Annotated in this window: 56 protein-coding genes (2 of these 56 cut by a window edge); 24 read left to right on the top strand and 32 right to left on the bottom strand. The window is 44.8% G+C overall.

What is annotated here, in order from left to right; genetic code table 11:
• The 3 genes from KI655_RS00955 to KI655_RS00945 all read right to left on the bottom strand — a co-directional run.
• Positions 1 to 632 carry the 5' portion of an energy-coupling factor ABC transporter ATP-binding protein gene (locus tag KI655_RS00955; protein ID WP_285400844.1) on the bottom strand. The gene continues 88 nt to the left of window position 1, outside the view, so the window shows 632 of its 720 coding nt (coding positions 1-632); its start codon is at positions 630 to 632; its stop codon lies beyond the left edge, outside the window.
• A gap of 10 nt (positions 633 to 642) precedes the next feature.
• On the bottom strand, positions 643 to 1,341 hold the full coding sequence (locus KI655_RS00950; RefSeq protein WP_150872452.1) for an ABC transporter permease: 699 nt from the start codon (positions 1,339 to 1,341) through the stop codon (positions 643 to 645).
• Positions 1,342 to 1,564: 223 nt separating this feature from the next.
• Positions 1,565 to 2,371 carry a substrate-binding domain-containing protein gene (locus KI655_RS00945; RefSeq protein ID WP_285400841.1) on the bottom strand — a complete coding sequence of 269 codons (807 nt, stop codon included), beginning with the start codon at positions 2,369 to 2,371 and terminating at the stop codon, positions 1,565 to 1,567.
• A gap of 291 nt (positions 2,372 to 2,662) precedes the next feature.
• Here KI655_RS00945 and KI655_RS00940 point away from each other — a divergent pair, with 291 nt between their 5' ends.
• From KI655_RS00940 to KI655_RS00920, 5 genes are all read left to right on the top strand, one after another.
• Positions 2,663 to 4,129 (top strand): sigma-54 dependent transcriptional regulator, encoded by a 1,467-nt coding sequence (locus KI655_RS00940; RefSeq protein ID WP_285400839.1) that lies wholly within the window; start codon positions 2,663 to 2,665, stop codon positions 4,127 to 4,129.
• Complete coding sequence (locus tag KI655_RS00935) at positions 4,119 to 6,149, top strand: HAMP domain-containing sensor histidine kinase (protein ID WP_285400838.1); 2,031 nt, start codon at positions 4,119 to 4,121, stop codon at positions 6,147 to 6,149. Before KI655_RS00940 ends, KI655_RS00935 begins: the two co-directional genes overlap by 11 nt.
• Before the next feature lie 154 nt (positions 6,150 to 6,303).
• Positions 6,304 to 6,684 (top strand): VOC family protein, encoded by a 381-nt coding sequence (locus KI655_RS00930; protein WP_150872448.1) that lies wholly within the window; start codon positions 6,304 to 6,306, stop codon positions 6,682 to 6,684.
• 44 nt (positions 6,685 to 6,728) lie between these two features.
• Positions 6,729 to 7,202 carry an HAD family hydrolase gene (locus KI655_RS00925; protein WP_285400836.1) on the top strand — a complete coding sequence of 158 codons (474 nt, stop codon included), beginning with the start codon at positions 6,729 to 6,731 and terminating at the stop codon, positions 7,200 to 7,202.
• A gap of 182 nt (positions 7,203 to 7,384) precedes the next feature.
• A complete protein-coding gene (locus KI655_RS00920; protein WP_285400835.1) occupies positions 7,385 to 9,004 on the top strand; it encodes a methyl-accepting chemotaxis protein in 1,620 nt (539 codons plus the stop codon).
• Positions 9,005 to 9,128: 124 nt separating this feature from the next.
• Here KI655_RS00920 and KI655_RS00915 read toward each other — a convergent pair whose 3' ends face one another.
• Both KI655_RS00915 and KI655_RS00910 read right to left on the bottom strand, forming a co-directional pair.
• Positions 9,129 to 10,022 carry a mechanosensitive ion channel family protein gene (locus tag KI655_RS00915; RefSeq protein ID WP_285400834.1) on the bottom strand — a complete coding sequence of 298 codons (894 nt, stop codon included), beginning with the start codon at positions 10,020 to 10,022 and terminating at the stop codon, positions 9,129 to 9,131.
• Between the two features lies 1 nt (position 10,023).
• Complete coding sequence (locus tag KI655_RS00910; protein ID WP_373417270.1) at positions 10,024 to 12,372, bottom strand: ATP-binding protein; 2,349 nt, start codon at positions 12,370 to 12,372, stop codon at positions 10,024 to 10,026.
• A gap of 347 nt (positions 12,373 to 12,719) precedes the next feature.
• Between KI655_RS00910 and KI655_RS00905 the strand changes: the two genes are divergently transcribed.
• Positions 12,720 to 14,303, top strand: coding sequence for an ABC-F family ATPase (locus KI655_RS00905; protein ID WP_285400832.1), 1,584 nt, complete (start codon positions 12,720 to 12,722; stop codon positions 14,301 to 14,303).
• Between the two features lie 137 nt (positions 14,304 to 14,440).
• Here KI655_RS00905 and cydX read toward each other — a convergent pair whose 3' ends face one another.
• The 10 genes from cydX to fdhD all read right to left on the bottom strand — a co-directional run bounded on the left by cydX (position 14,441) and on the right by fdhD (position 24,442).
• Positions 14,441 to 14,539 carry a cytochrome bd-I oxidase subunit CydX gene (cydX, locus tag KI655_RS00900; RefSeq protein WP_285400831.1) on the bottom strand — a complete coding sequence of 33 codons (99 nt, stop codon included), beginning with the start codon at positions 14,537 to 14,539 and terminating at the stop codon, positions 14,441 to 14,443.
• A gap of 45 nt (positions 14,540 to 14,584) precedes the next feature.
• The gene (gene cydB, locus KI655_RS00895) at positions 14,585 to 15,721 is read right to left on the bottom strand and encodes a cytochrome d ubiquinol oxidase subunit II (RefSeq protein ID WP_285400830.1); all 1,137 of its coding nucleotides are present in this window, start codon (positions 15,719 to 15,721) and stop codon (positions 14,585 to 14,587) included.
• A 9-nt stretch (positions 15,722 to 15,730) separates the two neighbouring features.
• Positions 15,731 to 17,350, bottom strand: a complete 1,620-nt coding sequence (locus KI655_RS00890; RefSeq protein WP_285400829.1) for a cytochrome ubiquinol oxidase subunit I — start codon at positions 17,348 to 17,350, stop codon at positions 15,731 to 15,733.
• Positions 17,351 to 17,532: 182 nt separating this feature from the next.
• Positions 17,533 to 18,141 carry a DoxX family protein gene (locus KI655_RS00885; RefSeq protein WP_285400828.1) on the bottom strand — a complete coding sequence of 203 codons (609 nt, stop codon included), beginning with the start codon at positions 18,139 to 18,141 and terminating at the stop codon, positions 17,533 to 17,535.
• Positions 18,138 to 18,923, bottom strand: coding sequence for a putative DNA-binding domain-containing protein (locus KI655_RS00880; protein WP_285400827.1), 786 nt, complete (start codon positions 18,921 to 18,923; stop codon positions 18,138 to 18,140). The genes KI655_RS00885 and KI655_RS00880 overlap by 4 nt, the downstream gene beginning before the upstream one ends.
• Positions 18,916 to 19,815 carry a DUF692 domain-containing protein gene (locus KI655_RS00875; RefSeq protein WP_285400826.1) on the bottom strand — a complete coding sequence of 300 codons (900 nt, stop codon included), beginning with the start codon at positions 19,813 to 19,815 and terminating at the stop codon, positions 18,916 to 18,918. Before KI655_RS00875 ends, KI655_RS00880 begins: the two co-directional genes overlap by 8 nt.
• Positions 19,803 to 20,117, bottom strand: a complete 315-nt coding sequence (locus KI655_RS00870) for a hypothetical protein (protein ID WP_285400825.1) — start codon at positions 20,115 to 20,117, stop codon at positions 19,803 to 19,805. Before KI655_RS00870 ends, KI655_RS00875 begins: the two co-directional genes overlap by 13 nt.
• 1 nt (position 20,118) lies before the next feature.
• The gene (locus KI655_RS00865) at positions 20,119 to 21,060 is read right to left on the bottom strand and encodes an MBL fold metallo-hydrolase (RefSeq protein WP_285400824.1); all 942 of its coding nucleotides are present in this window, start codon (positions 21,058 to 21,060) and stop codon (positions 20,119 to 20,121) included.
• 407 nt (positions 21,061 to 21,467) lie between these two features.
• Complete coding sequence (locus KI655_RS00860; protein ID WP_285400823.1) at positions 21,468 to 23,357, bottom strand: methyl-accepting chemotaxis protein; 1,890 nt, start codon at positions 23,355 to 23,357, stop codon at positions 21,468 to 21,470.
• A 251-nt stretch (positions 23,358 to 23,608) separates the two neighbouring features.
• The gene (gene fdhD, locus KI655_RS00855; RefSeq protein ID WP_285400822.1) at positions 23,609 to 24,442 is read right to left on the bottom strand and encodes a formate dehydrogenase accessory sulfurtransferase FdhD; all 834 of its coding nucleotides are present in this window, start codon (positions 24,440 to 24,442) and stop codon (positions 23,609 to 23,611) included.
• Between the two features lie 309 nt (positions 24,443 to 24,751).
• Between fdhD and KI655_RS00850 the strand changes: the two genes are divergently transcribed.
• The 11 genes from KI655_RS00850 (at position 24,752) to cobB (ending at position 36,313) form a co-directional block, all read left to right on the top strand.
• Complete coding sequence (locus tag KI655_RS00850; protein WP_285400821.1) at positions 24,752 to 25,213, top strand: DUF3305 domain-containing protein; 462 nt, start codon at positions 24,752 to 24,754, stop codon at positions 25,211 to 25,213.
• Positions 25,203 to 25,820: a DUF3306 domain-containing protein gene (locus KI655_RS00845; protein WP_285400820.1), complete on the top strand. Its 618-nt coding sequence runs from the start codon at positions 25,203 to 25,205 to the stop codon at positions 25,818 to 25,820. Before KI655_RS00850 ends, KI655_RS00845 begins: the two co-directional genes overlap by 11 nt.
• Before the next feature lie 378 nt (positions 25,821 to 26,198).
• On the top strand, positions 26,199 to 27,860 hold the full coding sequence (locus KI655_RS00840) for a 4Fe-4S dicluster domain-containing protein (RefSeq protein WP_285400819.1): 1,662 nt from the start codon (positions 26,199 to 26,201) through the stop codon (positions 27,858 to 27,860).
• Positions 27,861 to 27,869: 9 nt separating this feature from the next.
• The gene (locus tag KI655_RS00835; protein ID WP_285400818.1) at positions 27,870 to 28,502 is read left to right on the top strand and encodes a molecular chaperone; all 633 of its coding nucleotides are present in this window, start codon (positions 27,870 to 27,872) and stop codon (positions 28,500 to 28,502) included.
• A gap of 76 nt (positions 28,503 to 28,578) precedes the next feature.
• Positions 28,579 to 28,779, top strand: coding sequence for a twin-arginine translocation signal domain-containing protein (locus KI655_RS00830; protein ID WP_285400817.1), 201 nt, complete (start codon positions 28,579 to 28,581; stop codon positions 28,777 to 28,779).
• Between the two features lie 10 nt (positions 28,780 to 28,789).
• Entirely contained in the window at positions 28,790 to 31,645 is a 2,856-nt protein-coding gene (locus tag KI655_RS00825) for a formate dehydrogenase subunit alpha (protein WP_285400816.1), read from the top strand.
• 11 nt (positions 31,646 to 31,656) lie between these two features.
• Entirely contained in the window at positions 31,657 to 32,265 is a 609-nt protein-coding gene (fdh3B, locus tag KI655_RS00820) for a formate dehydrogenase FDH3 subunit beta (RefSeq protein WP_004742271.1), read from the top strand.
• 14 nt (positions 32,266 to 32,279) lie between these two features.
• Positions 32,280 to 33,359, top strand: coding sequence for a formate dehydrogenase subunit gamma (locus KI655_RS00815; RefSeq protein ID WP_285400815.1), 1,080 nt, complete (start codon positions 32,280 to 32,282; stop codon positions 33,357 to 33,359).
• On the top strand, positions 33,343 to 33,759 hold the full coding sequence (locus KI655_RS00810) for a hypothetical protein (RefSeq protein ID WP_285400814.1): 417 nt from the start codon (positions 33,343 to 33,345) through the stop codon (positions 33,757 to 33,759). The genes KI655_RS00815 and KI655_RS00810 overlap by 17 nt, the downstream gene beginning before the upstream one ends.
• Positions 33,760 to 34,105: 346 nt before the next feature.
• On the top strand, positions 34,106 to 35,326 hold the full coding sequence (locus KI655_RS00805) for an ammonium transporter (RefSeq protein ID WP_285400813.1): 1,221 nt from the start codon (positions 34,106 to 34,108) through the stop codon (positions 35,324 to 35,326).
• A 252-nt stretch (positions 35,327 to 35,578) separates the two neighbouring features.
• A complete protein-coding gene (gene cobB / locus KI655_RS00800; RefSeq protein ID WP_285400812.1) occupies positions 35,579 to 36,313 on the top strand; it encodes a Sir2 family NAD+-dependent deacetylase in 735 nt (244 codons plus the stop codon).
• A 102-nt stretch (positions 36,314 to 36,415) separates the two neighbouring features.
• Here the strand turns inward: cobB and KI655_RS00795 are convergent, their stop codons facing one another.
• From KI655_RS00795 to potA, 7 genes are all read right to left on the bottom strand, one after another.
• Entirely contained in the window at positions 36,416 to 36,568 is a 153-nt protein-coding gene (locus KI655_RS00795) for a hypothetical protein (protein WP_160168782.1), read from the bottom strand.
• Between the two features lie 140 nt (positions 36,569 to 36,708).
• Positions 36,709 to 37,494 carry a GGDEF domain-containing protein gene (locus KI655_RS00790; protein ID WP_285400811.1) on the bottom strand — a complete coding sequence of 262 codons (786 nt, stop codon included), beginning with the start codon at positions 37,492 to 37,494 and terminating at the stop codon, positions 36,709 to 36,711.
• Positions 37,495 to 37,589: 95 nt separating this feature from the next.
• Positions 37,590 to 38,627 (bottom strand): extracellular solute-binding protein, encoded by a 1,038-nt coding sequence (locus KI655_RS00785; protein WP_285400810.1) that lies wholly within the window; start codon positions 38,625 to 38,627, stop codon positions 37,590 to 37,592.
• Between the two features lie 142 nt (positions 38,628 to 38,769).
• Positions 38,770 to 39,804 (bottom strand): extracellular solute-binding protein, encoded by a 1,035-nt coding sequence (locus tag KI655_RS00780; RefSeq protein ID WP_239840850.1) that lies wholly within the window; start codon positions 39,802 to 39,804, stop codon positions 38,770 to 38,772.
• Between the two features lie 94 nt (positions 39,805 to 39,898).
• Positions 39,899 to 40,669 carry a spermidine/putrescine ABC transporter permease PotC gene (potC, locus tag KI655_RS00775; RefSeq protein WP_285400809.1) on the bottom strand — a complete coding sequence of 257 codons (771 nt, stop codon included), beginning with the start codon at positions 40,667 to 40,669 and terminating at the stop codon, positions 39,899 to 39,901.
• Positions 40,669 to 41,526, bottom strand: a complete 858-nt coding sequence (gene potB / locus KI655_RS00770; RefSeq protein WP_285400808.1) for a spermidine/putrescine ABC transporter permease PotB — start codon at positions 41,524 to 41,526, stop codon at positions 40,669 to 40,671. The genes potC and potB overlap by 1 nt, the downstream gene beginning before the upstream one ends.
• Entirely contained in the window at positions 41,510 to 42,625 is a 1,116-nt protein-coding gene (gene potA / locus KI655_RS00765; RefSeq protein WP_285400807.1) for a spermidine/putrescine ABC transporter ATP-binding protein PotA, read from the bottom strand. The genes potB and potA overlap by 17 nt, the downstream gene beginning before the upstream one ends.
• A 329-nt stretch (positions 42,626 to 42,954) precedes the next feature.
• Between potA and KI655_RS00760 the strand changes: the two genes are divergently transcribed.
• From KI655_RS00760 to ttcA, 4 genes are all read left to right on the top strand, one after another.
• Positions 42,955 to 43,761: a hypothetical protein gene (locus KI655_RS00760; RefSeq protein ID WP_285400806.1), complete on the top strand. Its 807-nt coding sequence runs from the start codon at positions 42,955 to 42,957 to the stop codon at positions 43,759 to 43,761.
• Positions 43,754 to 44,611, top strand: coding sequence for a glucosaminidase domain-containing protein (locus KI655_RS00755; protein WP_285400805.1), 858 nt, complete (start codon positions 43,754 to 43,756; stop codon positions 44,609 to 44,611). The genes KI655_RS00760 and KI655_RS00755 overlap by 8 nt, the downstream gene beginning before the upstream one ends.
• A 77-nt stretch (positions 44,612 to 44,688) precedes the next feature.
• A complete protein-coding gene (locus KI655_RS00750; RefSeq protein WP_285400804.1) occupies positions 44,689 to 45,342 on the top strand; it encodes a DUF2987 domain-containing protein in 654 nt (217 codons plus the stop codon).
• Positions 45,343 to 45,552: 210 nt separating this feature from the next.
• Entirely contained in the window at positions 45,553 to 46,446 is an 894-nt protein-coding gene (gene ttcA / locus KI655_RS00745; protein ID WP_150872417.1) for a tRNA 2-thiocytidine(32) synthetase TtcA, read from the top strand.
• 99 nt (positions 46,447 to 46,545) lie between these two features.
• Here ttcA and uspE read toward each other — a convergent pair whose 3' ends face one another.
• The 10 genes from uspE to ccoN form a co-directional block, all read right to left on the bottom strand.
• Positions 46,546 to 47,493, bottom strand: a complete 948-nt coding sequence (gene uspE, locus KI655_RS00740) for a universal stress protein UspE (protein WP_285400803.1) — start codon at positions 47,491 to 47,493, stop codon at positions 46,546 to 46,548.
• 133 nt (positions 47,494 to 47,626) lie between these two features.
• Positions 47,627 to 48,373, bottom strand: coding sequence for an FNR family transcription factor (locus KI655_RS00735; RefSeq protein ID WP_017632474.1), 747 nt, complete (start codon positions 48,371 to 48,373; stop codon positions 47,627 to 47,629).
• Between the two features lie 86 nt (positions 48,374 to 48,459).
• Positions 48,460 to 49,134: a sulfite exporter TauE/SafE family protein gene (locus tag KI655_RS00730; RefSeq protein ID WP_285400801.1), complete on the bottom strand. Its 675-nt coding sequence runs from the start codon at positions 49,132 to 49,134 to the stop codon at positions 48,460 to 48,462.
• Positions 49,131 to 49,316 carry a cbb3-type cytochrome oxidase assembly protein CcoS gene (gene ccoS / locus KI655_RS00725; protein ID WP_285400800.1) on the bottom strand — a complete coding sequence of 62 codons (186 nt, stop codon included), beginning with the start codon at positions 49,314 to 49,316 and terminating at the stop codon, positions 49,131 to 49,133. The genes KI655_RS00730 and ccoS overlap by 4 nt, the downstream gene beginning before the upstream one ends.
• A complete protein-coding gene (locus KI655_RS00720) occupies positions 49,316 to 51,688 on the bottom strand; it encodes a heavy metal translocating P-type ATPase metal-binding domain-containing protein (protein ID WP_285400799.1) in 2,373 nt (790 codons plus the stop codon). Before KI655_RS00720 ends, ccoS begins: the two co-directional genes overlap by 1 nt.
• Before the next feature lie 3 nt (positions 51,689 to 51,691).
• Positions 51,692 to 52,171 (bottom strand): FixH family protein, encoded by a 480-nt coding sequence (locus KI655_RS00715; RefSeq protein ID WP_285400798.1) that lies wholly within the window; start codon positions 52,169 to 52,171, stop codon positions 51,692 to 51,694.
• Between the two features lie 87 nt (positions 52,172 to 52,258).
• Positions 52,259 to 53,233, bottom strand: coding sequence for a cytochrome-c oxidase, cbb3-type subunit III (ccoP, locus tag KI655_RS00710; protein WP_261881537.1), 975 nt, complete (start codon positions 53,231 to 53,233; stop codon positions 52,259 to 52,261).
• Positions 53,233 to 53,406, bottom strand: coding sequence for a CcoQ/FixQ family Cbb3-type cytochrome c oxidase assembly chaperone (locus KI655_RS00705; protein ID WP_032549071.1), 174 nt, complete (start codon positions 53,404 to 53,406; stop codon positions 53,233 to 53,235). The genes ccoP and KI655_RS00705 overlap by 1 nt, the downstream gene beginning before the upstream one ends.
• Before the next feature lie 9 nt (positions 53,407 to 53,415).
• Complete coding sequence (ccoO, locus tag KI655_RS00700) at positions 53,416 to 54,036, bottom strand: cytochrome-c oxidase, cbb3-type subunit II (RefSeq protein WP_032549072.1); 621 nt, start codon at positions 54,034 to 54,036, stop codon at positions 53,416 to 53,418.
• Between the two features lie 12 nt (positions 54,037 to 54,048).
• Complete coding sequence (gene ccoN, locus KI655_RS00695) at positions 54,049 to 55,476, bottom strand: cytochrome-c oxidase, cbb3-type subunit I (RefSeq protein ID WP_285400797.1); 1,428 nt, start codon at positions 55,474 to 55,476, stop codon at positions 54,049 to 54,051.
• A 258-nt stretch (positions 55,477 to 55,734) separates the two neighbouring features.
• On the opposite strand from ccoN, the gene KI655_RS00690 reads away from it, so the two are divergent.
• The 3 genes from KI655_RS00690 to KI655_RS00680 all read left to right on the top strand — a co-directional run.
• A complete protein-coding gene (locus KI655_RS00690; RefSeq protein WP_285400796.1) occupies positions 55,735 to 56,097 on the top strand; it encodes a hypothetical protein in 363 nt (120 codons plus the stop codon).
• A 101-nt stretch (positions 56,098 to 56,198) separates the two neighbouring features.
• Positions 56,199 to 57,383 carry an FIST signal transduction protein gene (locus tag KI655_RS00685; protein WP_285400795.1) on the top strand — a complete coding sequence of 395 codons (1,185 nt, stop codon included), beginning with the start codon at positions 56,199 to 56,201 and terminating at the stop codon, positions 57,381 to 57,383.
• A protein-coding gene (locus KI655_RS00680) for an ATP-binding protein (RefSeq protein ID WP_285400794.1) crosses the window boundary here: on the top strand, positions 57,383 to 57,671 show its beginning. The gene runs 1,439 nt beyond the window's last position; 289 of the gene's 1,728 nt are visible here — the first part of the coding sequence; it begins with the start codon at positions 57,383 to 57,385; its stop codon lies beyond the right edge, outside the window. The genes KI655_RS00685 and KI655_RS00680 overlap by 1 nt, the downstream gene beginning before the upstream one ends.

The raw sequence follows: 57,671 nt of genomic DNA, 5'->3' as shown, positions 1-57,671 counted from the left end.
TCTTTAATCCACCACTGCTTTTTGCATAGATCGGTCAGGGCATTGGTTTGATGGCTTGTTATCACCAAACTTGCGCCACGTTGAAGAAGATCTTCGGCCATAATGACCAATCTTTCAATAGATTCTTTATCTAAAGATGCGCTCGGTTCGTCCATAAGTAGGATAGAAGGCTTTAGAATCCAAGCTCTTGCCATGGCTACTCGTTGACGCTCCCCACCAGAGAGAACGGAGATGTGCTCATCTGCTAGGGTTTCTAAACCTACCATTCTCAATGCATTGATAATTTGAGCTCGCTTATCTTTTTGCGACTCTTTGTTAAATCGAATGCCATAAGCGACATTTTGATACACAGTGCCATCAAAGAGATAAGGGGATTGATGCAGGTAGATGATGTCTTTGAACTTTGAGCGAGGGAATAGGGTGCCTTTCCAGCTGTGATGTGCAGTCTGGATTTTGCCTGACGTCGGTTTAATCAAGCCAGATAGGATTTTTAATAACGTCGTTTTGCCCACGCCATTGTCACCCTTTAGATAGATAGCGTCGTTAGGGCCTATCGACAGTTCAGGGATATGGAAAAGGACGCGCTCTTTGTAGCGCATTGAAACTTGCTGCGTTGTTATTTTTATACTCATGACAGCATTCCTATGTTCTTAAGTAGCCTTTTCCTCTCACGCTCGACAGGAAAAAGTTTAAAACCAGTGCCAATGCTAACAACACCATACCAAGAGCCACACCTTGTGCGAAGGCGCCTTTGTGGCTCTCCATCGCGATGGCTGTAGGGATGTTTCTTGTCATGCCCATGATATTACCGCCGACCATCATCGAACAGCCCACCTCAGTAACAATTCTTGAAAAGGCAGCAATAGTGGCAGCCAGAAGAGGGAAACGTGTTTCCCAAATCAGCGTTGATGCGATACGAAACGTTGAGACACCCAGCGTACGCGCCGTTTCAACTGCACGACGGTCACTCGCTTGCAACGCACCATGCATCATAGAGACAAGTATAGGAAAGCAGATTAGCATCTGACCTAGAATCATGGCCTTTTGGGTGAAGAGCATTTGCCAATCACCCAAAGGGCCAGAGCGAGATAGCATCATGTACATCAATAAACCGATCACGACTGTAGGGATCGCTTGTAGGGTATTAATGATGGAGAGTAATCCCCATTTTCCCGGGAACTCTGTATAGGCAAGTAAAAAAGCCATGACAATCGCAGGTACGATAACCAACGAAATTGCCGACAGAGAAACGCTAAAAGACACTGCGACAATTTGCCACAATTCGTGGTCAAAGCTCACAAGTAAGTTCAGTGCATCCAGCGTTGTTTGCCATAGGGTCATGATGTATCTCATTCAGTGCGGGTTTACCGCGTTTAGTTCCAGTATAACGTTGTCGTTATATAGCTAGCGATGCCCAGCATAGAGACGGGCAACGCTAACTGATTGTTGCTTTGTACAAAGTCCTGATTTTTAAGCGTGTCGCTTTTTGTAGGCGTTAACTCTTTGAAGACTTAAAGTCTTTGAAGATCTAGACGCTTAGAGGACTTCGTCGTAGTACTTACTGTTACTCAGCACTCGCAACGAACAACTGCTTACCATGAAGCTTAAACTCGTTGATAAGCTTTTGTCCTTTCGGATTTACCAACCAATCACTGAATGTTTTTGCTGCTTGATAGTTGATGCTTGGGTAGCGCTCTGGGTTAACAAGAATCACTTGGTAAGGGTTGAATAGGTTCTTGTCACCTTGGAAAAGGATCTTCAGATCGAGTTTGTTTTGGTAAGCAAGCCAAGTACCACGGTCAGTCATAGTATAGCCCTGCATTTCAGAAGCCATATTCAGTGTAGGGCCCATACCTTGGCCTACACTGCGGTAACCACCAAAGTTTGGCTCCATTTTCGTTTGTGCCCAGATACCCATCTCTTTCTTGTGAGTACCAGAATCATCGCCACGAGATACGAAAGTCACGTTGTTGGTCGCGATAGATTTGAACACTTCAGCGACGTTGTTTTGAGAAACGATTTTCGCAGGGTCTTGTTGTGGGCCAACGATAACGAAGTCGTTGTACATAAGCTTACGAGGAAGAACGCCGTAGCCTTTCTCAACAAAGTTTGCTTCTGCTTTCGGTGCGTGAGTCATTACTAGATCCACGTCGCCGTTTTCACCCATACGCAGTGATTTACCTGTACCAGCCGCGATGACGTCTACCTTGATACCTGAATCTTTTTCGAATTCTGGTAGAAGGAAATCTAGCAGACCAGAGTGGTAAGTACTGGTGGTAGTTGCAAGTTTGATGTGTTGAGTGTCTTCAGCACTGCTAGCTGAATAACTGACGAGAGAAAGTGCGGCAATAGTTAAGGGAATTGCTTTCATTATTATTATGTCCATGAGTTATGAATAGACCACGACGAGCGACACAGCACCCGCTTATGGTTTGTGGGCCAAATGTATAATTTGATTATCCACACCCTATAAGCAAACTTAATGCCAATAAGTATAGGTAACTAGGTTCATTAAATGTCTGTTATTTCGGGTAAAATAGCATCATTTTCTAAATTATATTTCAAGAAAGTATGAGCTAGGACAAAATGTCGCATATTGAACCTGTTGTACTTGAGGCGAGTTGGTACACTCTGTCCCAAATTTTCTCACCGGTGTGTTTTTATGTCTCTTACCAGCCCAAATGTCACAAATAAGACTCTGAACTCCTTAACTCAATACCAAGCATTTTCGGTTTTGGTTGTTGATGACGAAATAGGAATGCAGGCGATTTTAAAAAAGGCGCTAGGCAAACTGTTTGGTAAGGTGATGTGTGCAGGCTCGGTAGAGGAAGCAGAAAAAATACGCAGTGCTGAGCACTTTGATCTGATCGTTTTAGATATCAATCTGCCGGGGCGTTCCGGTATTGAGTGGGAAGAAGCCTTCAACGACAGCGAGAAACGTTCAGACGTTATCTTCATGACGGGGTATGCCGACCTAGAGATGACCATTTCAGCCCTCAAGCTTGGCGCTTCAGACTTTATTCTCAAACCCTTCAATCTTGAGCAGATGATCCAAGCCGTACTTCGCTGTATGGATAAACGACTCGCGCAACGTATGCAGTATGCGCTTAAGCGTGATGTGAGTCGTCATATCAAAACAGAGATCATCGGCAATTCAGATAAGACGCGACTTTTAAAACAGCTGATCACTCAATTTGCTCCATCTCGCGCCTCTGTTCTTGTCGAGGGAGAGTCGGGCACAGGTAAAGAGCTGGTTGCTCGTGGTGTTCATGAAGCAAGTAAACGAACGGGTCCTTTTGTTCCAATCAACTGTGGTGCCATTGCGCCAGAGCTATTGGAAAGTGAATTATTTGGACATACGTCTGGCGCATTTACCGGTGCGAAGAAGAATCGCGAAGGTCTATTTCGAGTGGCGAATGGCGGAACTCTGTTTCTAGATGAAATCGGTGAGATGCCATTACCAATGCAAGCTGCTCTATTGCGTGTGTTGGAGCAGCGCACTATTCGTCCAGTAGGCAGCGAGAAAGAGATCGTTGTTGATGTGCGTGTAGTAGCGGCAACCAATAGAAATCTGCAAGAAGAAGTCGAGAAGGGTAACTTCAGACGCGATCTCTTCTATCGACTCAATGTACTGAAAATTGATGTTTCTCCATTGAGAGAGCGCGTGTCTGACTTAATGGATCTCGTGCCGTACTTTGCACGCATGCTTTCAAGCGAATTGGGTATGCCAGAACCAAGTTGGGCGCATGAAGATATTTTGGCCATGAACGAATATCAATGGCCGGGTAATATCCGCGAGCTTAAGAACCTGATGGAACGTTGTATCTTGTTGGGTAAACCGCCGGCGCACTATTGGCGTGAACTGAATGGTGAGAGTAACTTACCAGCTCGCGTTTCAGTGACGGTGTCACATGGTGCAGAGTTACCAAGTATGGATCCTAACGATGCCGCAGAGGGTTATCCAAACAGCTGGACACTCAAAGAAGTGGAGAAGGCGCATATTGAACAGGTAGTCTCGTATCATGATGGCAACAAGTCGGCAGCAGCCCGTGACTTAGGTGTTGCGCGTAAAACTCTAGAGCGTAAATACAAAGATTGGAACGCAGAGGGCTCTGAATATGCCGACTAATCGTCATTGGTGGGCGAAGTGGAGTTTCCGATTCAAGACGATGGTTCGCTATCGTCTTCTGTTTTTAACGTCTGCCCCCATTATTCTTACGCTCTGTGCCCTGATTGCCATTACGCTCTACTGGTCGGTACATTACACTTGGCAAGGCGCGTTAATTGATGTCGATGAGCGCCTCGATGTCGCTGACAACAGTATTCATCTTATTCAAAATCAGCAAGCGTATAACGTAAGAGCGTTTTCTGAATCCTACCGTTTTCGTAACAAACTGCAGAGTGACATTGACGAAGAGCAGCTTGTCCAATGGGTGTCTGAGAATAAGAGCCGCTACGAGCTCGACTTTTTGCGTTGGCACAGCGCGCATACATTAGACGATACCCGTCAGTTTCTCGACCTTACTCGCAAGCAGTCTTTCTTTAGCGTGCTAACGCGCAATCAGCTGAATGATTTAGACCATAACCTAGCTAAAAGAGCCGAAGTACCTCTGCTTAATGGTTCTGAGATTGAGACTCGTGGGCTCGTTAGTCGCACCGTGATCGCTATCTATGATGGAGAGAATCGAGTTGTAGGCTTTCTGGATGGCGGCATCTTGCTAAATAACAGTACCCAACTCGTTGATCAGATCAGTAACCTTATCTACCCAAGACGCGAAGGTTTTTCTCGTCGTATCGGTACGGTGACGGTATTTCTCGACGATCTACGCGTCAGTACTAATGTCCCATTGAACAGCGACGAGAGTGAAGGGCGAGCGATCGGTACACGTGTTTCTCATGAAGTGCACTCAAAGGTCCTTAACAAAGGGCAAGAGTGGCTCGACCGCGCTTACGTTTACGATGCTTGGTATATCACGGCTTATCAACCGATCCGAGATCAACATGAGCAAGTGATCGGTATGCTCTATACGGGCTATCTGATTTGGCCTTTGATTGAAACCTACTTGACCAACCTCGGTGAGATCAGCGTTACCATCGTCGCATTGTTACTGCTCTCTGGTTTTATCGTTCATCGTGGCGCACGTGATTTATTCAATCCAATTGAGCGCATCCACAAGGTGGTCAAGCTGGTTCAAATGGGGCAAGACAAACGAATCGGTACTCTCGGTCTTGATGATCAGCACGAGCTAACTCAGTTGGCGAAGCAGTTCGATAAGATGCTCGATCTGCTGCATGAGCGCAATCAAGAGATCCAAAAAGCGGCCCTTGAACTGGAGTGTAAAGTCCATTCACGCACGGCGAGTTTGAAAGAGAAAACTGAACAACTTGAACACCACATTACGCTATTAAATCAAGCACGAGACAAACTGGTGGTGAACGAGAAGCTGGCAGCTCTCGGTGAGCTTACAGCAGGCATTGCCCATGAAATTAATAACCCGACTGCGGTGATTCTTGGCAACGTTGAACTAATGAAGTTCGAGCTTGGTGAAGAGACCGACCGTGTCAACGAAGAGATCCAAGCGATCATGGAGCAGATCGACCGTATTCGTAACATCACGCGCAGTTTGCTTCAGTATAGTCGTCACGGTGGCGTGCAAGACGAAGTCACTTGGCAGCATATTAATCCGATCGTGGACGAGAGTATCACCTTGGTAAAAACGGGTGCTAAGAAGAGAGGGATCGTTTATCACTCTTCACTGAATGCTAAGACCTCCGTTGAGGTAAACCGAAACCAACTGCTGCAGATTTTGGTTAATCTACAGATGAATGCGATTCACGCTATGGATGGGGAAGGTAACTTGAACATCTCGAGTGAAGACTGGATAGAAGACGATGTCGTTCAAGGTGCGGTCATTCACGTAGAAGACGAAGGTTGTGGGATCAAAGAAGAGCAACTTAAACGAATCTTCTCGCCGTTTTACACCACCAAGCGTGACGGTACGGGTTTAGGATTGTCCGTTTCGCAGAGTATTCTTTCGCAAACTGGCGGTGAAATTCGTGTTGCATCTGAACTGGGCAAAGGTAGCCGTTTTAGTGTGTATCTGCCAAAGAAAGCTGTCCCTCAATTGCTCGTTTCAAACGTTACATAAACTAAGCTTTACCTAACAAGCCGTTACCTAAACAAGCGCAAAACTATTTAGGCGCACGCGCAAATATGAACACATCGTACCTAAGGCTTTAGCTACGATGTATGGTTTACAGTGAACTATGCTCAGTTTGTGTTCAGCAAATGAGGATAGGCTTATGTTAGGTAATCCAGTGGGCTGGTTTGAGATCTATGTGAATGACATGGATAGGGCGAAACAGTTCTATCAAGAGGTGTTTCAAGTGACTCTGTCGAAACTTGATAGCCCCGGTGGGATCCCGCTTGATATGTGGGTATTCTCCGATGATATGGGCAGTTACGGAGCAACCGGCGCGTTAGTCAAGATGGACGATATGGCGGCTGGTGGAAATAGCACCATTGTCTATTTTTCCTGTGAAGATTGCGCTATCGAAGAAAAGCGTGCATTGATGAATGGTGGCACGCTACATATGAGCAAAATGGCGATTGGAGAGTTTGGCTTTATCAGCTTAGTCATGGATACTGAGGGAAATGTGATTGGCTTACATTCGATGAATTAAACGAATAAGCCAACTATGGATAAACGGTTATGCACGGAGGCATAATGACAAAAACGTATCTATTTGATTGGGGAAACACCTTGATGGTCGATTTCCCCGATCAATCTGGAAAAATGTGTGATTGGCCAGTGGTAGAACCCATTGAAGGCGCACATGAAACCCTCGAGTACCTTTCAAAACACCACCAAGTTTATGTCGCAACGAATGCGGCAGACTCTACAGAGCAAGAGATCAGACACGCTTTTAGTCGAGTAGGACTGGATAGGTTCATCTCTGGCTACTTCTGTAAATCGAACCTAGGCGTGGATAAGACCAGCCCTGAGTTTTTCCCTGCGATTATTCGTTACCTCGATGTCCCACTTACTAGCGTGATCATGGTCGGAGACACGCTTGAGAAAGATATCATTCCAGCACTTGATTCGGGCATCAATGCAATCTGGTTTACCCAAAAGCCAGATGAAAAATCGAGTCATATAGACTGCCTGAGCATTACTCAACTTTCGGAATTAAGAGACTAGTTCAATAACACTGATGAATTATTGATATCTTTATAAAATTCAACCGGGTATGGGTGACCAATGTCACCTTTTGCATATGTAATTATGTGAATATTCGATCTTCATGACATGCATCATCGCGGATGAAAGTAGTTTTGTTAGTTTGCTCGCAACTAATAACAAAATAATAAAGTCAGTCCGCTATGAAACTAAGCAACCTTTCAATCAAATCTAAACTCGCCTCCATTGTCATATTCTCAGTAGTATCACTGATCATGGCATGTACTTATAACTTACTGCAGCAGCGCGCTTCCTCAATGGCAGAGCGTGAGAGTAAACTCAGTGCACAGGTTGAATCCGCTGTGTCATTGGCTAAGCATTACTATGGTCAACGTGCTGTATTGGGTGAGGAGCAAGCAAAACAACAAGCCCTCGCTGCGATTCAAGACTTACGTTATGACGGCAACAACTACTTTTGGATCTTAAATCAGCAATCGCAGGTGGTGATCCACCCGTTAAAGCCAGAGCTCAATGGTGAAAACACGCACAACTTTAAAGATGGTGCCGGTAAGTTCCACTGGCGTGAAATGGTCTCTATCTCGCGCACACCGCAAGGCAAAGGCTTTCTCGATTACCAATGGAAAAGCCCGCAAGGTGAACTAAAAGACAAAATCTCTTATGTTGAACTCTTTCCTGAGTGGAACTGGATTGTCGGTTCAGGGATCTTAGTGGCGGATATCCAAGAGGCGTTTTGGGCTCTTGCACTTAAAGAGGCGTTTGTCGCGTTGGTGTTGTCGGGAATGCTGTTCATCATGGGCTATGCGATTTCAAACAATATCCTGATTCCACTTTCAAAGCTTATCAATAACACGCATGCGATTGCTGATGGTGATCTACGCGTGCGCATGAACATGACACGCAAAGATGAGCTGGGTGATATGTCGCAGCAGATCGACAAAATGCTCGATAAACTGCAAAGCACACTCAAGACAGCAAATGAATCTGCTGGACAGTCGAGCTCAATGGCGAGTTACATCGCACAGGCGAGTGAAGAGGCAGCAACCAGCGTCAACTCTCAACACGCGCAGCTTGAACTGTTATCGACCGCGATGACAGAGATGAGTGCGACAATCTCTGATGTGGCAGTGAATGCAGAAAATACCTCAATCAGTACCAATAAAGTGGTCGACCACGCGTACAAAAACGATGAGAACATGAAAGTCACGGCGACGAGTATTTCCCACGTATCTCAAAACATCGCCAACGCCAACAGCCTAGTACAAGATCTGCAATACGGTGTCACCGAAATCAGCCAAGTCGTTGGCGTGATTCGTGAAGTATCAGAGCAAACTAACTTGCTTGCGCTAAACGCGGCGATCGAAGCGGCAAGAGCAGGTGAGCAGGGCCGTGGTTTTGCTGTCGTAGCCGATGAAGTTCGTAACCTTGCTAGTCGTACACAAAACTCGACCAACGAAGTTCAACACACTATTGAAAAGCTAACACAACAAGCGGAGCAAACCTTTGTGGCGATGAAGCAGAGTAACGAGGAGGTTGATCACAGCGTGAAAGCGTCTGACGATACCCGTGCTCAGCTTGATGAAATTGTGGCAGAGCTTCAAAACGCCAACGACATGGTGGCACAAATCGCAGCGGCTTCTGAGCAGCAAAGTTCTGTTGCCACAGAGATGAACCAAAATGTATCGAGCATTCACTTAGCTGCGAATGAGGTACTTCAGGCTTCTCAATCGTTGGCAGAAGACAGTCAAAAGATGGCCAATACCGCTGAACACCTAACCGATCAGTTGAAATACTTTAAGGTATAGTCAGTCGTATAAAGGTCTTTGAATAGACCGGATACAAAAAGCCCTCGCTTTGACTGAAGCGAGGGCTTTTTTAATTGGTACAAGAGGGTTAATAGGTGCTAAATGGTTAATAGGTACCCAAGCGCTAGTCCGAGGCCACCGCGATCTTCGGAGGTTTGATACTGTGCTTTTTAAACTCTTTCATCACTCTTAAAGTAATGTCGGTCTCAAACAACTTCTCGTACGCAGTATCCACAACGTAAGCCTTACAGGTTAATTGAATTGCCAAGTAGTTATCGGTAATGGTCTGTTTTACCAGCACTGTGACTGGCTTTGGTAGATGAATGTAACGACTCGATGATGCCGCTTCTTGAATTAGATCGCGAGCGAGTGTGATGTCTTCATCCATACCGACATAGAAGGGGATCACCACCTGCATATCAAGAGCGCCATAGTTGCCACTGGTCGTAACTTCGTTAAGGAACTTGTTATTGGGGATGGTGATGATGTCGTCGTTGAGAGTTCGCATTCGAACTGAACGCAGTCCGATGGTAATGATATCGCCATAGTTGCCTTCGAAGGTTACACGGTCACCTACTTGAAATGGTCGGTCTATCATCACTGTGAGACCCGCAATAAACGACGCCGCCAGATCTTTTAATGCGAAACCAACCGATACTGCGAGCGTACCGCCAATCAAAGCCAAGATGTGGTCGTTGATACGAAAGCTCATCATGAAGACCACAAGGCCAGCCGTCATATAGATAAAGAACTGTAGGAAGGATTGGACCTTTTGCAGCATCATTCGATATTGAACAAACTGACCACCAATACTCTCCACCATAGAGTTCATAAACTTAATCAACAACCATGTTGCTGCGATGACCAACACTGAGAAGAAAACACCACTCCAGCGAATGAGGCTGGCAAACTGCTGAATGCTCTCGACGTCAACAACTTCTTCTGCCGCGACAGCCACCTGCAATGGCAGCAAAAGCGTTAGTAGGGTGAAACTTATTGTCGTAATAATTCTGTTCATGTTACTTCACCAATAAATGCTGTCGGTCTAATACATTGGTAATGTGCCTAAACCAGTGGTCTGAGACTTTGGCTTTGTCTTCGGTCCATTCGATATAGCCACGGCTTTGGAAGTAGCGCAGGATACCTGTCACTTCGGAGATAGAGAGCTGTGTACATTCTGATAACTCCTCAGGCGTCGCTATCTCAAGCTGAACAATCGAACGCAACACAGCGAGCATAGGCTTAGGCATCTTCTCAAGCTCTTCAGATTCAGGCGCATGAAACAGCCTCACCATCACCTGATCGGTATCTTTGTTGCGGTTGAGGGAGAAACGAAAGAACCTTAGCGCGACGGTTGGGTTGCCATCTGAGTAATGCCATAGGATACGATAGAAGCCTTGCTTAGCGCGTTCCTCTTCGGTGACGTCTTGCTGATCCCACTGTTTCGGTACCACCAGACCGTCAAAGCTCACGGCATAGTCATCGGATTGATTGATCCGTGTATCCAACAGAGAAGCGATCTGTTGTTCGCTCCATTTAGGCAGAAAAGCGACCCAGTCAAACAGCAGCCTTTCACCTCGTGCTCGATCGACAAAACGCCAGCTTGCTTTCTCAATCGAGATAATTGCGCGATGGTTCTTCTTTGAGCGTCGAATCAAATTGGTTAAACGAATTAGGGCAGATAGACCGCCTACCATAGGTTTCACCAAACGTTGCCCGTTATCAACAGCGATAAGGTAGGTGGTTTGACTACCGCGTAATTGACTGATGATTTGGATTTCAGTCGCATCCTCCTCAAGTCCGATGCTAACCGCAAAATGGGCCAGCAACTCTTGATAGCCTGAATGAGGGCAGTTTAAGTAGATAGGCTCGGCGTTTTTCACCTTATGCAGCATCTGCTTTAGAAAGGTGGTTGTGCCGACACCACGCTCGCCAGACACGACACATAAAGCAGGCGAGTCTGTCAGTAGGTATTTTGATAGCTGTTTGATTTCCGCGTCTGCGTATTCAATCAGCTCACTGTCATGATTACCCGGCAGAACATAATCGAATGCAGCGTCGCCCTTAACGCGAACCAGCGACTGCCCATCTGCGGCATTACCTTTCTGTTTCGCCACTTCGATGCGGAACAGATAGGCGAGCGCTTGGCTGAAAAAAGTAAAATGCGAAAGCTTCGAGATTAAACGATGCTTGGCGATATGAGTCATAACCCAAGCGGCGGCAAGGGCTGTTGCCACGATACTGATGATCCAGATGCGTTTCTTGCTGATCGCCCAGTTCACCCACCAAGGACGTTCTGCAATGCTTTCCACTAACTCAAACACGGTTTCGCGCCATAATCGCAATACCGATATGGTGATGAGCACAAACCAGAAGAAGAGCGCGCTGTATATCCAGTTGTAGATGGTGCCTTTGCCAAGAGTCATGGTAGAGATTTGCAGTATTACACCTGCGATGATCGCACTCCACACATAGCGGCGAATCGTTGATAAGCGTAACTCGACGATCATCTTGCTTGAGGTTCGGCTGTTTCGATAAGCGAACTCCAAGATAAAGCTGATTGCAATTGAGCCACCTAAAATCCACCAAGTAAATATCTCTAAGAAAACGAGGTGCTGCAGGCTAGGTATGGTCGATAGAACCTGCAAGGATAGCGTTATTGCAATCAACCAAGCCAATGCCTTGTGTGCGCGACTAAAGTACCAAATGATACGAACCCAGAGCGGCGGAGTGCTGGTTTTCTCTAGTACTGTGTTTTTATACAGTTTAATAATTCTAGCGCTGTTCGCGAGCCACCACATTAAGATGCTGTAGATGAAAAATACCTTAAGTCCGGCCCAAATCACCGGGACGGGAGAAACAAAGATGTCCTCAACCAAAGCTCGAAAGCTTCGCATCTGAAAGTAAAACAGGTATTCAGCATTGAGTAGCGTTAATTGCCACTCTTGCTTTAACTGCCGAACACCTTGCGGACCAAAACCCGTTAGCTTGTCGCGTGTTGTTGTGTCAGCCAGCTCAAGCAGCGTCTGCTTACTGCTGTTTATGCTGCTGAGGGTAAGAAAATCAGACTCGACGCGAAACCAAATCTCATCACCCAGCTGGGATTTCACTTCAGAGGCTTGATCGGACTTTAAGTTGTCGACGAACTCGGAAAGGTGCAGGGAAAATTGATCGCTCTGCTTTTGCTGTTCAATCAATACAGCCTTGAGCAACTGAGAGACTTTGCGTTGATCTTGAGCCGACATAAATAATGGCTCGGGTATGGTTTGAATCTCGTTACTGATGCTAATAGCGGTTTCGCTAACGCTAGGGGTGACTTCCTGTTCGTACTGCCACTGGGCGACACTACTAAATGAAACCATTGCCATCCACAGTAACCAAATATGCCGAACGCATATTAGTGATAATTGGCGCATAAACTTCACTTTAACTTCCTGATTAGATTGAATTAGTGTAGTTCGTTTACCGCCAATGATCCTCTTAAATCGTTTCTATTCCCGACGAGAACGACGTTCCGGTGATTTATTCGCCGTTCGACCCTAGGTTTTTCGAAAATCCGTTCTACTTTTTAATAAGTCATTCGTCTGCGTGAAACGGTGATTGTGAATTCCTGCGTTTCCTAAGACTAATATGCTTAATAAGGCAAACAACGCTTGCAGTTACGGGCTTGAACGAGTAACGTTGCGGCGTTTTTCACATTAAAAAGGTAAAGGCATTGATTTCCACAGCAAATATCACCCAACAATTCGGCGCGAAGCCACTTTTCGAAAATATTTCAGTTAAGTTCGGCGAAGGTAACCGTTACGGTCTAATCGGCGCGAATGGCTGTGGTAAGTCTACGTTCATGAAGATTCTTTCTGGTGAACTAGAGCCAAGCGCAGGTAACGTAAGCTACGATCCAAACGAGCGCGTTGCTAAGCTAAACCAAGACCAGTTCGCTTATGAAGAGTTCACAGTAATCGACACGGTTATTATGGGTCACAAAGAGCTTTGGGAAATTAAGAAAGAGCGTGACCGCATTTACTCTTTGGCAGAAATGAGCGAAGAAGACGGCATGAAAGTCGCTGATCTTGAAGTTCAGTTCGCTGAAATGGATGGCTACATGGCAGAAGCGAAAGCCGGTGAGCTTCTTCTTGCTGTAGGTATCGAAGAGTCTCTTCACTTTGGCCTAATGAGCGAAGTTGCACCAGGTTGGAAACTTCGTGTTCTTCTAGCACAAGTTCTGTTCGCAGACCCGCATATCATGCTGCTAGACGAACCAACGAACAACTTGGACATGGACACCATCCGCTGGTTGGAAGAGACGCTAAACCAACGTAACTGCACAATGATCATCATTTCGCACGACCGTCACTTCCTAAACTCTGTATGTACTCACATGGCTGACCTTGATTACGGTGAGCTACGCGTTTACCCAGGTAACTACGATGAATACATGACGGCAGCGACACAAGCTCGTGAGCGTCTACTGTCTGACAACGCGAAGAAGAAAGCGCAAATTGCTGAACTTCAAACCTTCGTATCTCGTTTCTCTGCTAACGCATCTAAAGCTAAGCAAGCAACGTCTCGTGCTAAACAGATCGATAAGATTCAGCTAGAAGAAGTTAAAGCATCTAGCCGTCAAAACCCGTTCATCCGTTTCGAACAGTCTAAAGAGCTGTTCCGTAACGCGCTTGTGGTTGAAAACCTATCTCAAGGTTTTGAAGAAGACCTATACAACAAGTTCGATGCGATCTTCGAAGTGGGCGAGCGTGTTGCAATCATCGGTGAGAACGGCGTTGGTAAAACAACTCTACTAAACACTCTTGCTGGTGTGCTAGAAGCGCGTACAGGTGAATACAAGTGGTCTGAGAACGCGAACATCGGTTACTATGCTCAAGACCATGCTCATGACTTTGAAGAAGACATGAACCTATTCGACTGGATGAGCCAATGGCGTCAAGAAGGCGAAGATGAGCAAGTAGTACGTAGCTTCCTAGGTCGTATGCTATTTGGCCAAGACGACATTAAGAAGTCAGTTAAGGTTATCTCTGGTGGTGAACAAGGTCGTATGCTTCTTGGTAAGATCATGATGCATAAACCAAACATCCTGCTAATGGATGAGCCAACAAACCACATGGATATGGAATCTATCGAAGCACTCAACTTGGCTCTTGAGAACTACAAAGGCACACTGTTCTTCGTTTCTCACGACCGTGTATTCGTAGACTCGCTAGCAACACGTATCCTAGAGATCAAAGATGGTCAGATCCATGACTTCCGTGGTACTTACGCTGAGTTCTTGAAAGCACGTGGCTAAGCCCTAAGCTTGCTATTGCTTCGCTAGAAGCTTTAAATTAAAAAAACGCCGTCATACTTAGCTGTATGACGGCGTTTTTGTTTATGTATTGCTTATTTTTCTATGTATTACTTGTTTGCTTATACATTGCTCAGGGGTTATTTATCCAATTGCTCTGTGTTTTCTAACCACAGACCATTGATGATCCCAAATGCACAGGCGAGCAGTACGCCAAGTACCCAACATAAATACCACATAGGTTATCCTCCTATTTTACTTTCTATTCGTTCAGTGATGAGCAATTAATACAGTGATGAGCTGTTGTCGCGAATATACTGGCTATCTAATCGTCCAAACATTTTGTAGTAACACCAGATTGTGTAACCCAAAATGATCGGTACGACGATAACAGCAACCACGGAAATAATGCTCAGTGTTAATTGGCTCGATGTTCCATCCCACACAGTTAAGCTATGAGAAGGCATTAAGCTTGAAGGCATGATCATTGGAAACAGAGCAACACCGGCAGTGGTCACGATAGAGGCGAGAGATAAGCTTGATGCTGCGAAAGCAAAGCCACCACGGTTTAATCGTGTCATCACTGCGCAAGCCAACATACCTACAACGCCAAGTGCGGGAATGCACCAAAGTAACGGATAGGTTTGGTAGTTATGTAGCAGTAAGTCATCAAACTTCATGACATGTTTAAGTAAAGGGTTTGATACTGCATCAGTCACGATTGGGCTCGTGATCAGGTAACCCGGTAGTGAGTTTGCAAACCACCCACCAACAGCGAATAGGCCTGCGGTTACTAATGCCATACACACGACGACGTTTTGAGATCGTTGTTTCAAATCACCCGTTGTTTTGATTTGTAAAAATGCCGCACCTTGTGTCACAGCCATCGCAAGGCTCACCAAGCCACAAAGGATAGGGAACGGGGTCAGTAGATCCCAAAATCCACCTTGATATGACATCATCAATAGCTCATTAAACTCAAATGGCAAACCAATCATTAGGTTGCCAAAGCCAACCCCGAAGATAACGGGTGGAATGAAACCACTAACAATTAATGCGATATCACAAGCTTGCTTCCATTGTGGGTTATCTATTTTTGCTCGGTAGTCCATCCCTAGCGGTCTTAACCATAAAGTTGCCAACACGGTAATCATGGCTAAGTAGAAACCTGAGAATGTCGCGGCATAGATTGCAGGCCAGATAGCGAAAATAGCGCCACCTGCCGTCACTAACCACACTTGATTTCCATCCCAGTGAGGCGCAATCGCGTTAATCATAATTCGGCGGTCAGTATCGGATTTGCCTAACACTGGCAGCAATGCCGCTACGCCCATATCAAAGCCATCGGTAATGATGAATCCGATCAACAACACGCCAATGATTGCCCATGTAAACAGGCGAAGATTTTCATAATCAAACATCTGAATTCCTTAATGAAGATCAATAGAGTTATCTAGTTGATTCGTGGTGTTGTATTCCAATGAAGATGGAGTCTGCTTGGTACGAGTTCTCTCGTGATAGTAGCGACCTGTTTTCAAGGCGCTTGGCCCCATCTTGGCGAACTTAACCATCAAGTACATTTCTACAATCAAGAAGAAGGTGTAAAGCAGATAAACTAGGCCGATGGAGATCCACAGGCTAGAAGCAGGTAAGTTTGAAACGCCCATATTCACGGGAAGAATCTCACCAATCGCCCAAGGTTGACGACCATACTCAGCGACAAACCAACCGGCTTCACAGGCGATCCATGGGAGTGGAATTGCGCATATGGTCGCTTTCAGTAACCAAGGATTGGTACCAATTTTACGGCGACAGATTTGAACAAATGAAAGCCCAATGATGGCAAACATCAATACGCCACACACCACCATGATTCGGAAGCTCCAAAACAGTGGGGCGACGTTAGGAATGGTATCCTTAGCGGCTTGTTGTATCTGTTGCTCTGTAGCGTCGACCACGTTATCGCTGTATTTCTTAACGAGCAGCCCGTAACCTAAATCCTGTTTGACGGTTTCAAATTCATCGATGTTTTGTTGCGATTTATCGCCAGAGCGAAGCTTCTCTAACAATCCATAAGCGATGATGCCATTACGCACGCGTTGTTCGTTCTTCGCGAGTAAGTCATGAATACCGACCACTGGCGTATCCAAAGAGCGCGTTGCGATAATACCCATGACATACGGGATCTTAATCGCGTAATCCGTCTCCATAGTTTCTTGATTCGGAAAACCAAACAGGGTGAATGAAGCAGGCGCTTCTTCGGTGTGCCATTCGGCTTCAATCGCAGCCAATTTTACCTGTTGAACGTCACCCAGCTCATAGCCAGATTCATCACCTAGCATTACCGTTGAAACAATGGCTGCCATACCGAATGCACTCGCAACCGCAAAGGAACGACGAGCGAATGGAAGATCGCGTCCTTTAAGCATGTAGTAGGCACTGATACCCATGATAAATAGGGCGCCGGTTGTGTAACCTGCCGCAACGGTATGCACGAACTTCACTTGGGTAACCGGGTTAAAGATCACTTCTACAAAGTCTGTCATCTCCATGCGCATGGTTTCGAAATTAAACTCCGCGCCCACAGGGTTTTGCATCCAGCCATTGGCCATCAGAATCCACAGGCCAGAGAAGTTCGAACCTAGTGCTGTTAACCAAGTCACCGACAAGTGTTGACGCTTAGAGAGCTTGTCCCAACCAAAGAAGAACATGCCGACTAGGGTAGACTCTAAGAAAAACGCTATTAGCGCTTCAATCGCGAGTGGCGCACCAAAGATGTCACCCACGTAGTGTGAGTAATAAGCCCAGTTGGTGCCGAACTGGAACTCCATGGTTAAGCCTGTAGCGACACCAATAGCGAAGTTGATGCCAAACAATTTCCCCCAGAATTTAGTCATGTCTTTGTAGATGGTTTTATTGGTCATCACATACAGCGATTCCATCACTGCGAGTAAGAAAGACAAACCTATGGTTAGGGGAACGAATATAAAGTGATAAAGAGCGGTACTTGCGAATTGAAACCGCGACAGATCAACGACATCTGTAAGCATAAATACTCCTTCCCGCCACCAACGTGACGGGTAAGATTCATAAAGATAAGAAGGGTAATGTGAGATAACAAATTTCAAGGCTGAACGTGATTGATACGTGTACGGCATTTGAAATCAGCGAATCATTTGAAAGCCGGTAGCTAATTGAAACTAATTACTAGAGACAAATTGGAAGACATCAGTTACCAGCGAAGAGATTTCGTTTGTTTGCGTGTAAAGCGGTTACGCAGCCAGTAATCTAGGCTCACATAACGACCGCCACCGTAGACCAGCAGCACAAGCAACATCACGAAGTAGGTACCTGCGAACTCCATACCGTTGTTCAGCATTACCGGGTCGCCAAGTTCAGTGATGTAGTTGTAACGACCAGGGAAGTTAACCGCGAGCCACTCAATGAAGCCGTTAAGTCGAATTGTTGCTTCCATACCACCAGTCGCAATCGCATCCCAACCATGCTTCCAGTGAACCATTGCGCTCGCTACGCTCATCATGAAAATCATCGGGATTGAGATAAAGCGAGTAAACAGACCTAACGCGATACAGATACAGCCCAACACTTCGGTCGCTGCCGCTAAGAATGCGAGTAACTCAGGGAAGGGTAGATTCAGGCCTCCATCAGCGGTCGATGCGCCAAACCAAGCGACGGTGCCGGCGAAACCAAGCACTTTTGAACGTGCACCCACGAAAATCACAGGAATCAAATACAGTCGGACTAAAAGCAGTGCTACGTAATCGTATTGTTTGCATTTTTCGACGATAGCGTCGTACCAGTTGAGGGCTGACTTAATCATAATTTTTCTCCTAAAGAGTGCACACCGATCAGCTCGATTTCACTGAAGTGCACTACCCAATTAATGAATTCGAATCTCGCCAATTGTTGAGCAATTATTTGTTTTATATTGGCTAGAGATTGATTTGGTTGTTGCTGGATCATTTGGATAATCGCAACATCGATTTCTCTTAGTTTTAATGTGTTGATGCGTAGGTCGGAGTCTCGATACATCGCATAGAAAATAGGGCGTCGCCTTTTGGTTAAAAATGTCAGCGAATCCTTCCCATGAACAATAAAGGGCACCTGCACCAACCTCATTGTCTTGTTTGTCACGAGTCCCTGTTTCTGCTGTTGTTCCGCAGCTAAAAGATCACCAACGCAAGTTAGAGGCAATGGCTGAGGGGTTGAATCAATCTCGACACAATAAGCGCACCACTCAAATTCCAGCACCGCCAGTTGATCGGAGGTCAGCTCTTGGCACGCATTCAAGCTTGATGTATTAATGGAATCTGTTGCATGCTGAATAAAACTGACAAACTCGGTCGCAATTTGATGAAACTCTGGCTCAGAGGCGTCATGCGCCACCACAAATTCATCAACCAACGTCTGCAATTGGCGGTGACTGACTTGTTGGCTAAACAGCGGAAAAGTGTTGTGTAAGACTCCAAGCACGTTGTCTCTAATGAACTCGCTATAACGACAAGCGTTACTTTCGTTGGATCCCATCCCTTTGTTTGAGGAACGTATCAGGGAGGCCAGTGCTTGAGTTTGTCTTACCATGGCACTTGGAGGGCTATGCATAGACCTTCTCCTCAGCCATCGATCCTTGAGTAGACGTATTGGCTAATACCTGACTATGCACCGCTCGCAACTCCTCAGTAAGCACCACCAAAGGCGGGATATTGTTGTCTCGCTCCAATAGCATAGGTTTACAGCCGTGCATGGCATAGGTATAGCGCGCCAAGTCGATCACCGCTTGCTGTACTTCCATGCCATGGGTATCAAGCAGCGACTTGTTGCCTTCAACTGAGTCATCTCTTTCAACCAAGTGTCCAGCTATGTGGTAATAGCGAATTGCATCACTTGGTAACGCTTTGAGCATTTCCTTTGGATCGAAGTGATGGTTTTGGCTGTTCACGTAGAGGTTGTTGATGTCGAGCAACAATTCACAACCACTTCGCTCAGCAATTTCAGCAATAAACTCACCTTCAGGCATCTCATTTCCGTAATTGTGGTAGTAGGAGATATTCTCCATCACCAGCGGACGTTGAATGATGTCTTGAACCTGCATTATTCTGTCAGCCAAGTAGCCAATGTTTTCCGGTCTGCGTGGCACGGGTAACAGTTCATAGAGATACCCTTGGCTATCACGAGAGAAGCTTAGGTGCTCGCTGTATATGTCGATATTCAGTTCGTCGAGAAAGCGTCCAACCTGACGAACAAACTGGGTGTTTAGCGGCTGACAGTCGCCAATAGACAAACTTAAACCGTGTGCAATTAAGGGGTAGGTTTTCGATATATCCTGTAATTGCTCACGTTTAAGGCCACCTAAGTTCATCCAGTTCTCTGGTGCTAGCTCCAAGAAGTCGATATCAGGATGTTTTGGCGAGCTCCGCAGAACGTCAATATGCTCGCTGCGTAAACCAATACCTTTATCGCTGTTTTGAATGCGTCCGCGTGTTATTGCCCGCATACTCCACCTGTCACTTTGCTTTCGGTTAATGTGATGCGTTCTTTACTCGGCTCAACACCTTGTGCTGTTAATCCACATTTACCATCACGAGCGCGCACTAAGCGGTCTTGAGGGTCGGTTTTAAGCTCTGCTTTCTCAAAACGCTTTTCAGTACCACACTTACCTGCAGCACATTTACCACCATGACCTGAGGACTGTTTTGCTTCTACAGGGGCCTCGGCTGGCGCATCAGCAAATGCCATCGCGGAATTAAGACTTATCACCGAGGTGATCGCGATAGAAAGGGCGACTTTATTGTTCATATTATTTCTCCATTACTGCAGACATAGGGAAGCTTGCGAGATCGCGACCTGACATGATTGGACCGTCGTAATACTCGCGCACGATTTTGATGGATTCAGATTTGCGTTTTAGTCCCAATCCCATCCAGTGGTTGAGCACCAACATTTTCGGATTGATTTCTTGAGCGATCTTGCCGATCACAGAGGGCTTGGCGTGCATAAATGTGGAAACACCGTCGGCTTGCTCGTGAATAGCCATTGGCATCAACATGATGTCAGCACCACGTGCAAAGTCTAAGAAGGCGGGGTTACTGCCATTTTGGTCTGCTGAGATCACCATGACACCATCTTCACTCTCAATTCGATAAGCAAGGCAAGGTACGTCACCATGTGGGATTCCCAACGCGCTAATCTTCAAACCGTCTTCTTGGTACACGATAGTTGGCTGTTTCGATTGATGGTCAACGTCTGTTAAATTAATTGGGAATAGGCCATCTGTACCGTCGTACAAACCACTTAAGTAGGCATAAGCACCATCTTTTGGGTCGAAATTGGCTTTGAAGTAACCGGTTAAACTTGGGAATGCAGAACCTGCTGTCGGGCCTACCATATCTAAAGGATCTTCTCGGTCGAAGAAATAACCACCTTTAAGTAGAGCAGGGACATCATTAACATGGTCGGTATGGAAGTGGGTGAGTCCCATGAAATCCAAATCTTCGAGTTTGGCACCAGCTTGACCAAAGCGAAGGTAAACACCACCACCTGCATCAATCATGATTCGTGATTTACCTTTCCACCATATGATTTCACCAGAAGATGCACGTAGGTCATCGGAGATCGGGCCGCCAGAACCTAAGATCTGCAGCGTAAAATCGGTATCAACCGGTTTGAGTTCGATAGCGTGGCAACTTGCTCCCAACGTCAGTCCGAGAGCGAGTACTAAAGCTTTTAAAGGCTGTTTCATATTCTTGTCCAATTCTATGATTGTTATATGCTTTTCTTTGATTTGAGCGTTCAAAGAAGTGACATTGTTGACTTAGCAGCACAAAAGTTGCGTGCTTCGTCCTGTTCACGTGGGACAAGATAATGAAATGTTACTGTTTGGTATATCTAGTAATATTTAAACCATCGTTAAGTTAAATTGAACAATGAGTCTGAAAGACACTTGAAAGGGAGTTGAAGGAAAAAGGAGAATAAAATGGGTGGGTATCTTTACCCGGTAGGGCTGCTTCTACTAACAAAACTCTTAGTCGAAACCCAAAAAAGAAACACCTTTATCTCTTTGTCTCAAAGCATCTTAAGCATCTAAGCGACGATATAAAGAAATAAAGGCGTTTTGGTTTTCTATTGCAAAAATGAGTAGTCAGAAGGCTAGTACTTAAACTGAGCCACAATTTTATCGAGTTTTAGGCTCACATTAGAGACTTGCTCACTGCAACGCACTGAACCTGAGACCACTTCATGAGTATCAACGGACAGCTGCGCGATATCTGTAATGTTGCGGTCGATCTCAGCAGAGACCACCGACTGCTCCTCTGATGCGGTCGCTATTTGACTGTTCAAATCAAACATCTCTCCAACTTGTAGGTGAATGCCTTCGATTGCTTTCACCACACCTTTGGTTTGACGCTTAACATGCTCCGTTTGATCTAAGCTCTCGGACATCTTAGCAACGGTCTTATCTATACCACTGGTTAGCCCTTGAATGGTGGTTTCAATTTGATGGGTAGAGTTATTCGTCATTAATGAAAGCTCTCGAACTTCAGATGCGACAACCGCAAACCCTCGGCCATGCTCTCCCGCACGCGCTGCTTCAATCGCAGCGTTCAGAGCGAGTAGGTTGGTTTGCTCAGCGATACCTTGAATCGTCGTCACCACTTGATTGATTTCACGACTCTGCTCCTCTAGGTGGTCGATTAGCTGCTGAGATTCTTCAATATTGCTCGACAGAACTTGGATACTGTCGTTGGTTGCGTGTGTCTCTTCTAGGGCGTGATGCGCGTTGCCTTTGATCTTCTCAGCGCTGAGTGCGGCATTTTCAATATTGGCCGCCACCTCGTTGCTGGTCATCACAAGCTCATTAACGGCAGTCGCGACTGATTCAGATTGTTGCTTCTGCGCTTCTGCATTATTCATGCTCTTTTGCGCTGCTTCTTCAGAACTGCATGAGCTGTCAGTTAAGACGGTCATCACACCAGACAAATCTTTGATGTTTGCGTGTAACTTACTAATGAACGAATCAAAAGAGTGGGAGAGCTGAGCTAACTCGTCATTCCCTTTAGCGTTCATACGCACCGTTAAATCTCCATCCCCATTCGCGATTGACTCCATCATTTCGTTAATCGCTTTGATACGGGTTAAAACACTTTTACCGATGAAGGCCAACAAAGCGGAAAGAAGTATCACGATCGCAAAACCGAATAGATGAAGCGTGTTCTTGGTTTCAGAGCTCGCTTGGCTAATTGCGCTATTGATTTCCAGTTGCACGTCGTTGATGGCTTGCTCCGCCTGATGGACAGTACGACGAAGCTCACCTTTCAGCCCTAAATCAGCGGTAAGCCCCAAGCGTGTATTTGCTACTAAGAGTTTTTCTACCGCATCGCGATAATTCAAATACGCTTGCTTCGTCGTATCCGTATTCTGCGCATAGGGTGTGAACACATCCAAGGCACCATCAAATGCACGACTGGTTTGGTCATTGGTATGTGCAAGATAGTGGAAGTCTTTTTCAACGAGTTCCAACAGTGCAAGTTCCAAGGAGAGATTGGCTTCTTTTTCTACCGCATGTTTCAGTTCCGTTCGCCTTTTGTCTAACACCGCAATTAAGCCAACGGATGGGTTGGTATCTTCAATCGCGTTCACTTGCTTCACAATCTGGCGAAATTGGTCTTCATAACTTTCGACTGCTTGAGTTATCTGAGTGGTGTTGTTTGAGAGGTTTAATTGGTGAGAAATAAGTGTTTGATTTAAATCGTAGAGTCGTTGATTCAGTGTCAGCGTAGTACTCTCAAAACGTTCTGCGTACTTCTGCACTTTCCTTGCTAGAAAATCCTTTTCGTGTCTCCTCAACATAAGTAAATCAACCGAGCTTCGTAAGTTCTCATTAGCAGCCCGTTCCAGCGACTCTAACCGATCAAGGCTCATCTGTTCATAGACCGCATAAACAAATACTGAGATAAATAGCGTGATGTTGATAAGAATAAATTTACTTCGTATAGACAATGACAGCGCAGAACGCTGCTTTTCAGTTGACCTTTCCATAGGCAACTCCCTTTAGCCGATGACGTTTTATATCTATCAGTTATTCATTTGAGTTATATATTAATAAAAGATAGATATGTAACTAATAGCTTATAGGGAGAGTAACGCAAGAATATTAACGGATTCTTATATAATAAAAGCCTTAAATAACGTCTTGATAGTACATAGTCGTATTCAAAACAATATTTAAGGCTTGGTAGGGAAACAGTTAGGCTATTTCAGGAAGCGAACTGTTGTATTTTACCGCAGGATTATTCTGATTCTTGATTACCTTTGACGTCAAAAATGATCTTATCCGCACCAGTAAAGACTTGGAAACGTAGACCTTTAGCGCGTGCTATTGTCGTAATGCCAAACTTCTGCGCTAAATCTAAGCCCATTTGAGTGACGCCTGAACGAGAGAGCAACACTGGGATTCCCATCTGAGCGACCTTAATCACCATCTCAGAGGTTAAGCGCCCCGTAGTATAGAAGATCTTGTCTGAGCCATCTTCCTGATTAAGCCACATTTCACCTGCTAGGGTATCAACAGCGTTATGACGACCGACATCTTCCACAAACGAGAGCACTTGATCATCTTTACACACCGCACAACCATGCACCGCACCGGCTTTTTTGTAGGTGTCGTTGTAATGGGTTAACGCTTCAAGGGCTGTATAAATCTCTGACTGCTTAAGCTTGGTTTGTGGAACTTGGTAATCCTCAAGTTGCTTCATTACGTTGCCGTACATGGTTCCTTGACCACAGCCTGAGGTAACGGTTTTCTTTTTAAGGGCACTTTCTAATTGGCTGGTATCTTCTTTTGTTACAACTGCCGCAGAACTGGTTTCCCAATCAATAATGATCGATTCAATCGCTTCTGGGTCTGAAAGGAAGCTCTGGTTCTTTAAATAACCTAAGACTAATGATTCAGGACGAGAACCTAAAGTCATTAAAGTAACAATCTCTTTCCAGTTAAGCATAACCGTAAGAGGGCGTTCGCAAGCGATCTGTTTGGTGAGCTTTTCGCCGTATTCGTCGAACACTTCCACTTCAATGGTTTGGAGAGGGTTTTCACTGGTTTTAATAATGTTTGGTTTAACCACTTTTAATATCCTAGTTGTGTATACGCTCATCACGCGTTTTGACGTTGACGGTTAGGCGTTATTTTGAAGCTTGTTGTGGGTATATAGCAATTCTTATTCCAAGGTCGCCTTTATCTCAAATTCTTTTGAGGATTACCTTTACTTAGCGCAAAAACTGTCACATCAGTCTAGTCTGAATATAGGAGTCAGTCAGTTTAAGAGTGCTATGGCGTGGTTATTGCTTAGTAGTGTTTAATCAGAGACTTTATGGCTACGTTGCTAGAACAAAATGTCCTATCTAAAACGAGCCAGACAACAACTGGATGAGATATGTCGGATACCAAAGAACTAAAACAACAATATGAGAAAACCGAAACGTCTTGGTCAATAGGCGTTCACCGCGTTGAGAAAGAGATCAAAACGGGCATGTGGACAACAACCCAATGGGAGCTTAACGGGTTTGAACTCGCTCCCAATGGTGATACCGAAGATGTGTGCTTGCTGCAACTGCATAAAGATGAGCGCACCGATTATCGATTTAACCTCAGCTCTCAACAGCCTAAGCTATTTCTCATCATGGATAACGTCGATTCAGGTGTACCAATCATTCAATTGCTTACGGCTTCTCAAACTGTTGCTGGTCAGTATATGGATGGAGACAACCAAGTGCTTTCATTTGATATGCCATTGCCCGTTCAAGCTTGGATGGAAGCCTTTATCGGTCGTCATGGTGAATTGTTAGAAACGCGCCGTAAGAAGCGCAAGGGAGCAGGGCGCGCAAATGGCAACTAGTTTCTTAAGTCGCTGGTCGCAACGTAAGCTTGAAGGAGAAAAGACACCAGAGGTTGAGAGTGACGTATCAACAGAACTCAGTAGTGATACCCAAGCAACTGAATTAACAGAGCTTAACGAACAAGAATCCTCGGCGGACGCACAAACAGCGACATTGACTGACACACTAGATTCTCAAGAAGCTTCTCAAGAAACAGGGGAGAACTCCGTTGAGAACAGTGAAGGTGACATAGAGTCAGAATCACCATCTGTGGCTCAATTGTTGGTGTCAGAAGCCTCCGAGAGTGTAAAGAAGGCCGCCCTAAGAAAGTTGTTTCTATCAGAAGAGTTCAATGTTCGTGATGGCTTAGATGACTACGACGATGACTACAGTAATCTCAAGTCTCTTACTGAAGATGTGGCGGATACGCTAAGAGATTGGGTTAAAGAGACAGTAGAAGAGAGCGAGCCGACTGCACATCAGGCCGATGAAGAGACAATGGCAGCTGGTGAGCCTATATTAGAGGAAGAGGTCGATAGCGAAGGGTTAGAAGTGGCGTCTCAAGAGGTTCAGGACGAACTAAACAAAGAGTCCGTTGATGCAGAGCAGAACCCGAAAATAGACTAACTGTATATTCATTCAGTTAGTCGTCAAATCGGCACTTCCTATTGGTAACGAGCAAGGTCAACTGGGACAAAATATACCACACAAACAATAGGTACATTTTGACTAAACACTCAATGAACCGACTGAGACAAATTGTCCCAGTCGGTTTTTTTGTCCTAATAAATCAGACTTTAAACACTTAAATCACTGAAATGTAAATAAAATAAAGTTGGCATACACATTGCTATGTACAAGCATTATCAACTGATTTGTAGATTATCCGAATACTAATGACACGTTGCGATTCATGTTTAATTGAGCAATTAGTCAGCATTCTATTAGTGTCTTACTACAATCAAGGTTGAGCAGATTATCCATGACGCTATATGGAACTGAGCAATGCTTAAACAACTATTACAACAAGCGACATCAAATAATGGTAAAGCGCGACTCTATGCTTTTGAAAACACAGTAGAGTTAACCAACCTAATTCCACCAACCGTGAGCTATGAGAGTGGTGGTAATACCTTAATCGTAGGACCAACCGCGATTATTGAGAGTGCGGCTGCGCAACTACCGACATTAACAAGCCTGACCTTACTGTCGACAGACGGCGAAAAGGGTTCAAATAACGAACTCTACTTTGCTAATTCCGTTCAGGTATCTGGCTTCTTGGGCACGTTTGAAGTGGTTATTGAAAACCGCGGGACGACAAGTAACTTAGCGAAAGTGGCGATAAACCATGATTGCTTCGATGTGGTTCTCGATCTCTGTCTCAATAGCTGCATGACGGAAGAGGTTCCAGTTCCGGGTTATTACCCAGTTGGACGCGGTTATCCTAAATTGGCTGAAGCACTAGAAGAGATCCCAACACTAATGGGTACCTTCGATAAGCCAAAATTCTTTCGTTTAGATACCGACCTATGTGCACACAGCTCTCGTGGCGTTAAAGGTTGTGAGCGTTGTGTGGATGCTTGTCCTGCTGGCGCTCTATCAAGTGAAGGCACAGATAAAACCGGCCATCGCATCGAAATCAACCCATACCTATGTCAAGGCGTGGGGACTTGTGCAACCAGCTGTCCTACTGAAGCGATCAGTTACGCACTGCCTAATCCAGATGACACGCAAAAGTTCATTGAACGCACCTTAGCCAACTATGAGAAAGCAGGGGGCTTAGATCCGATCGTTCTGATTTGTAGCTCTCGTCATGAATCGTACAACGTGATGGCCCTTAAAGCACTTCCAGAGAATGTGATTCCGGTTGTTGTTGAAGAACTGCCTTCTGTTGGTATTGATACGTGGTTTGCAGCTTTAGTAAATGGCGCGACTCAGGTTCTGTTTGCCGCATCTCGATTTATGCCAGAAACCATTATTCGAGTTCTGAATAACGAAGTCGGTATTGCTCAAGAACTATTGGATCAAATCGGTGTAGCAAAAGAGACGGTTGATATTCTTTACCTTGAATCTCTTCGTGAAGGTCCTCCGACACTATGTACCGATTCGTTTGATTTGGCACTAGGGGATTTGCAAGGTAATAAACGCCAACGCCTATTTACTGCGCTTGATGCACTAAGCACCTCAAGAATTCCAGTAGAGAACATTGTAGAACTTCCATCAAACGCGCCTTATGGCAACGTTTCGTGTGAAAGCAAAGATTGTACGTTATGTATGAGTTGTGTGGCGGTATGTCCAACTCGTGCGCTTCATACCGATGGTACATCTCCATCTCTTAAATTCATTGAGCAAGATTGTGTTCAATGTGGCCTATGTGAAAAAGCCTGTCCTGAAAACGTCCTAACTCTGACACCTCGTATGAACTGGGTGAAAGAAGAACGTCAACAAGCGGTGGTTATTCATGAAGAGAAGGCAGCGGAATGTATTCGTTGTCACAAGCCTTTTGCACCTCAGTCTATGATTGATATGTTGCAAAACAAGTTACGCGGTCACTCTCATTTTTCAGACGAAGCAGCGATCAACCGTATTGCAATGTGTGAAGACTGCCGTGTCATCGATATGTTCGATTCAATGGCTCAAGACCCATTGAAACAACTGAAATACTAGGAGTTGGCCTTGGATACTCATTCAGAACAAGAACAAACATTAAGAACAGATATTTACCTCGTTCTATCTGCACTGTTTCGTAGTGCTCCAACGGAAGAGATGATCGACTTTTTGAAATCTCTCGAGATTGAAGAATCAGAAAGTGCGATGCAAAAAGCATGGATTGCACTTCAAAAAGCCGCGATTGAATCAGACCGTGAGGCACTAGAAGACGAATACCAAGATCTTTTCATTGGCATTGGACGTGGTGAAGTCATGCCATTTGGTTCATGGCATATGACTGGCGCAATGATGGAAAAGCCACTCGCAGAGATCCGTCACGATCTTGAGCTTCTTGGTATTGAGCGCGACGAGAACGTAAAAGAGCCAGAAGACCATATCTCGGCGCTTTGTGAAGTTATGGCGATGCTGACTGCCGAGGAAGAAGAGCTTCAGCAGATTGTTTTCAACAAGCATATTGCGCCTTGGTTCGAATCGTTCACCCGTCAAACCGAGAGTGCAGAGCATGCCAATTTCTACAAGCCAGCAGCTCAGCTTTGCCAAGCATTTCTAACACTAGAGCAAGTGCGTTTTAGTGTGAATACCAAAAGCAGTAAGCACAAATCAAAAATTGATGTGAAAAACGTCACTGATTACGAGTAATCGAGCAGTACTCGATCATATCGATAGAGGGGCATTAAGCCTCCATAAAGATCTACCGTAAGGTAAGGAAGCAATGATGAAAGATAATAAAGAAGTAAATACAAGCCGTAGGGACTTACTCAAAGGCTTAACAACTGCAGCCGTAGCAGGTGCTGTTGCCGCTGGAACTTCAAAAGTGGCAACCGCGGCTGAAACGCCTGAACTTTCCAAAGAAGACGTGAAGAAAACTGGCTACCGTGAAACTCAACACATTCGCGATTACTACGACACACTATAGGGGATAAAGGATGAAACTAGTCAAACGCTCCGATAGTGTGAGCAAAGAAACCAATCAGCTTGGCGTATCTCGCCGTGCGTTCATGAAGAACACTTCTCTTGCTGCTGGTGGCGCGGTAGTAGGTGCAAGCCTATTTGCACCGGGCATGATGAAAAAAGCACAAGCGAGGTCGGTTGATCCTGATGCAAAAACAGAGATAAAACGTACGATCTGTTCTCACTGTTCAGTTGGTTGCGGTATCTACGCTGAGGTTCAAAACGGCGTATGGACAGGCCAAGAGCCTGCATTCGATCACCCATTCAACGCTGGTGGACACTGTGCTAAAGGTGCTGCACTGCGTGAGCATGGCCACGGTGAACGTCGTCTTAAATACCCAATGAAACTGGAAGGCGGTAAGTGGAAGAAGCTTTCTTGGGAACAAGCAATCGAAGAGATCGGCAACAAAGCGTTAGAACTTCGTAAAGAGTCTGGCCCTGATTCGGTTTACTTCCTTGGTAGTGCGAAACACAGTAACGAGCAGGCTTACGCATTCCGTAAGATGGCGTCACTATGGGGAACCAACAACGTCGACCACCAAGCGCGTATTTGTCACTCTACTACGGTAGCGGGCGTTGCGAACACTTGGGGTTACGGTGCAATGACGAACTCGTTCAATGACATGCACAACTGTAAGTCGATGCTGTTCATTGGTTCAAACCCTGCAGAAGCCCACCCAGTTGCGATGCAGCACATCCTTATAGCGAAAGAGAAAAACAACTGTAAGATCGTAGTTGCGGATCCTCGTCGTACGCGTACGGCTGCAAAATCAGATCACTACGTATCACTTCGTCCGGGTTCTGACGTTGCCTTTATTTGGGGCGTGTTATGGCATGTCTTCGCAAACAAATGGGAAGACAAAGAGTTCATTCAGCAACGTGTATTCGGCATGGAAGAAATCCGTGAAGAGGTCGCGAAGTGGAATCCTGCAGAGGTTGAGCGTGTAACAGGCGTATCTGAAGCTGACGTTTACCAAACGGCGAAACTGCTTTCTGAAAACCGTCCGGGTTGTATCGTTTGGTGTATGGGTGGTACTCAGCACACCACAGGTAACAACAACACACGTGCTTACTGTGTACTTGAACTTGCCCTAGGTAACATCGGTAAATCAGGCGGCGGTGCAAACATCTTCCGTGGTCACGATAACGTACAAGGCGCAACAGACCTTGGCGTACTGTCAGACACACTACCGGGTTACTACGGTCTATCTGAAGGCTCTTGGCGTCACTGGACAAAAGTTTGGGATCTAGACTTCGACTGGGTAAAAGGTCGTTTCGATGACAACGCTTACGGCGGTCAGAAACCTATGAACAGTGCAGGTATTCCTGTATCGCGTTGGGTTGATGGCGTTCTAGAAAACAAAGACAATATCCGTCAGCGTGAAAACATCCGTGCCATGTTCTACTGGGGTCACGCAGTGAACTCTCAGACTCGTGGTCCAGAGATGAAGAAGGCGATGCAGAAGCTGGATATGATGGTGATTGTTGACCCATACCCAACCGTTGCAGCTGTAATGAACGACCGTACTGACGGCGTTTACCTGCTTCCAGCGACAACTCAGTTCGAAACTTACGGCAGTGTTACGGCGTCAAACCGTTCGCTACAGTGGCGTGACAAAGTAGTTGATCCGTTGTTCGACTCTAAGCCTGACCACGAGATCATGTACCTGCTTTCTAAGAAGCTAGGTTATGCAGACCAGTTGTTTAAAAACATCCGCGTTGAGAACAATCAACCATTGATTGAAGACTTAACTCGTGAGTTCAACAAAGGTATGTGGACCATCGGTTACACAGGTCAAAGCCCTGAACGTATTAAAGAGCACCAACAGAACTGGCACACGTTCCACAAAACCACACTGGAAGCCGAAGGTGGCCCAATCCACGGTGAAACTTACGGTATGCCTTGGCCATGTTGGGGAACACCAGAGATGAAACACCCTGGTACTCACATTCTTTACGATACGTCTAAGACGGTTGCAGAGGGCGGCGGTAACTTCCGTACTCGTTTCGGTGTTGAGTTTGAAGGTCAAAGCCTACTGGCAGAAGACAGCTACTCTAAAGGCAGCGAAATCAAAGACGGCTACCCAGAGTTCAGCGACAAGCTTCTGAAACAACTTGGTTGGTGGGATGACCTCACTGCTGAAGAGAAAGCAGCAGCGGAAGGCAAGAACTGGAAAACCGATCTATCAGGCGGTATCCAACGCGTAGCGATTAAGCACGGTTGTATCCCATTTGGTAACGCGAAAGCGCGTGCGATTGTTTGGACATTCCCAGACCGCGTGCCACTGCACCGTGAGCCACTTTACACACCACGTCGCGACCTAGTTGCAGACTACCCAACGTGGGACGACAAAGAAGCGATCTTCCGTGTACCTACGCTATACCAATCAATTCAGAAAGAAGATAAGTCTGATGAGTACCCGATCATTCTGACTTCAGGTCGTCTGGTTGAATACGAAGGTGGTGGTGAAGAGACTCGTTCAAACCCTTGGCTAGCTGAGCTTCAACAAGAAATGTTCGTTGAAGTGAACCCGAAAGATGCAAATGACATCGGCTTTAAAGATGGCGATGACGTTTGGGTTGAAGGTGCAGAAAAAGGCCGTATTAAGGTGAAAGCGATGGTAACACGTCGTGTGAAACCTGGACTGGCATTCATTCCGTTCCACTTCGGCGGTAAGTTCCAAGGCGAAGATCTACGTTCTAAGTATCCTGAAGGCACAGACCCGTATGTTATTGGTGAAGCTGCGAACACAGCGACCACTTATGGTTATGACCCTGTAACGTTGATGCAGGAAACGAAAGTAACCCTTTGTAACATTCGTAAGGCTTAAGGAGTCCTAAAATGGCTAGAATGAAATTTCTTTGTGACACTAAGCGCTGTATCGAATGTAACGGCTGTGTCACCGCATGTAAAAACGAAAACGATGATGCTCTTGAGTGGGGTATTCAACGTCGCCGCGTTGTAACACTGAATGATGGTGAACCGGGTGAGAACTCTATCTCAGTGGCTTGTATGCACTGTACAGATGCACCATGTATGGCAGTTTGTCCTGCAGACTGTTTCGAGCACACGGAAGACGGCATCGTACTTCACAACAAAGATCTTTGTATCGGTTGTGGTTACTGTCTGTTTGCTTGTCCGTTTGGCGCACCACAGTTCCCTAAACAGGAAGCCTTTGGTGAGCGTGGCAAAATGGACAAATGTACCTTCTGTGCCGGTGGTCCGGAAACTGAGCCGGGTTCTGTTGAAGAACGTCAGAAGTACGGTGCGAACCGTATTGCTGAAGGTAAGCTACCAATGTGTGCATCTCTATGTTCGACTAAAGCACTGCTTGCGGGTGATGCCGAGAAAGTCTCTGACGTATTCCGTCAACGTGTTGTAGAGCGTGGAGCTAAAGGTGCTGGTTGGACTGACGGCAACGACCTTTCTTACGATGCGACTAAGAGCTAAGTAGGGAGAGACGTATGCTTTCATTGTTAAAACGTCTCTCACTTGTCGTGCTGCCGCTGTTGGCAGCACTGACAATGCTGGCTCCAATGAGTCACGCTGCTGAGACGAAAGCGAATACCGCTGAGCGTGAAATGACCCAACTGGCGGGTGCAGATTTTTGGCGACAAGTGCGTGAAGGTGAGACAGGTTATACAACCTCTCAATCCGCAGAGCACGGTATGCTGATCAGTACTCCAGGGCAGACATGGTACATCTTAAAAGAGAAGTGGATGTCTCCGGCTGGTGCGGTTGCTATCTTCGGTAGTATTGCCTTTGTCACCTTGATGTACGTTGTGATTGGCCCACTGATGTTAAGCGCGCCAAGAACAGGTCGTAAGATCAAGCGCTGGTCTCGCTTGGACCGGGCATTACACTGGAGTATGGCGTTTACTTTCTTAACGCTCGCTTTTAGTGGCTTAATGCTGGTCTATGGTAAGCACTTCTTAAAGCCATATATCCCAACGGATCTATGGGGCTTTATTATCATGCTCGCTAAGCAATACCATAACTACATCGGTCCAATCTTCTACGTATTACTGATGTGCGTACTGGTGAAGTGGTGGCGCAAGTCTATCTTCAAGATGGTTGACCTGAAATGGTTCATGAAACTCGGTGGCATGGTTGGAAAGCATAAGGGCTCACACCCATCTGCAGAGTTTTCTAACGCAGGTGAGAAAGCGCTATTCTGGCTTCTAATTGTAGTGGGTACTGTTGTGGCTATCAGCGGCTTGGTTCTCGATTTCCCAATCTTCGGCCAAACCCGTCGTGATATGGAGCTTTCTAACTTAGTTCACATGCTAGCGGCACTGATCCTTATCTGTGGCTTTGTGTTCCATATTTATATCGGCCTGTTCGGTATGGAAGGTGCACTAGAAGGCATGGTGACGGGTGAAGTTGATGAAACTTGGGCTAAGGAGCACCACGACCTTTGGTATGAAGAGGTCATGGCAAAAGAGAAGCAGGAAGCAACACAAGGTGATGTGACCGCTGCGAACACAGAAGATGTCTTGCACACAGAAAATAAAGAGGTAAAACCGAATGAACAAACCTCATAAGGGTATTTGGGTTGCTTACATACTAAGTTGCTTTACACCATTTACCTGTCTGATTTCTGGTGTGATCGCTATCATCTATGCGGGTTACCGCTTAGACAAAGGTGAGGATGGTGAGGTTATCGATTCTCACTACTACGGTCTAATTCGTACGTTCTTCCTGAATCTGACTTACTTTGTGGTGTTGATTGTTACGGTTGCGACATCAAATGGTGTTTTGATTGGTGTAAACGACTACTGGTACAAGAGTCATTTCATCGATGAGATCGCATATTATATTCCGTATGTCGGTATGTTATTTGGTGCTATTGCTATCGTCGTTTGGTTTATCCGTATGTACCAAGGTATGACACGACTTAAGCAAGGTTTACCACAAAAAGCATCCACAGGTCCGAACCTATAATCCATGCCATAAACACTCTAATTCAAACCCAGCTCTGCGCTGGGTTTTTTATTGTCTCGCTTTATCTCCCACGATAACCATCCTTTACATTGCACGCTTCTTGATGGTGCAACTCCCTAATTTGGTGCATTCAGAAATTAGAAAATGACTTCTGTTACTCACCAAAACTGTGCCACTAGATTCGTGAATAGATGAAAATCAATGAGTTATACAATTCTGCACAGTGCTTGAATTTGGTTCATAGGCTATGGAACGTATCTTGCCTAGGTATTGAGTCTTTAAATAATTACATCATTTTACACGCACACTATCAGTGCAAATGATAAAGCAGAAGGAGTTAGCTTTAATGAGCCAGTCAGTCGAGCAAGTTCATAGCGCAGTACAGAACTTGACGCAAAGTTCAGACACGTTGTTTTTATTACTCGGTGCCATCATGGTTTTCTTGATGCACGCAGGATTTGCCTTCCTTGAAGTGGGAACCGTGAGAAAGAAGAACCAAGTTAACGCCTTGGTGAAGATTCTCGCAGATTTCGGTGTATCCGCCATCGCATATTTCTTTATCGGTTATTGGGTTGCCTATGGCGCACATTTCTTTGCCGATGCCGACACACTTGCTCAAGCAAATGGCTACGAGCTAGTGAAGTTCTTTTTCTTAATGACGTTTGCTGCGGCGATTCCAGCAATTGTATCCGGTGGTATAGCAGAGCGTGCACGCTTCTATCCTGTGCTTTTGGCAACCTTGTTTACAGTTGGTCTGGTTTATCCGTTTTTTGAAGGCATTATTTGGAATGGGAATTTTGGTCTACAAGATTGGTTTGAATCTCAATTTGGTTATGGTTTTCATGACTTCGCAGGCTCAATCGTCGTCCATGGCGTAGGTGGTTGGATTGCCTTGGTCGCGGTGTATTTCTTAGGCATGCGTAAAGGACGAATTCGCGCAGGCAAACACACGAACTTTGCGCCATCGAACATTCCGTTCTTAGCTCTTGGTGCTTGGATCCTGTGTGTTGGTTGGTTTGGCTTTAACGTTATGTCAGCCCAAGCCATCAATGGCATCAGTGGATTGGTCGCAATGAACTCTTTAATGGCGATGGTAGGCGGTATTTTAGCGGCACTGTATGCAGGCAAGAATGACCCAGGCTTTATTCACAATGGTCCATTGGCTGGGTTAGTTGCGGTATGTGCAGGTTCTGATCTCATGCACCCACTAGGCGCACTCGTGACAGGTGGTGTCGCAGGCGCACTATTTGTTTTCCTATTTACCTACATGCAAAACAAAACCAAAATTGATGACGTATTAGGTGTATGGCCTCTACATGGTGTTTGTGGTGCATGGGGTGGTATCGCTGCAGGTATTTTTGGCCAACAAGCACTGTGGGGACTTGGCGGCGTGAGTTTCGTGGTTCAGGTGTTAGGTACCATTGCAGGTATCGTGGTAGCCGTTGGCGGCGCATTTATCGTGTATGGCATCCTTAACAAAGTTACAGGCCTGCGTCTAAGCGAAGAGGACGAATTTAACGGTGCGGATTTGGCCATTCATAAAATCTCCTCGGTAAGTGAAGATTAAGTCTTTATAAGAATCATCTTCTTCGAGATACCCAATCTTAAAAGCGGCCTCGGTCGCTTTTTTATTTGTCTTCAAAGGAAACAATCAACGCATTGTTTCTCACATCACAGTTTTTCCTCTCCAAAACTCAAGCCAGTTCACAAATGACCAATGAATACATGCACATAAGACCATGGTCTAATCCCTAAAACTATTGTTGAAATTTGAACAGTGCTAAGCTGTTACAAAGTGACATATTGATAAGGACGTAATATGAATTTCCCATACAGAAATATTGTAATTCTCACAGGTGCAGGGATCTCGGCAGAGTCGGGGATACAGACCTTTCGTGCACAAGACGGATTATGGGAAAACCACAAGATTGAAGATGTGGCGACTCCAGAAGGTTTTCAACGCGATCCTGATTTGGTACAAGCATTCTATAACAAGCGTCGTAAAGGCCTTCAAAGTGAAGATATCCAGCCCAATGCCGCCCATATAGCGCTAGGTGAGCTTGAGAAGCGTCTGGATGGTAAAGTCACTGTCATCACCCAGAATATCGATAATCTTCATGAGAGAGGCGGTAGCGACAATGTGATACACATGCACGGCGAACTCCTAAAAGCCCGTTGCAGTGAATCGAATCAGGTGATTGAGCACAAAGATGACATTCTGACTGGTGAGCTATGTCATTGTTGCCAAATCCCAGCTCAGATGAGGCCTCACATTGTTTGGTTTGGTGAAATGCCGCTACGTATGGGGGATATCTATTCAGCGTTAGAAGAAGCGGATCTATTTATTTCTATCGGTACTTCTGGCGTAGTGTACCCAGCTGCAGGCTTTGTCCACGATGCGAAAATGCATGGCGCTCATACGATTGAAATTAATCTAGAGCCAAGCGCTGTAGAAAGCGAATTTGTTGAAAAGCGTTATGGTAAGGCAAGCATTGAAGTTCCTAAATTAGTTTCAGAACTCCTATACGAAGAGCCTAAAAGTTTAAGAGCTTGAAAGGAAAAATAGTCTATCGGTTTGTATAAAAACAAGGCACCACGATTCAATGTGATGCCTTGTTTGTTTTTGGTCTGATTCAACAGCACGACTCATATACAGTTAATGCTTTTTGGCATAGAAAGCGATAGCTTCTTCACTGGTCATCCCGTAGTTTTGAATCAGGTCTACGAGTTGACGTTTTTCTTCTAGCTCAGCAAGAATCTCTGGATCAGTTTCAATTTCATAGTCATCAATATCATCTATCGGCTTCACGTCTTTTATCCTTCTGAACAACAACAAAAAAAGACTAGCATAACCAACAGAGACTCAAGCAATAGTTCACACGAAGTGCGAGTTACAGAGCAAAAACAAACTTGTGTTTTGTCTTATAACGAAGCTCCTTCTACAGCAAATTAAACACTCTTCAAGCTGTGCTTGGCCTTTTTCATTGTGTACATCGCTTTGTCAGATGCGACCAAAGCCTGCTGAAATGTATCTTTTGTTGAAGGTGCGACACCGTAAGAGAAGTGGATATTCTCACCATGAAGCAGATTGACGACCTGGTCTATAAATTCATTACCACGCCCTTTAAGTGCAACGACCACAAATTCATCGCCGCCGATACGAAACAGTAACTCTTCTTGAACGGCCGCTTGGCGGAGCACTTGAGAAAAACGCACGATCATTAAGTCTCCGACGTTATGCCCCTTAAGGTCGTTAACGCGTTTAAGACCATCGAGATCAAGGTAGATAACATCAAATTCATCAAGTGTAATAGTGTCGAATTTTTTACGATTAAACAGACCTGTTAGTTCATCAATATGGCTCTGGGCTTTGATGGAGGAGGTGAGTTGCGTAATACCAATTGCGATAAGCAGAAAGGCAATCTGTAACAATCCGTCTTCTAGAAAGGTATCGATGAGTTCATGACGATCTGCCCACTGATCAAGCCTCTCGAGCTCTGTGGCGACGTCATAACATAAATTGAAGATAAGAAGCAGAGCACCGAAGTGTAAAACCTTGTGAGGAAGGATAGCTTTACGTGCAACAGCATAGACATAGATAACAATGATCAGCGTATTTGTCTCAAAGAACAGGTCGTAATTTGAATCAATATCTGTCACCGAGCTAAGGCCAAGCATCACAAAAGAGCCGAGAAGCATTAGAGTGACAATCAATAATATAGGGTTCGCTGTCATATTAAATCGCACTTCGTATTGTTTATTTAATCCTATATAAAGTTTAGATAAAAAGAAAGCGGCTAACGCCGCTTTCATTGCCAATTAGAAATAAACTAGTTGTTTACTTTTAATTTTTGGAAGTACTCGTCATAAACAACGCTTGCTTCGCCAACTTCATCTTGCCATACACCGTTGTCCATTACAGATTGTGGTGGGAAAACATTTTGGTCTTCAGCGAATTCTTTTGGTAGCAGTGGGTAAGCGGTTTTCACTGGTGTTGGGTAACCAATCTCAAGCGCAATTTTTGCTGCGTTTTCTGGACGAAGTAGGAAGTCGATCATCTTGTGTGCGGCATCTACGTTCTTAGCACCAGATGGAATTGCTAGGCTGTCCATCCAGAAGATAGCGCCTTTCTCTGGCCAGATGATGTCAATGGTTGCACCTTCTTGGCGAGCCATGTACGCAGAACCGTTCCATAGCATACCTAGAGAAACTTCACCTGCTAGGTAAGGGTTAGCTGGGAAGTCTGAGTTGAATACCAATACATTTGGCATCAGCTTTTTCAGTTCTTCGTAAGCCGCTTTGATTTCATCTGGGTTGGTTGTGTTTGGAGAGTAACCCAGTTTCGTCAGTGCGATGTGGAACACCTCACGAGAGTCGTCCATCATCATTAGCTGACCTTCCCACTGTGTATCCCATAGGTCATCCCATGACTTAACAGAAGACTTGTCTAGCATGTCTGAGTTGATACCAATACCCGTCGCACCCCAAATGTATGGGATAGAGTAGTTGTTGCTTGGGTCAAATGGCTTATCTAAGTAGTTAGGATCCAAATCAGCAAAGTGAGTCAGCTTAGATTTATCCAGCTCTTGAAGCATGCCTTCTTTACGCATCTTAGATACGAAGTAAGTAGAAGGTACAACGAGGTCGTAGCCAGAACCTTGAGTTTTTAACTTAGCGTACATGCTTTCGTTAGACTCGTAGGTAGAGTAGATAACTTTAATTCCAGTCTCTTCAGTGAAGTCTTCTAGTACTTCATTAGGGATATATTCAGACCAGTTGTAAAAGTACAATTCTTGGTCAGCTGCGAAAGAAGGAGTTGAAAGTAAGGTAGCAGCACACAATGCGCCGGTATACAGTGTTTTTTTCATTACTGTTCCGTTCATTTGTTTGATTTGAAGCTGGGTTGCGGACCCAATGTGAATCGATTTATAAAAATCGCGACGGATTATATCAGTCTAATACAAAAATAGGCAGCCTAAGCTGCCTATTGCATTGAAATTATTATAGACCTTACTGGCCCGCTTTCAACTTCATGAAGTAGTCTTCGTATTTTACGGTCTTGTCGCCAACAGCGGCTTGCCATTCAACACGGTCAAGATCTTCTTGGGAAGGGAATAGAGCAGGGCTGTCTTTGAACTTCTCGTTTGACGCTTTTACTGCCGTTAGGTAGCCAGTGTCACGAGAAATCTGCTCTGCGATTTCAGGGCGCAGTAAGAAGTCGATCATCTTATGAGCTGCTTCTACGTTCACCGCACCAGAGCTGATAGCAAAGTTGTCTACCCAACCAATACCACCTTCTTTCGGGAATACCAGTTTAATTGGTAAACCTTCATTTTGTGCAGCCGCAGCAGAGCCGTTCCACAGCATACCTAGACCGACTTCACCAGACATGTATGGTGCACCCGGGTTGTCAGAGTTAAATACCAATACGTTTGGCATCAATTTTTGTAGCTCTGCGTATGCTTCGTCGATCTGCTTCTCGTCTGTTGTGTTACCAGAGTAACCCAGTTTGCGAAGCGCGATATGGAACACTTCACGGGTGTCGTCCATCATCATTAGCTGGCCTTCAAGCTCAGGCTTCCATAAATCAGCCCAGCTTTGGAAGTCTTCTGGGTCGTACATATCTGTGTTAACTGCTAGACCAGTAATCGCAACAACGTGAGGGATAGAGTAGTCGTTGTTTGGATCGTACGGCTTGTCTAGGTAATTTGTATCTAGGTTAGTAAAGTTACTCAACTTAGATTTATCAATTTTTTGCAACATACCTTCATCGCGCATTTTAGACACGAAGTAGGTTGATGGCACAACTAGGTCGTAACCTTTGTTATGCGTTTTTAGCTTTGCGTATAAGGTTTCGTTCGACTCGTAAGTAGAGTAGATAACCTTAATACCTGTTTCGTTTGTGAACTGTTCTAGAATCTCACTATTGATGTAAGGACCCCAGTTCATAAACACTAATTCTTTGTTCTCTTCTGCAGTTACAGATGCAGAAAACATAGAAAGCGCACATGCACTACCAGCTAATAAAGTAGCCCATTTTTTCATTGACGTTAGCTCCAAACTAAACGTTGCCTAAAGGCAGTAGATAGAAAAACAGAATGGCGATTTCACCATTCTGTTTATGAATAACACGTGAGGTTTACTTGATTTTCTCTCTCGCCAGCAGCTGAGATATAACTACCAGTATCAGAGAAACCACAAGCATGACCGTTGCTAGGGCATTAACCTCGGGTGAAATTCCCACTTTCACCATTGAGTAAATCTTCAATGGTAAGATTTCGTATGTTGGTCCAGTTACAAAAGAGCTGATGATCACGTCGTCTAAGGACAGTGTGAAGCTCAGTAACCAACCTGCGGCGACAGCCGGTTTCGCGAGTGGCAGAATGATCTGCTTTAAGATCGTCCATTCACTTGCGCCCAAGTCTTTTGCAGCTTCCAGCATTTTCACATCAAACCCATTTAATCGACTGTAGACCGTTACCACAACAAACGGTAGACAGAAGGTGATGTGAGCAGCGAGTAGGGTAAAGAACCCAAGCTGAACACCCATTACTAGGAATAGCGCCAGAAGCGATATCGCCATCACAATGTCCGGAGACATCATCACAACAAAAAGCATGGTATTCACTACGCCTTTACCTTTGAACTGGTAACGGAATAGCGCAACTGCCGTTAAGCTACCAACAATGGTGGCTGCTGTTGCAGAGAATACTGCGACATTTAAGGAATGCCATGCTGCCTGCATAAGGCTATCATTATTTATTAGTGCGTCATACCATTTAGTGGTAAATCCGCCCCATTTCATACCAAATTTGTTCGCATTAAATGAGTTGGCAATTAATACGATGATGGGTAGGTAAAGAAAACCATACACCAATGTCATAAAGCTGAACTTAACTGTGCGACCCATTAGTCTAGCTCCACCTTTTTATTCAATAGCTTGCCTGCACGGTAGTAGGCATAAAGCATCACGGCCATCGCTGCGGTTAGGGCAATACTGGTTGCCGCGCCAAATGGCCAATCTCGAGCGTTGAGTACTTGGCTCTTAATCACATTACCAATCAGCAGGTTCTTCGCACCGCCTAGAAGGTCAGCAATGTAGAACATACCTAGTGCTGGCAATAGCACAAGCAAACAGCCGCCGATAATACCCGGCATTGTTAGCGGAAGAATGACTTTTAGTAGCGTTTGTAGCTTATTTGCACCTAAGTCTTTTGCCGCCTCGATGTACGTATCATCCAGTTTTTCAATCGCAGAGTAGAGCGGAAGAATCATAAACGGCAGAAGGATGTACACAAGACCGATCATTACCGCTGTCTCGGTGTACATAATACGCATAGGTTTATCGATGATTTCTAGTGCGATTAAGCTTTTGTTCAACACACCTTGAGTACCCAACACAATCTTCAAGCCGTAAGTACGAATCAGTGAGTTAGTCCAAAATGGAACAATCACCAAAAACAGCATGAAAGGGCGCCACTTAGCCGGCATTTTTGCCACAATGTAAGCGAATGGATAGCCAATCACTAAACAAAGTAAGGTTGCCACAATCGCCATATAAAACGAGTGTGCTAGAACCTTAAAGTAAAGTGGGTCAGCTAAACGCGCGTAGTTATCGAGGGTAAATGTCATCTCGATAAGGTTCGCTTCGTCTCTGGTTAGAAAGCTAGTACCGATGATCATGATGTTTGGAATCATCACGAATAGAACAAGCCAACCAGTAATTAAAGCGATAATGGCGTTTTGTAAATTAAACTTCTTGCTCATCTTCTAGTACCACTTCCCAGCTCTCAACCCAAGTTACAGCAACTTTTTGGCCCAGTGAGTGATCAACATCTGGGTCATCTTCGTTGAAGAATTCGCTTACCATTACGCGCATACCAGATTCAAGTTCTACAACTGAATCTAGCGTCATGCCCTTGTAGGTACGCTCGATAATATGGCCAACAATGCCACGCTGCTCAGATTCCTTGATCTCTTCGATTCGAAGGTCTTCTGGTCTTAATAGAACTTGCAGCTTCTGTCCTTCAGTGATCGCTTTATCGTGATAGATAATAGAGTCTTCACCTTCAATCTTTGCCACGATACGTTTATCGTCTTTACGAGAAAGAGCCGTCGCTTCGAACACGTTGATTTCACCGATGAAGCGAGCAACGAACAGATTCTTAGGCTCTTCGTAGATTTCGCGCGGTGTACCATCTTGCTCGATAACGCCGTCTCGCATAACGATAATACGGTCTGACATCGATAGTGCTTCTTCTTGGTCATGCGTTACAAAGATGAACGTGATACCAAGTTGACGCTGTAGCTGTTTAAGCTCAATTTGCATCTGTTTACGAAGTTTGTAATCCAGCGCAGATAGAGATTCATCCAGCAGTAGAACTTTAGGCTTGTTGACAACGGCGCGCGCAATCGCGATACGTTGTTGCTGACCACCAGAGAGTTGGTGTGGTTTTCGCTGTGCCATCTGTTCTAGGCGTACCATTTTCAAAGCATCCATTACACGAGGTTCAATCTCGGAGCTTGGAACTTTCTGCATACGTAGACCAAATGCCACATTGTCGAAGACGGTCATATGTGGAAATAGGGCGTAGCTCTGGAAAACAGTGTTTACGTGCCTTTGTTCAGCAGGGACTTGGGTAACATTCTGGTCAGCTAATAGAATTTGACCATTATCTGCCGTTTCAAAACCCGCAATCATTCTTAGTACTGTGGTTTTACCACAACCGGATGGGCCTAAGATCGTGAGGAACTCACCGTGATTGACATTTAGATCAAGATTGCCGATGACTTCCTTACCATCGAAACTTTTACTAATACCAGTTAACTGTACAACTGGTTTTCCTACTGATTTTTTAGCGTTCAACGTCTGTTTTTCTCCACCTTGGTCCTTTTCAAGACCTGTTGCTACACACTTTTAAGGCGCGCATCATAATCACCAAAATCGTGAATTCAAAGCATTTTTTATCATTGAGTGATAAAAAATTTCGCAGGTAAAAGTAAACATCCTTTACCATACTGTTATTTGAGGCATTTCTGCATAAATAAGTGTTTAATTATTAACCATTAACGCACAAAAGCAAGCCTTGTTACAGAATCAAGTTTTAGTTTGCACTCCACATATGAGTATAATGAAGCCAATTTTTATCAATAAGTTAGGTGGCTTCCAATTCGCTAGCGCACCTAGGTATCACTATGAATAATGACATCGAAAAAGACTTTAATTTAGGCGGCAGTATCGACAGAGCACTTTCTGGCGATTACGAACTCAAAGCGACCACTGTTTTCCAAGAAGCGTGGAAGCATACAATTAGTCACTTCTTAAATTTTTCGCCGGCTATTATTGCTTTGCTGTTTGTTCAGCTCGCTATCTTTTATATCGCACTCAAATTACAACTCGGTGACCCAGGCATTATCCTTGATGCAGTCATCGACCCAGAAGCCTTCACACCACAAATCGTTGAGTCGATTTTTATCGCTAATTTTAGTTATGAAGTGATCAGCGCACCGGTTTATGCGGGTATCAGCTTGATGGCAATGAGCCACGCTGCAGGCTTGCACACTAAGTTGCGCCACATTGGTAAAGGTTTGCAATTTACTGTTCCTGTTATCTTGGCAACGCTGTTTAGCTTAATGCTACAAGGCATCGCGGGGATGATTCTGCCTTTCTTATCTATTTACTTCTCTCTTGCATTCAGTCATTCAATCTTGCTGATCTGCGATAAGAAAGTGCCGCCAATGCAGTCGCTGCTGCTTTCACTACGTGCCGTGAACAAAAAGATCTTTACCGTTGCTTCTATTTACCTACTGGTTATGTTGATGTTCATCGTTGCGGCAATGATGTACGGCATCGGTTTGATCTTCGTATTGCCATTCTTCTTCCACGTGAAAGGCATCCTTTATCGTGAAATGTTTGGCATCAAACTGAAGTTAATCGCGTCTGACAGACCTAAGAGCGATGACGACAACGGCAACAACGATTCGCAGGTTTTTGATGCATAATTCAGATTCTTCACAAAAAAGTCGTTCACTTGCGCTAAAGGTTACCGCTTTAGCACTTGTGGGTTCGGTCTCTTTAGTCGGTCCTTATCTTTATAATGAAGAAGAGGAACGTAGGAAGGCTTCTGTTGAGAAGTCAGAACTAAAGAGCGCCAATGTCATACCTAAATTGGATATGCCATCAGGCAAGCCCAATTTCGCAGCAATCGAAGATACCAATGCCAAGAAAAAAGCGTTCTTCGATTATCTGCGCCCAAGCATTAACCTTGAAAACCGCCGTATATCAAAGGAGCGTGCTTTCTTGGAAAAACTGTCGGACAAGGGCATTACAGCAGCGGATTCAGAAGATAAATCGTATGCAAAGCGACTGGCTAAGTTATACAGCTTGCCATTGCCTACAACGGGAATTGATGAAGCTTGGTTAGACGAGATGTTGAGCCGTGTGAACGTATTACCAGAGGCGTTAGTTTTGACTCAAGCTGCGAACGAATCAGCATGGGGCACGTCTCGTTTTGCAACCGAGGCTAATAACTACTTTGGCCACTGGTGTTACAGCAAGGGTTGTGGTCTTGTTCCATTACAACGTAACGAAGGCAGCACTCACGAAGTCGCTAAGTTCTCCTCAAGCCAAGAATCTGTTCACCGTTACTTTATGAACTTGAACCGCAACAAAGCCTATCAAGACCTGCGTGGTATACGCGCACAACTTGAAGAGCAGGGTGAAGATCTCCTGACTTATGACGCAGCGACCAAATTGACCCAAGGTTTATTGAAATATTCTGAACGTGGTGCCGACTATGTGACTGATTTACAAGCCATGATACGTCACAACGAGGTATACTGGGTCAAATAACCTATCGAATGAATAAAAGAGCAGCTGGTTACCACTGCTCTTTTTTCGTTTTATCGCTCAACAATGTAAGAAGTACCATGAAAAAGACGACGCTTGCTATTCTAGCCTCATTGAGCCTTGGACTGTCTCTGCCTGCAGCAGCCCAAGAGTACATGTTCACCTATTCAAAGCTCTACACTCAGCTTAAGAACAATCTTAAAGAAGGACATGAAGACGTTAAAGTCGCTGTCTTTTTCGTTGATCAAGCGACGAATACGACTTGTCACATCAGTAAGTCTTGGATGGAGAAAGAAGAACATTACGAAGAGCTGAAAGTATCACCGGGCAACGAGCTGCTTCTTCCTATCGATAAGAACTTACGCTCAGCAAATCCACTTATTTTCGTTCAAACAACGGAAGAAGAGTGTGCATACTCTTTAGTTGTGATGACCAAGGAGCCTTTGCAAGGTGAAGTCGCTGTCAGTGACATTGAAGCACTGCTTCCACAAATGCAAACCATGCTGGAAGATCTAAGTGGAATGTTCTCTAATTGGTTTACCCCAGATATTGAAGGTGTAACACTTGAGTTTCCAAATCAGCTAGACAGTGAGATTCTTTTATCAAACGGCCAATCGATTAAAATCGAGCAAGGTCGAGCTCGCTTTACCGTTGCTCAACTTGAAGGCGCGAGCAGCATAACATTACCAGAGCCGACGCTTAGAGTGCTTCCGTATATCCCAACGGATAAGTAACCAACGAAATTTGTGATTATCGATTAACAGCAAGCGCACCGCTTGCTGTTTTTGTTTGAATCCGATTGATATAGAACAGTATTGTCAATAAGAGGTGAGGTTATCTCGCGTTGACTATTTCAACATGAAATAAAAATCCGTATAATCCACGCCCTAAAACATACCACCTAGCAATCGACAGTCGGTGTTTCCGGCAGTATGAGAATAGCAATGAACCAAAACGATAACAGAAAAGAAATCCACGAATTCAACAAGCTTCAGAAGCGCCTTAGAAGAAATGTTGGAAATGCCATCATTGACTACAACATGATCGAAGAGAATGACGTAGTAATGGCTTGTATTAGTGGCGGTAAAGACTCATTCGCTATGCTAGATATCCTGCTACGTTTGCGCGAAGCAGCACCAATCAAGTTCGACGTTGTTGCGGTTAACTTAGACCAAAAACAACCGGGGTTCCCTGAGCATATTCTTCCTGAATACTTTGAGACTCTGAACATTCCTTACTACATCGTCGATAAAGACACTTACTCAGTAGTAAAAGAGAAGATCCCAGAAGGCAAAACGACTTGTGGCCTATGTTCTCGTCTGCGTCGTGGTACTTTGTACTCATTCGCAGAGAAGATTGGCGCGACTAAGATCGCCCTTGGTCACCACATGGATGACATCGTTGAAACTATGTTCCTTAACATGTTCCACGGCGCTCGTTTAAAGGCTATGCCACCTAAGCTACGTTCTGATGATGGTCGTAACGTTGTTATTCGTCCACTGACTTACTGTCGTGAAACGGACCTAATCAAATATGCTGAACACAAAGAGTTCCCAATCATTCCTTGTAACCTATGTGGTTCGCAAGAGAACCTACAGCGTCAATCTATCAAGGCGATGCTGATTGATTGGGATAAGAAAACACCAGGTCGTGTTGAGAAGATCTTCAAATCAATTCAAAACGTTAGCCCAAGCCAACTGGCTGACCGCGAACTGTTTGACTTCGTAAATCTTCCACTAGACCGTAGCGGTGAGCGTGAAGAGTACGAATTCCAAGAAGCTGAAATCTCATCTTCAAACATCGATGAGTCAATGTTCATCGACGTGACTAACATCTAGTACTTACGCTAGAAAAGAACAGACACATTTCAGGACGGGACAACAAATACAAAAGCGCCTCTAGTTAGACTAGAGGCGCTTTTTTAATGAATGATAAATTTAGTTCGAGGTATGTGGGTCAAGCGGACTGATAAACCCAGCCGGTTTCAATGCCAAGACGTCACAGTTGATTTTATCGATCACATGCTCGGCAGTGTTACCAATAAACACAGCAGAAAGACCTGTACGACCTGTCGTGCCCAAAATCACCATTGCTGCATTGTTCTCTGCAGCCACCTTAGGAATAATATCTTCAGGTAAACCTTGCTCAACAATTGTCTGCTCTTCACACATACCGTGTTTCTGACGCAGTGCCTTCATTGCTGTTAAGTGATGTCCACGAACGGCATCAGTATAAGACGTTGGGTCAAATTCCGGCAGTTCAATCGTAATGTTCGCGGGCGTAACAGGGTAGGCGTTAACTAGATACGGCTGAGCATCGAGTCTGCCCGTAATCTCTAACAGTCTATCGACCATGGCGTCGTTTAGCTCTAAGTGAGACTCAGTTTCTGAACCTACGTGAACCGAAGCGAAAATTTTCGCGTCATCAGGCCAGTATTCGTTCTTAACCAATAACACTGGGCTTGGGCATTTGCGTAATAAGTGCCAATCTGTCGGCGTGAAAATAACAGACTCTAGCGTGTCGTGCTTACGTGTGCCTTTGATTAAGATATCGTGCTCACCGCTAAACACTTCAGCGATAATGGCTTCATAAGGGCGGTTGTGCCAAACAACTTTTACGTTGAACTCAATAGTGTCATCAATGTACGGCTCAGCCACTTTGTTCATCCAGATCTCACGTTGGTGAATCACACCTTTACGCATTGCATCACGCTCATCAGCTGAGAGCATTGAGGTCATGTCATAAGAGAAGTCGTAAATGGAAAGAAAGAAAGTAACGTGGCTTTTTGAAGTGCTTTTTTTAGCAAGTTGAATAGCGCGAACTAGGGCAGGTTGCTCATCATGATTGATGTCGGCGACCACTAAGATATTGTTATAGATACTCATAACTAAGCCTACTTTTCAGACTGAACATATAAATAATGTAGCGTAGTTATGGAGAGATTAAGAGAAATATAGGAGGATTTTGGAGAGAAACATGATGTAGCTCATTATTGAACTACATCATTGATAATTAGAGCTATTCTTTAGAAACGCCAGCCAGTTCCATCAGTGCATCGTGATCTTCGATGGTGATGTATTTGCCTTTTACACTTAGAATGTCTGCTTTCTGGAAGCGACCTAGTAGGCGGCTGATGGTTTCAACAGTAAGACCTAGGTAGTTACCGATGTCACCACGTGTCATTGTCAAACGGAACTCTCGTGGGCTGAAGCCACGTTGAGAGAATCGAGTAGACAAGTTGTAAAGGAAAGCAGCAAGACGCTCTTCTGCATTCTTCTTAGAAAGAAGCAGGATCATCTCTTGGTCGCCTTTAATCTCGTTACTCATTAAACGCATGATCTGTTGACGAAGCTTTGGCATCTTACCTGATAAGTCATCTAGAATTTCGTATGGGATTTCACATACCATCGATGTTTCTAGAGCTTGTGCAAAGCTAGGGTGTAGGTCACCAGTAATCGCGTCAAAACCAACTAAATCACCTGCAAGATGGAATGCAGTGATTTGCTCATCACCTTGTTCGGTAATCGTATAGCTTTTGATAGTACCAGAGCGTATCGCGTAAAGAGACTTAAGCTCATCACCCGCTTTAAATAGCTCTTGGCCCTTTTGAATAGGCTTCTTTCTTTCAATGATCTGATCAAGTTGATCAAGCTCAGACTCATTCAAAGTAAATGGGATACACAGCTGGCTAATACTACAATCCTGACAATGGATTGCACAGCCACCAGACTGAACACGTTTCGTCACAGGCTTTTCAGAAATCATAACAATCTTTCACTATTTGATATACGTCAATATTTTAGCATCCCTTAACATTAAAGGATAGCAAAAAAACCACTTTTAAAGCGTTGCTATACGGTATAAATAATGAGCTGAATGGCTTGGTAAGCGGTAAATAAACCATAGAAAAAGATCAAAATTGCACCACACTGCCTGAATAAGTCAGCTTGTTGCAACTTCTTGAGGAAGCCAGCACCGAAGCCAACAGTAAGCATTGCTGGTAAGGTTCCAAGGCCAAAAGCGAGCATGATTCCAGCCCCATTAACCCAACTACCAGATACTGCAGCCCAAGTCAGCATGGAGTAAACAAGGCCGCAAGGCAGCCAGCCCCAAACGAAACCAAAGGGCAGTGCATGGCTAGGGTGTTTAAGAGGGAGAAGGGATTGGCCAATCGGAGAGACATAGCGCCACAAACGTTGTCCGACTTTTTCAAAGGCCAATAGTCCGAACCACCATTTACCAATGTAAAGTGCTAGCACAATCATGAATACGGCGGCCACGAGTCTTAACCACGCCAGAGCGGCATTAAAATCGCTAAGCTGGCCTAAAGAAGAAACAGCACCGCCAACCAAGCCACCAATGACCATATAACTTAATAAGCGTCCAAAGTTATAAAGCACAGGTGTTACAGGCGAGGGTTTAGCAGCCCCAATGGAGAGAATCGACGCAATGCCACCGCACATTCCCATGCAGTGGCCAGCGCCGATTAGACCGACAACAAATGCACCAATCCAATCAGGGGTCATTTCTTGTTACTTGTTTTTTGATTTTTAGATGACGGCTCATTCGTGTCTTCGTCGAACAGAATGTTATGACCTTGACGTTCCAGATCTTCAAACTGTTCGCTTTTCACTGCCCACAAAAAGATGCCGACAGCGATACACACTAAGACGATAGCGATAGGAATGAGTATGTATAAGCTTTCCATTATTTACCTTGCTCTTTTAAAAGTCTTAATGAGTTAGACACTACAATAATAGAGCTAGCAGACATGCCTACAACGGCGATATACGGTGCGACAAGGCCAGCAACTGCAAGCGGAAGTATAAGGAGATTATACCCTAATGACCACGCCAAGTTTTCGCGAATGATCTTACGTGTTTTTAACGCCAACTTACGTGACTGAAGTAGCCTATCGAGCTTGTCACCTAATAAAACCATATCAGCCGATGCTTTAGCGACATCAGTACCACCACCCATAGCAACTGACAAGTGAGCACCAGCCAGAATAGGAGCGTCGTTGATACCATCCCCAACCATCATAGTAATATCTTTATCGTCACGAGAGTTAAGGTAAGCAAGCTTATCTTCCGGTTTCGCGTTAGCAACGATGTCAGTAATACCGATCTCTTCCGCAACAGGCTTAGCGTTAACCAAAGAATCTCCTGTTAGCAGAGTGGTCTTAATTCCCGCCTCTTTGAACTTCTGAATGAACTCGACGCTCTCTTTACGAATTGGGTCTTCGTACACAAACGTTGCGATATGCTTTTCATCCAGAGAAAGGTAGATGCCATTACTTTGGTCATTCTGTTCTTGTCCTAGAATGAACTCGCTACTACCAATCGCAACTTTTTGACCATTCCACTCACCGGTAATACCCGAACCAATCACATTGTTCACTGACTCAACCGTAATGGCTTCAGATTCGAATGCTTTAAAGGCTTTCGCAATAGGGTGGTTGGCATGCTGCTCAAGGCTTGCTGCAATCTGTAGGCAGGTCTCTTTATCTATCTCTGAATAGGTTTCTGTTTGGCTAATGCGAATATCACCTTCAGTCAGCGTACCTGTCTTATCGATGATCAGATGGTTCACCTTACACAACGTCTCAAACACATGCCCCTTACGAAGCAAGATACCAAAGTTACCCATGCGTGAAGTTGAGCAAGTAATAGCCGTTGGCGTAGCCAAAGACAATGCACAAGGACAGGTCGCTACGAGAACGGACAGCATGATCCAAAACGCATCTTCTGGTCTTGTCTGGTGCCAATATAGCCAAGTGCCAAATGAGATAATCAGAATTACAGCAACGAAGTAGCGTGCAACGATATCGGCAATTTCAGCAATACGAGGCTTTGAAAGTTGCGCTTCATCTTGCAAGCGCACAATATTCGAGATCACTGAATCTGCTTTCGAGCTCTTAACTTCAAGTTCAAAAGATTCGTCACCGTTTAAAGTGCCTGCGAAAACTGAGTCGCCTTGGTTTTTCACAACGTGAATCGATTCGCCTGTCAGCATGGACTCATCAATATGAACACGACCAGAGAGAACAACACCATCTGCCGGTATGTGTTCACCTGGTAGAACTCGGATCTTGTCGCCAACTTTAAGTGTCTTAACTGGGATCTGTTCGCCATCGAGTGTGGTCGCCATAGCAGGAACCAATTTAAGCAGGTTACCACTTGCAGCCGCCGCTTTACGACGTGCCCGCATCTCTAGGAATCGTCCTAACAGCAGGAAGAACGTAAACATAGAGATAGATTCGAAGAAGACTTCACCTTGCTCTGTGACCGTTGCGACTAAGCTAGCGACATAGGCGAACAATAAGGCGATGGAGACAGGTACATCCATACCTAATGTCCGACCCTTAATGCTGCGCCATGCGTTGATATAGAACGGAAGAGCCGAATAGAGTAGGACAGGTGTTGCGAAGATCAAACTCACCCAACGGAAGTAGTGTTTGAATTCAGGTTCTAGGTTACCAAAAACTTCAAGGTAGAGTGCCACTGCGAGCATCATCACTTGCATCGTTGCGAGACCTGCAACACCTAAGCGATACAAGTAGTTCTTCATCGAGCGGTGGTAAGCGGCTTCTTGTTGGTCAGCTTCGAACGGTGCGGCTTTATAGCCAAGCGTATGAATCGCAGAGAGCAACTCACTCAGTTTCGTCTGAGTATTGTCCCAGCTCAATAGGGCGCGGTTAGTGGTGGTGTTAACACGAATGCCATGCACACCTTCTTTAGAAGAGACTTGCTTCTCAATCAACCACGCACAAGCAGCACAAGAGACGCCCTCTAGTGACAATGTCACTTCAGAGGTGTTTTCTGAGTTACGAACAAACTCAAGTTGCACATCTTCATTGTCGTAATGACTCAGTGCAAGCAGTTGTTCTGGTACAAGATCGGCTTTCTCTGCCGGAGCGGTACGATACTGGTAGTAAGAAACTAAGCCACTATCGACGATGGTTTGGGCTACGGTTTCGCAGCCCGGGCAACACATTGGACGTATAGAGCCTAATATTTCTACTTTAAAATCCGTTTCCGCTGGTACATCTTCACCGCAGTGATAACAGGATTCACTCATACTTTAGTTCTCTAGTTTAGTTTTGTTTTCTAGAGGGAAGGTAATACGGCCTTGAACAAGCCATTCTTCGTTGTGTGGCGTTAATTCAATGAACCAAGGGCCTTGAACTTCGTGTTGAGTATTCAGCACGTAATCGCCCTGAGCATTCGCTGTAAGCAGTTGCGTGAAATCACGATCAGGAAGCGTACGGTGCACAAACATCGCACTGATTGCAGGGTAGTGATCAAGCTTACCTTTATCTAGGGAAATGATGATTGATTCACCACGTTCAGAAATGTCCGCAGACAGACCTAGCTCTTTCGCTACGTTAACCTTAGAGATATCGACATTAATGCCTTTGCCTTTTTTATAGTAATCCTCAGTGACCAAGTCGACAGAGTTTTGTGTAAATACAATAACCGTTAAGATCGTCCAGACCACAACTGTCGCCGGCAACGCGATTAAGAACCACGGCCAAAACTGTTTATACCAAGGCTTTACCATAAAAAAGATCTCGAAAAAAAGAATAAAAAGAAGTGTTTATAAAATAAAGGAAAGACAGCCCCTATGAAAGGGGCTGTTATTGAAATGTTACTTATTATCTGAGTTGCTTAAGCTCCACACGTAAGCAGAAACTAGTTGAACTTTTTCTTCACCTAGAATGTCTTTCCATGCTGGCATAACACCAGAACGGCCGTACATTACAGTTTCTGTTACATCTGCGCGAGAATCGCCAAACAACCAATCGCGGTCAGTTAGGTCAGGTGCACCTACAGCAGGGTTACCTTTACCATCTGTACCGTGACATGCAGCACAAACAACAAAGCGTGCTTTACCCGCTTCAGCTTCACGTGCGTTAACGCTACGACCAGATAGGCTTAGAGTGTAGCTAACTACCTCTTTAACACCTTCCTCGCCTAGAGCGTCTTTCCAACCTGGCATTTGACCAACACGACCGTGTAGAACTGTCGTTAGGATAGCTTCCGGCTCACCGCCGTATAGCCAAGCATCATCAGTTAGGTTAGGGAAACCTTTCTGACCACGTGCATCTGAACCGTGACACTGAGAACAGTTTTGTAGGAACAAACGTTGACCTACTTTAATTGCTTCAGAGTCTGATGCGATATCAGGGATAGAACGAAGACCGTTATCATCGTATGCAAGTTGGTTAAACGCTTCGCCAAAGTAGTTATTAGCGTCGTCTAGCTCTTTAGCATATTGGTCGAGGCGCTTGTTCTGTTGAGCGTCAACGACAGAAGCACGAGACTGTGCAACTGAAGTAACGGTCTGGTCAGAACTCGTCCAACCTAGAACACCTTTAAAGTTACCTAGACCTGGATAAAGGATGAAATAGATTACCGCGAACACAAGTGTGCCGATGAATAGGTAAGTCCACCACTTCGGAAGAGGGTTGTTAAGCTCACGAATACCATCGTATTCGTGACCCATGTCATCACCTTCTTCAATACCCGTTTTGTTTGAGAAGCATGAGCGAAGTAAAACCGCACAACCAATGAGCGTACCGATAGTAATTACGGTAACCCAGATACTCCAGAATGTACTCATTACTTAGTCACTCCTTGTTCTTTTGAACTCGTTTCAGCTTCATCAGCAAAAACTAGGTTTGCATCATCTTCGAAACGAGATTTACGGTTCTTGCCAAATGCCCACCAAACGATGCCGATAAAACAAGCAAAAACGGTCACAGTCCAAACGCTTTGAAATGTAATAATGTCCATAGTCATTCCTTATTTCATTGCGTGGCCAAGAGATTGAAGGTAAGCAATGATTGCATCCATCTCTGTTTTGCCTTCAACATCTTGCTTCGCGTTAGCAATCTGTTCGTCTGTGTAAGGAACGCCAAATTGGTTGCGGAAGAGTTCAAGCTTCTGCTGAGTCAATTTGCCATCAAGTACATTGTCTTCTAGCCATGGGAAACCAGGCATGTTTGACTCTGGAACAAGTTCGCGAGGGTCAATTAGGTGAACACGGTGCCACTCATCAGAGTAACGGTCACCAACACGCGCTAGATCCGGACCAGTACGCTTAGAGCCCCATAGGAATGGGTGTTCCCAAACGCTTTCACCAGCTACAGAGTAGTGGCCGTAACGCTCAGTCTCAGAACGGAATGGACGAATCATTTGGCTGTGACATACGTTACAACCTTCACGGATGTAGATGTCACGACCTTCCATCTCAAGAGCAGAGTAAACACGTAGATTATCTACAGGTTCAGTGGTCTGCTTTTGGAAGATAAGAGGAGTGATCTCTACAAGAGCACCAAAGCTGATTGCGATAACGATTAGGATCGCTAGCAAGCCAACGTTTTTTTCTACCAACTCATGGCGATTATTTGAATTTGAGCTCATTCTTAAATCTCCTTAAGCCGGTTGCGCGATAGCTTTTAGGCTATCTTTTGGTGCTGAAACAGTTTTGTACGTGTTGTATGCCATTAGGAACATACCGCTTAGGAAGATGAAACCACCTAGGAAACGTACAAAGTAGAACGGGTAAGAAGCTTCTACAGACTCAACGAAGCTGTAAGTCAACGTACCGTCAGAGTTAACTGCGCGCCACATTAGACCTTGCATCACACCAGAGATCCACATCGCAACGATGTAGAAAACCGTACCAATCGTCGCCAACCAGAAGTGAACGTTGATTAGAGATACAGAGTACATACGCTCTTGACCAAATAGTTTTGGAACTAAGTGATAAACAGAGCCGATAGAAACCATTGCAACCCAACCTAAAGCACCAGAGTGTACGTGACCGATAGTCCAGTCAGTGTAGTGAGATAGTGCGTTAACCGTCTTAATTGCCATCATTGGGCCTTCGAAAGTCGACATGCCGTAGAACGATAGAGAAACGATTAGGAAACGTAGGATAGGGTCGTAACGTAGCTTATGCCACGCACCAGATAGAGTCATGATACCGTTGATCATACCCCCCCAAGAAGGAGCGAATAGAACAAGAGACATAACCATACCTAGAGATTGAGTCCAGTCAGGTAGTGCTGTGTAGTGTAGGTGGTGAGGACCAGCCCAGATATACAGAGACACTAGAGCCCAGAAGTGAACAATCGATAGACGGTAAGAATAAACAGGGCGTTCAGCTTGCTTAGGTACGAAGTAGTACATCATACCTAGGAAACCAGCTGTTAACAGGAAGCCTACCGCGTTGTGACCGTACCACCATTGTACCATTGCATCGATAGCACCTGAGTAAATCGAGTACGATTTAAACGCAGATACAGGAACAGCTAGGCTGTTAACGATGTGCAACACGGCAACCGTGATAATGAAGGCTCCGAAGAACCAGTTTGCTACGTAGATGTGTGATGTCTTACGCTTAATCATGGTTCCGAAGAACACGACCGCATAAGCTACCCACACAAGCGTGATAGCGATATCGATTGGCCATTCTAGTTCTGCGTATTCTTTACCAGAGGTTAAACCTAACGGTAAAGTAATTGCAGCGGACAGAATAATCGCTTGCCAACCCCAGAAGGTGAAGGCTACGAGAGGGCCACCAAAGAGACGCGTCTGACAGGTGCGTTGTACAACATAATATGATGTTGCAAACAGGGCACTTGTACCGAACGCAAAAATAACCGCATTAGTATGCAGGGGACGTAAACGACTGTACGTCAGCCACGGCGTATCAAAGTTTAGCTGTGGCCAAACTAATTGAGCGGCAATCAAAACACCAACGCCCATACCGACAATACCCCAAAGAATAGTTACTAAGGTGAATTGACGGACGACCGTATAGTTGTAGTTTTGTTCAAGCTGCTTTTCTTGGCTCATTTGCATGCTTCCAATTTCTTATTTACTACACTTTACTTCCAACACGACTCACGTCGTAATGCCACCCAAATCAGAAAAAGAAATTCAGACTATTCAGAACTTTATTTCCGCTTGCTGATTTTAAAAAAAAGTGGCATTTTCAACGCGACACTATACTTGAATTAACAAATCAATGACAGAGTAGTAACCTTACGGTTGGTCAGGAAATGTATTTTTATTTAAAAACTTTGAACTTTGTAACAAGGAGTAAAGAATAAAATGGCAGCACAAAAGCTCACAAAAGACAGGCTTGTACAAATTATCGTCATGTTGTCTATTTTATTAGCTGCATTTACTTGGAGAACAGTAACATACACAGATAACGAAACGGTTGACTGTATTCTTTCAAACCCGTGTGAAATTACTATTGATAAATATAATGTTATGGTTTCTAGTGATAATCTTGGGTATTTAATTGAAACATCCGAAAGTAACAAAATTGCTATCGGCTATGAAGGAAACGGAACTTTAGTTGCGAAGAGTGCATCATCTTGGTTACTCACCACCGATGAACAGACATCACAAATAACAGTTACAAGCACGCAACAAGAGCACCGAGTTTCGGTGACGCTCTCAAAATAGCCATAAGCAGGTCGGAGGTGGGGAGAAACTTGTACTAAATCAGTAAAAACTTGTGCCTTAAAATGTTATAACTGAGCGAATAATAAATTAATCAATCGCTTATGAAGTTTCTCTCTAACGTCTCATACTCCAAAGACAACACCGTTGCGGTCAAAGAACTCCTTTCTGGTTTAGAACGACCTCATGAGATAGCCTGCCTAATTTGCTACTGCACCGAAGAGTATTCAACTTTTGCGGTGCAGGAGCTTCTTAAACAAGCTCTGCCAGACACACCGATTCATGGATGCACAACATGCCACGGGATCATGACTGAGACTGGCTTTCATTCTGGGCCAGTAATCGGCGTTCTTGCTATCTATGATTCGGGTATCAATGCCTATGGCAGCGGTATACAGACCTTTAGCAAAGACATAACGGATAGCACTCACAGAGCCATTGATATTGCGCTTGAAAAAGCAAACCGCCAAGGAGAAGTGCCAGACCTGATTCTGCTGCATTCAACACCAGGCAATGAAGAAACCGTCATGAATGCTATCGACACTAAATTCGGCACAGAGGTTCCTATTATAGGGGGCAGTGCAGCGGATAATAAGGTGTCGGGAAACTGGAGTATATTTACCGAAGACCAAGTTTCCATTAATGGTGTTTCGCTAACCGTATTCTTCTCATCTCAATCTGTATTTAGCTCGCTCAATGCAGGACACACACCAACACAATATTTTGGCACCGTAACAAAAGCAAGAGACCGAATTCTTCAAGAAATCGATAATAAGCCTGCAGTTGATGTTTATAATGAATGGACTAATTTCCACCTTGGTAACGCAGATGACGGTTTTATTTTTGAGCAGTCCTCGATTTATCCATTAGGTCGTAAAGTGGGGTCTTCATATAAGACGCCATATTTCAAGCTTTCACATTCAATTCGAGAAACGGAATGTAAAGGCATTGAATTGTTTACTGATATTAGTGAAGGTGATGTGATCTATTTAATGCAAGGTTCGAGACAACAGATCATTAGTAGGGCTGCTAATATCATTCACTCGTCCTATCTGAATGATATGGATCACGAAGAGAAATTAGGAGCGATCAACATCTTCTGTGCCGGGCCAATGCTGAACCTAAAGCAAGACATGGATGAGGTTTGTGAGCAGATAAATCAAGCACTTAATGGGCTACCTTACATATGTCCATTCACATTTGGCGAACAAGGACGCTTGTGTGGCGGTGAAAATGCACATGGCAATTTAATGGTTTCATCGGCCACTTTTTATAGGTTAAGGAAATAATGGGCACTGACAACCAAGAAGCGCTACAAGAGGCGCTGGTACAGTTAGAAAGAGCAAAAGCACGTGAAAGAAGCTTAGCAGAAGAGAATAGGGTGATCCTATCGACGATTTCTGAAATCAGCAAAGCTAACTCAATCTCCGATATATTCTCTAGCCTTGAGTTGATCCTTAAGAAATACATTAAATTCGATGACTTCATCGTTATTTCACGTGTAGATAGCAAAGAAAAATTTAAAACTTTGCTAACTAATAACCGCGTCTATGAAAATATCTGCTGGCAAGACTCCG

It is taken from the genome of Vibrio sp. D404a, assembly GCF_030248535.1.
Classification (GTDB): domain Bacteria; phylum Pseudomonadota; class Gammaproteobacteria; order Enterobacterales; family Vibrionaceae; genus Vibrio.
The sequence above is the reverse complement of the archived record's forward strand: the minus strand, read 5'-3'. Positions and strand labels throughout refer to the sequence as shown.

Excerpts from the sequence above, each read along its gene's own strand:
- ccoO (WP_032549072.1), bottom strand. The coding sequence starts at position 54,036 with ATGAGCTCAAATTCAAATAATCGCCATGAGTTGGTAGAAAAAAACGTT.
- KI655_RS00815 (WP_285400815.1), top strand. The coding sequence starts at position 32,280 with ATGCTTTCATTGTTAAAACGTCTCTCACTTGTCGTGCTGCCGCTGTTG.
- KI655_RS00930 (WP_150872448.1), top strand. The coding sequence starts at position 6,304 with ATGTTAGGTAATCCAGTGGGCTGGTTTGAGATCTATGTGAATGACATG.
- KI655_RS00730 (WP_285400801.1), bottom strand. The coding sequence starts at position 49,134 with ATGACCCCTGATTGGATTGGTGCATTTGTTGTCGGTCTAATCGGCGCT.
- KI655_RS00950 (WP_150872452.1), bottom strand. The coding sequence starts at position 1,341 with ATGACCCTATGGCAAACAACGCTGGATGCACTGAACTTACTTGTGAGC.
- KI655_RS00865 (WP_285400824.1), bottom strand. The coding sequence starts at position 21,060 with ATGAAACAGCCTTTAAAAGCTTTAGTACTCGCTCTCGGACTGACGTTG.
- KI655_RS00735 (WP_017632474.1), bottom strand. The coding sequence starts at position 48,373 with ATGATTTCTGAAAAGCCTGTGACGAAACGTGTTCAGTCTGGTGGCTGT.
- KI655_RS00720 (WP_285400799.1), bottom strand. The coding sequence starts at position 51,688 with ATGAGTGAATCCTGTTATCACTGCGGTGAAGATGTACCAGCGGAAACG.
- KI655_RS00760 (WP_285400806.1), top strand. The coding sequence starts at position 42,955 with ATGAATAATGACATCGAAAAAGACTTTAATTTAGGCGGCAGTATCGAC.
- uspE (WP_285400803.1), bottom strand. The coding sequence starts at position 47,493 with ATGAGTATCTATAACAATATCTTAGTGGTCGCCGACATCAATCATGAT.
- KI655_RS00920 (WP_285400835.1), top strand. The coding sequence starts at position 7,385 with ATGAAACTAAGCAACCTTTCAATCAAATCTAAACTCGCCTCCATTGTC.
- potB (WP_285400808.1), bottom strand. The coding sequence starts at position 41,526 with ATGAGCAAGAAGTTTAATTTACAAAACGCCATTATCGCTTTAATTACT.
- KI655_RS00830 (WP_285400817.1), top strand. The coding sequence starts at position 28,579 with ATGAAAGATAATAAAGAAGTAAATACAAGCCGTAGGGACTTACTCAAA.
- KI655_RS00935 (WP_285400838.1), top strand. The coding sequence starts at position 4,119 with ATGCCGACTAATCGTCATTGGTGGGCGAAGTGGAGTTTCCGATTCAAG.
- KI655_RS00750 (WP_285400804.1), top strand. The coding sequence starts at position 44,689 with ATGAAAAAGACGACGCTTGCTATTCTAGCCTCATTGAGCCTTGGACTG.
- cobB (WP_285400812.1), top strand. The coding sequence starts at position 35,579 with ATGAATTTCCCATACAGAAATATTGTAATTCTCACAGGTGCAGGGATC.
- KI655_RS00845 (WP_285400820.1), top strand. The coding sequence starts at position 25,203 with ATGGCAACTAGTTTCTTAAGTCGCTGGTCGCAACGTAAGCTTGAAGGA.
- KI655_RS00870 (WP_285400825.1), bottom strand. The coding sequence starts at position 20,117 with ATGAACAATAAAGTCGCCCTTTCTATCGCGATCACCTCGGTGATAAGT.
- ttcA (WP_150872417.1), top strand. The coding sequence starts at position 45,553 with ATGAACCAAAACGATAACAGAAAAGAAATCCACGAATTCAACAAGCTT.
- KI655_RS00925 (WP_285400836.1), top strand. The coding sequence starts at position 6,729 with ATGACAAAAACGTATCTATTTGATTGGGGAAACACCTTGATGGTCGAT.
- KI655_RS00780 (WP_239840850.1), bottom strand. The coding sequence starts at position 39,804 with ATGAAAAAATGGGCTACTTTATTAGCTGGTAGTGCATGTGCGCTTTCT.
- KI655_RS00685 (WP_285400795.1), top strand. The coding sequence starts at position 56,199 with ATGAAGTTTCTCTCTAACGTCTCATACTCCAAAGACAACACCGTTGCG.
- KI655_RS00885 (WP_285400828.1), bottom strand. The coding sequence starts at position 18,141 with ATGATTAAGTCAGCCCTCAACTGGTACGACGCTATCGTCGAAAAATGC.
- ccoP (WP_261881537.1), bottom strand. The coding sequence starts at position 53,233 with ATGAGTACATTCTGGAGTATCTGGGTTACCGTAATTACTATCGGTACG.
- KI655_RS00850 (WP_285400821.1), top strand. The coding sequence starts at position 24,752 with ATGTCGGATACCAAAGAACTAAAACAACAATATGAGAAAACCGAAACG.
- KI655_RS00840 (WP_285400819.1), top strand. The coding sequence starts at position 26,199 with ATGCTTAAACAACTATTACAACAAGCGACATCAAATAATGGTAAAGCG.
- KI655_RS00875 (WP_285400826.1), bottom strand. The coding sequence starts at position 19,815 with ATGCGGGCAATAACACGCGGACGCATTCAAAACAGCGATAAAGGTATT.
- fdh3B (WP_004742271.1), top strand. The coding sequence starts at position 31,657 with ATGGCTAGAATGAAATTTCTTTGTGACACTAAGCGCTGTATCGAATGT.
- KI655_RS00860 (WP_285400823.1), bottom strand. The coding sequence starts at position 23,357 with ATGGAAAGGTCAACTGAAAAGCAGCGTTCTGCGCTGTCATTGTCTATA.
- KI655_RS00785 (WP_285400810.1), bottom strand. The coding sequence starts at position 38,627 with ATGAAAAAAACACTGTATACCGGCGCATTGTGTGCTGCTACCTTACTT.
- KI655_RS00810 (WP_285400814.1), top strand. The coding sequence starts at position 33,343 with ATGAACAAACCTCATAAGGGTATTTGGGTTGCTTACATACTAAGTTGC.
- KI655_RS00705 (WP_032549071.1), bottom strand. The coding sequence starts at position 53,406 with ATGGACATTATTACATTTCAAAGCGTTTGGACTGTGACCGTTTTTGCT.
- KI655_RS00805 (WP_285400813.1), top strand. The coding sequence starts at position 34,106 with ATGAGCCAGTCAGTCGAGCAAGTTCATAGCGCAGTACAGAACTTGACG.
- KI655_RS00690 (WP_285400796.1), top strand. The coding sequence starts at position 55,735 with ATGGCAGCACAAAAGCTCACAAAAGACAGGCTTGTACAAATTATCGTC.
- KI655_RS00715 (WP_285400798.1), bottom strand. The coding sequence starts at position 52,171 with ATGGTAAAGCCTTGGTATAAACAGTTTTGGCCGTGGTTCTTAATCGCG.
- cydB (WP_285400830.1), bottom strand. The coding sequence starts at position 15,721 with ATGTTTGATTATGAAAATCTTCGCCTGTTTACATGGGCAATCATTGGC.
- KI655_RS00825 (WP_285400816.1), top strand. The coding sequence starts at position 28,790 with ATGAAACTAGTCAAACGCTCCGATAGTGTGAGCAAAGAAACCAATCAG.
- KI655_RS00945 (WP_285400841.1), bottom strand. The coding sequence starts at position 2,371 with ATGAAAGCAATTCCCTTAACTATTGCCGCACTTTCTCTCGTCAGTTAT.
- KI655_RS00880 (WP_285400827.1), bottom strand. The coding sequence starts at position 18,923 with ATGCATAGCCCTCCAAGTGCCATGGTAAGACAAACTCAAGCACTGGCC.
- potC (WP_285400809.1), bottom strand. The coding sequence starts at position 40,669 with ATGGGTCGCACAGTTAAGTTCAGCTTTATGACATTGGTGTATGGTTTT.
- KI655_RS00790 (WP_285400811.1), bottom strand. The coding sequence starts at position 37,494 with ATGACAGCGAACCCTATATTATTGATTGTCACTCTAATGCTTCTCGGC.
- ccoS (WP_285400800.1), bottom strand. The coding sequence starts at position 49,316 with ATGGAAAGCTTATACATACTCATTCCTATCGCTATCGTCTTAGTGTGT.
- KI655_RS00890 (WP_285400829.1), bottom strand. The coding sequence starts at position 17,350 with ATGCTTACAGATGTCGTTGATCTGTCGCGGTTTCAATTCGCAAGTACC.
- KI655_RS00755 (WP_285400805.1), top strand. The coding sequence starts at position 43,754 with ATGCATAATTCAGATTCTTCACAAAAAAGTCGTTCACTTGCGCTAAAG.
- KI655_RS00915 (WP_285400834.1), bottom strand. The coding sequence starts at position 10,022 with ATGAACAGAATTATTACGACAATAAGTTTCACCCTACTAACGCTTTTG.
- ccoN (WP_285400797.1), bottom strand. The coding sequence starts at position 55,476 with ATGAGCCAAGAAAAGCAGCTTGAACAAAACTACAACTATACGGTCGTC.
- KI655_RS00940 (WP_285400839.1), top strand. The coding sequence starts at position 2,663 with ATGTCTCTTACCAGCCCAAATGTCACAAATAAGACTCTGAACTCCTTA.
- cydX (WP_285400831.1), bottom strand. The coding sequence starts at position 14,539 with ATGTGGTATTTATGTTGGGTACTTGGCGTACTGCTCGCCTGTGCATTT.
- KI655_RS00910 (WP_373417270.1), bottom strand. The coding sequence starts at position 12,372 with ATGGCAATGGTTTCATTTAGTAGTGTCGCCCAGTGGCAGTACGAACAG.